At 29.4% G+C, this 57,671-nt stretch carries 57 protein-coding genes and 2 tRNA genes (2 of these 59 running past the window's edge); 36 read left to right on the forward strand and 23 right to left on the reverse strand.

What is annotated here, in order from left to right; translation table 11 throughout:
- Both ATE90_RS05095 and ATE90_RS05100 read right to left on the reverse strand, forming a co-directional pair.
- On the reverse strand, nucleotides 1-631 hold the 5' portion of the coding sequence (locus ATE90_RS05095; protein ID WP_036786600.1) for a ZIP family metal transporter. 47 nt of this gene lie to the left of the window's left edge; only the first 631 of its 678 coding nucleotides appear in the window; its start codon is at nucleotides 629-631; its stop codon lies beyond the left edge, outside the window.
- The gene (locus ATE90_RS05100) at nucleotides 628-1,353 is read right to left on the reverse strand and encodes a class I SAM-dependent DNA methyltransferase (RefSeq protein WP_036786599.1); all 726 of its coding nucleotides are present in this window, start codon (nucleotides 1,351-1,353) and stop codon (nucleotides 628-630) included. The genes ATE90_RS05095 and ATE90_RS05100 overlap by 4 nt, the downstream gene beginning before the upstream one ends.
- A 110-nt stretch (nucleotides 1,354-1,463) precedes the next feature.
- On the opposite strand from ATE90_RS05100, the gene ATE90_RS05105 reads away from it, so the two are divergent.
- Nucleotides 1,464-2,669, forward strand: coding sequence for a THUMP domain-containing class I SAM-dependent RNA methyltransferase (locus ATE90_RS05105; RefSeq protein WP_101450979.1), 1,206 nt, complete (start codon nucleotides 1,464-1,466; stop codon nucleotides 2,667-2,669).
- Between the two features lie 200 nt (nucleotides 2,670-2,869).
- Here ATE90_RS05105 and ATE90_RS05110 read toward each other — a convergent pair whose 3' ends face one another.
- From ATE90_RS05110 to ATE90_RS05120, 3 genes are read right to left on the reverse strand one after another with little or no spacing between them, the layout of a single operon-like run.
- Nucleotides 2,870-3,748 carry an alpha/beta fold hydrolase gene (locus ATE90_RS05110; RefSeq protein ID WP_162178847.1) on the reverse strand — a complete coding sequence of 293 codons (879 nt, stop codon included), beginning with the start codon at nucleotides 3,746-3,748 and terminating at the stop codon, nucleotides 2,870-2,872.
- Nucleotides 3,749-3,802: 54 nt separating this feature from the next.
- Nucleotides 3,803-4,681: an alpha/beta fold hydrolase gene (locus tag ATE90_RS05115; RefSeq protein ID WP_180335175.1), complete on the reverse strand. Its 879-nt coding sequence runs from the start codon at nucleotides 4,679-4,681 to the stop codon at nucleotides 3,803-3,805.
- A gap of 11 nt (nucleotides 4,682-4,692) precedes the next feature.
- Nucleotides 4,693-5,556, reverse strand: a complete 864-nt coding sequence (locus tag ATE90_RS05120) for an alpha/beta fold hydrolase (RefSeq protein ID WP_036786595.1) — start codon at nucleotides 5,554-5,556, stop codon at nucleotides 4,693-4,695.
- 57 nt (nucleotides 5,557-5,613) lie between these two features.
- Here ATE90_RS05120 and priA point away from each other — a divergent pair, with 57 nt between their 5' ends.
- On the forward strand, nucleotides 5,614-8,085 hold the full coding sequence (gene priA / locus ATE90_RS05125) for a replication restart helicase PriA (RefSeq protein WP_254712296.1): 2,472 nt from the start codon (nucleotides 5,614-5,616) through the stop codon (nucleotides 8,083-8,085).
- Between the two features lie 191 nt (nucleotides 8,086-8,276).
- Here priA and ATE90_RS05130 read toward each other — a convergent pair whose 3' ends face one another.
- Both ATE90_RS05130 and ATE90_RS05135 read right to left on the reverse strand, forming a co-directional pair.
- Nucleotides 8,277-10,019, reverse strand: a complete 1,743-nt coding sequence (locus ATE90_RS05130; RefSeq protein WP_036786593.1) for a carboxypeptidase-like regulatory domain-containing protein — start codon at nucleotides 10,017-10,019, stop codon at nucleotides 8,277-8,279.
- A gap of 92 nt (nucleotides 10,020-10,111) precedes the next feature.
- Entirely contained in the window at nucleotides 10,112-11,008 is an 897-nt protein-coding gene (locus ATE90_RS05135) for a sterol desaturase family protein (protein ID WP_101450983.1), read from the reverse strand.
- 125 nt (nucleotides 11,009-11,133) lie between these two features.
- Between ATE90_RS05135 and rpsF the strand changes: the two genes are divergently transcribed.
- The 11 genes from rpsF to ATE90_RS05190 all read left to right on the forward strand — a co-directional run bounded on the left by rpsF (nucleotide 11,134) and on the right by ATE90_RS05190 (nucleotide 18,349).
- Nucleotides 11,134-11,475, forward strand: a complete 342-nt coding sequence (gene rpsF, locus ATE90_RS05140; RefSeq protein WP_036786589.1) for a 30S ribosomal protein S6 — start codon at nucleotides 11,134-11,136, stop codon at nucleotides 11,473-11,475.
- 3 nt (nucleotides 11,476-11,478) lie between these two features.
- Complete coding sequence (gene rpsR / locus ATE90_RS05145) at nucleotides 11,479-11,775, forward strand: 30S ribosomal protein S18 (RefSeq protein ID WP_036786587.1); 297 nt, start codon at nucleotides 11,479-11,481, stop codon at nucleotides 11,773-11,775.
- A gap of 14 nt (nucleotides 11,776-11,789) precedes the next feature.
- Nucleotides 11,790-12,236 (forward strand): 50S ribosomal protein L9, encoded by a 447-nt coding sequence (gene rplI, locus ATE90_RS05150; RefSeq protein WP_036786586.1) that lies wholly within the window; start codon nucleotides 11,790-11,792, stop codon nucleotides 12,234-12,236.
- A gap of 209 nt (nucleotides 12,237-12,445) precedes the next feature.
- Nucleotides 12,446-12,913 (forward strand): DUF6495 family protein, encoded by a 468-nt coding sequence (locus ATE90_RS05155; RefSeq protein ID WP_101450985.1) that lies wholly within the window; start codon nucleotides 12,446-12,448, stop codon nucleotides 12,911-12,913.
- Between the two features lie 186 nt (nucleotides 12,914-13,099).
- Nucleotides 13,100-13,516: a response regulator gene (locus tag ATE90_RS05160; protein ID WP_036786581.1), complete on the forward strand. Its 417-nt coding sequence runs from the start codon at nucleotides 13,100-13,102 to the stop codon at nucleotides 13,514-13,516.
- 6 nt (nucleotides 13,517-13,522) lie between these two features.
- Nucleotides 13,523-14,062, forward strand: coding sequence for a heme NO-binding domain-containing protein (locus ATE90_RS05165; RefSeq protein WP_036786578.1), 540 nt, complete (start codon nucleotides 13,523-13,525; stop codon nucleotides 14,060-14,062).
- An 81-nt stretch (nucleotides 14,063-14,143) separates the two neighbouring features.
- Nucleotides 14,144-15,283 (forward strand): FIST signal transduction protein, encoded by a 1,140-nt coding sequence (locus ATE90_RS05170; RefSeq protein ID WP_101450987.1) that lies wholly within the window; start codon nucleotides 14,144-14,146, stop codon nucleotides 15,281-15,283.
- On the forward strand, nucleotides 15,283-16,350 hold the full coding sequence (locus tag ATE90_RS05175; protein ID WP_036788226.1) for a sensor histidine kinase: 1,068 nt from the start codon (nucleotides 15,283-15,285) through the stop codon (nucleotides 16,348-16,350). Before ATE90_RS05170 ends, ATE90_RS05175 begins: the two co-directional genes overlap by 1 nt.
- On the forward strand, nucleotides 16,332-16,655 hold the full coding sequence (locus tag ATE90_RS05180) for an Hpt domain-containing protein (protein ID WP_036786573.1): 324 nt from the start codon (nucleotides 16,332-16,334) through the stop codon (nucleotides 16,653-16,655). The genes ATE90_RS05175 and ATE90_RS05180 overlap by 19 nt, the downstream gene beginning before the upstream one ends.
- A gap of 9 nt (nucleotides 16,656-16,664) precedes the next feature.
- Nucleotides 16,665-17,369, forward strand: a complete 705-nt coding sequence (locus tag ATE90_RS05185) for a LytR/AlgR family response regulator transcription factor (RefSeq protein WP_036786572.1) — start codon at nucleotides 16,665-16,667, stop codon at nucleotides 17,367-17,369.
- Nucleotides 17,370-17,677: 308 nt separating this feature from the next.
- Nucleotides 17,678-18,349, forward strand: a complete 672-nt coding sequence (locus ATE90_RS05190; RefSeq protein WP_036786570.1) for a TrmH family RNA methyltransferase — start codon at nucleotides 17,678-17,680, stop codon at nucleotides 18,347-18,349.
- Between the two features lie 123 nt (nucleotides 18,350-18,472).
- Here the strand turns inward: ATE90_RS05190 and ATE90_RS05195 are convergent, their stop codons facing one another.
- From ATE90_RS05195 to ATE90_RS05210, 4 genes are all read right to left on the reverse strand, one after another.
- The gene (locus ATE90_RS05195) at nucleotides 18,473-18,841 is read right to left on the reverse strand and encodes a DUF4258 domain-containing protein (protein ID WP_036786568.1); all 369 of its coding nucleotides are present in this window, start codon (nucleotides 18,839-18,841) and stop codon (nucleotides 18,473-18,475) included.
- 126 nt (nucleotides 18,842-18,967) lie between these two features.
- The gene (locus tag ATE90_RS05200; protein ID WP_101450989.1) at nucleotides 18,968-20,164 is read right to left on the reverse strand and encodes an alanine dehydrogenase; all 1,197 of its coding nucleotides are present in this window, start codon (nucleotides 20,162-20,164) and stop codon (nucleotides 18,968-18,970) included.
- Nucleotides 20,165-20,171: 7 nt separating this feature from the next.
- Nucleotides 20,172-20,579, reverse strand: a complete 408-nt coding sequence (tsaE, locus tag ATE90_RS05205; protein ID WP_036786564.1) for a tRNA (adenosine(37)-N6)-threonylcarbamoyltransferase complex ATPase subunit type 1 TsaE — start codon at nucleotides 20,577-20,579, stop codon at nucleotides 20,172-20,174.
- 173 nt (nucleotides 20,580-20,752) lie between these two features.
- Complete coding sequence (locus tag ATE90_RS05210; protein WP_101450991.1) at nucleotides 20,753-22,300, reverse strand: bifunctional response regulator/alkaline phosphatase family protein; 1,548 nt, start codon at nucleotides 22,298-22,300, stop codon at nucleotides 20,753-20,755.
- Nucleotides 22,301-22,432: 132 nt separating this feature from the next.
- Between ATE90_RS05210 and ATE90_RS05215 the strand changes: the two genes are divergently transcribed.
- The 11 genes from ATE90_RS05215 to ATE90_RS05265 all read left to right on the forward strand — a co-directional run bounded on the left by ATE90_RS05215 (nucleotide 22,433) and on the right by ATE90_RS05265 (nucleotide 34,010).
- On the forward strand, nucleotides 22,433-23,656 hold the full coding sequence (locus tag ATE90_RS05215; RefSeq protein ID WP_180335176.1) for an HD domain-containing protein: 1,224 nt from the start codon (nucleotides 22,433-22,435) through the stop codon (nucleotides 23,654-23,656).
- Nucleotides 23,657-23,701: 45 nt separating this feature from the next.
- Entirely contained in the window at nucleotides 23,702-24,733 is a 1,032-nt protein-coding gene (gene lpxD / locus ATE90_RS05220) for a UDP-3-O-(3-hydroxymyristoyl)glucosamine N-acyltransferase (protein WP_036786560.1), read from the forward strand.
- A gap of 2 nt (nucleotides 24,734-24,735) precedes the next feature.
- Nucleotides 24,736-26,127, forward strand: a complete 1,392-nt coding sequence (locus ATE90_RS05225) for a bifunctional UDP-3-O-[3-hydroxymyristoyl] N-acetylglucosamine deacetylase/3-hydroxyacyl-ACP dehydratase (protein ID WP_036786557.1) — start codon at nucleotides 24,736-24,738, stop codon at nucleotides 26,125-26,127.
- Between the two features lie 3 nt (nucleotides 26,128-26,130).
- Nucleotides 26,131-26,916: an acyl-ACP--UDP-N-acetylglucosamine O-acyltransferase gene (gene lpxA, locus ATE90_RS05230; protein ID WP_101450993.1), complete on the forward strand. Its 786-nt coding sequence runs from the start codon at nucleotides 26,131-26,133 to the stop codon at nucleotides 26,914-26,916.
- Nucleotides 26,917-26,969: 53 nt separating this feature from the next.
- Nucleotides 26,970-27,536 carry an elongation factor P gene (gene efp, locus ATE90_RS05235; protein ID WP_036786554.1) on the forward strand — a complete coding sequence of 189 codons (567 nt, stop codon included), beginning with the start codon at nucleotides 26,970-26,972 and terminating at the stop codon, nucleotides 27,534-27,536.
- A gap of 111 nt (nucleotides 27,537-27,647) precedes the next feature.
- Nucleotides 27,648-28,574 carry a UDP-3-O-(3-hydroxymyristoyl)glucosamine N-acyltransferase gene (locus ATE90_RS05240; protein WP_036786553.1) on the forward strand — a complete coding sequence of 309 codons (927 nt, stop codon included), beginning with the start codon at nucleotides 27,648-27,650 and terminating at the stop codon, nucleotides 28,572-28,574.
- A gap of 60 nt (nucleotides 28,575-28,634) precedes the next feature.
- Nucleotides 28,635-29,507, forward strand: coding sequence for a succinate--CoA ligase subunit alpha (gene sucD / locus ATE90_RS05245; protein WP_036786551.1), 873 nt, complete (start codon nucleotides 28,635-28,637; stop codon nucleotides 29,505-29,507).
- Between the two features lie 86 nt (nucleotides 29,508-29,593).
- Nucleotides 29,594-30,340 (forward strand): 3-oxoacyl-[acyl-carrier-protein] reductase, encoded by a 747-nt coding sequence (fabG, locus tag ATE90_RS05250; RefSeq protein WP_036786549.1) that lies wholly within the window; start codon nucleotides 29,594-29,596, stop codon nucleotides 30,338-30,340.
- A 132-nt stretch (nucleotides 30,341-30,472) separates the two neighbouring features.
- Complete coding sequence (locus ATE90_RS05255; RefSeq protein ID WP_036786547.1) at nucleotides 30,473-30,679, forward strand: hypothetical protein; 207 nt, start codon at nucleotides 30,473-30,475, stop codon at nucleotides 30,677-30,679.
- 377 nt (nucleotides 30,680-31,056) lie between these two features.
- Entirely contained in the window at nucleotides 31,057-32,847 is a 1,791-nt protein-coding gene (locus ATE90_RS05260; protein WP_254712297.1) for a VWA domain-containing protein, read from the forward strand.
- Nucleotides 32,848-33,179: 332 nt separating this feature from the next.
- Nucleotides 33,180-34,010 carry a prohibitin family protein gene (locus ATE90_RS05265; protein ID WP_036786544.1) on the forward strand — a complete coding sequence of 277 codons (831 nt, stop codon included), beginning with the start codon at nucleotides 33,180-33,182 and terminating at the stop codon, nucleotides 34,008-34,010.
- 238 nt (nucleotides 34,011-34,248) lie between these two features.
- Here ATE90_RS05265 and ATE90_RS05270 read toward each other — a convergent pair whose 3' ends face one another.
- The 3 genes from ATE90_RS05270 to ATE90_RS05280 all read right to left on the reverse strand — a co-directional run bounded on the left by ATE90_RS05270 (nucleotide 34,249) and on the right by ATE90_RS05280 (nucleotide 35,335).
- Nucleotides 34,249-35,052 (reverse strand): carboxypeptidase-like regulatory domain-containing protein, encoded by an 804-nt coding sequence (locus tag ATE90_RS05270; protein ID WP_036786542.1) that lies wholly within the window; start codon nucleotides 35,050-35,052, stop codon nucleotides 34,249-34,251.
- A 75-nt stretch (nucleotides 35,053-35,127) separates the two neighbouring features.
- Nucleotides 35,128-35,211 (reverse strand) — tRNA-Leu (locus ATE90_RS05275).
- A gap of 51 nt (nucleotides 35,212-35,262) precedes the next feature.
- Nucleotides 35,263-35,335: transfer RNA gene (locus ATE90_RS05280), tRNA-Lys, on the reverse strand.
- Between the two features lie 94 nt (nucleotides 35,336-35,429).
- On the opposite strand from ATE90_RS05280, the gene ATE90_RS05285 reads away from it, so the two are divergent.
- A complete protein-coding gene (locus ATE90_RS05285; protein WP_036786540.1) occupies nucleotides 35,430-35,945 on the forward strand; it encodes a shikimate kinase in 516 nt (171 codons plus the stop codon).
- Here ATE90_RS05285 and ATE90_RS05290 read toward each other — a convergent pair.
- Nucleotides 35,937-36,440: a phosphoribosyltransferase family protein gene (locus ATE90_RS05290; RefSeq protein ID WP_036786538.1), complete on the reverse strand. Its 504-nt coding sequence runs from the start codon at nucleotides 36,438-36,440 to the stop codon at nucleotides 35,937-35,939. The two genes, ATE90_RS05285 and ATE90_RS05290, sit on opposite strands and share 9 nt — an antisense overlap.
- Entirely contained in the window at nucleotides 36,437-36,826 is a 390-nt protein-coding gene (locus ATE90_RS05295) for an RNA-binding S4 domain-containing protein (protein WP_036786536.1), read from the reverse strand. Before ATE90_RS05295 ends, ATE90_RS05290 begins: the two co-directional genes overlap by 4 nt.
- 79 nt (nucleotides 36,827-36,905) lie before the next feature.
- Here ATE90_RS05295 and ATE90_RS05300 point away from each other — a divergent pair, with 79 nt between their 5' ends.
- Nucleotides 36,906-37,778, forward strand: a complete 873-nt coding sequence (locus tag ATE90_RS05300) for an FKBP-type peptidyl-prolyl cis-trans isomerase (protein ID WP_036786533.1) — start codon at nucleotides 36,906-36,908, stop codon at nucleotides 37,776-37,778.
- Nucleotides 37,779-37,854: 76 nt separating this feature from the next.
- Here ATE90_RS05300 and ATE90_RS05305 read toward each other — a convergent pair whose 3' ends face one another.
- The 4 genes from ATE90_RS05305 to smpB all read right to left on the reverse strand — a co-directional run bounded on the left by ATE90_RS05305 (nucleotide 37,855) and on the right by smpB (nucleotide 40,658).
- On the reverse strand, nucleotides 37,855-38,448 hold the full coding sequence (locus tag ATE90_RS05305) for a porin family protein (protein ID WP_036786531.1): 594 nt from the start codon (nucleotides 38,446-38,448) through the stop codon (nucleotides 37,855-37,857).
- Between the two features lie 52 nt (nucleotides 38,449-38,500).
- Nucleotides 38,501-39,454 (reverse strand): transketolase family protein, encoded by a 954-nt coding sequence (locus tag ATE90_RS05310; protein ID WP_036786529.1) that lies wholly within the window; start codon nucleotides 39,452-39,454, stop codon nucleotides 38,501-38,503.
- 147 nt (nucleotides 39,455-39,601) lie between these two features.
- Nucleotides 39,602-40,180, reverse strand: coding sequence for a Maf family nucleotide pyrophosphatase (locus ATE90_RS05315; protein WP_036786527.1), 579 nt, complete (start codon nucleotides 40,178-40,180; stop codon nucleotides 39,602-39,604).
- 10 nt (nucleotides 40,181-40,190) lie between these two features.
- Nucleotides 40,191-40,658, reverse strand: coding sequence for an SsrA-binding protein SmpB (gene smpB / locus ATE90_RS05320; protein ID WP_036786525.1), 468 nt, complete (start codon nucleotides 40,656-40,658; stop codon nucleotides 40,191-40,193).
- Nucleotides 40,659-40,763: 105 nt separating this feature from the next.
- Between smpB and ATE90_RS05325 the strand changes: the two genes are divergently transcribed.
- The gene (locus ATE90_RS05325) at nucleotides 40,764-41,492 is read left to right on the forward strand and encodes a DUF6503 family protein (RefSeq protein ID WP_036786523.1); all 729 of its coding nucleotides are present in this window, start codon (nucleotides 40,764-40,766) and stop codon (nucleotides 41,490-41,492) included.
- 116 nt (nucleotides 41,493-41,608) lie between these two features.
- On the opposite strand, the gene ATE90_RS05330 is transcribed toward ATE90_RS05325, so the two are convergent.
- Together ATE90_RS05330 and clpB are read right to left on the reverse strand one after the other, a co-directional pair.
- The gene (locus ATE90_RS05330) at nucleotides 41,609-42,109 is read right to left on the reverse strand and encodes a SixA phosphatase family protein (protein WP_101450995.1); all 501 of its coding nucleotides are present in this window, start codon (nucleotides 42,107-42,109) and stop codon (nucleotides 41,609-41,611) included.
- A gap of 86 nt (nucleotides 42,110-42,195) precedes the next feature.
- A complete protein-coding gene (gene clpB / locus ATE90_RS05335) occupies nucleotides 42,196-44,802 on the reverse strand; it encodes an ATP-dependent chaperone ClpB (protein ID WP_036786520.1) in 2,607 nt (868 codons plus the stop codon).
- Between the two features lie 183 nt (nucleotides 44,803-44,985).
- Between clpB and ytxJ the strand changes: the two genes are divergently transcribed.
- The 7 genes from ytxJ (at nucleotide 44,986) to ATE90_RS05370 (ending at nucleotide 52,677) form a co-directional block, all read left to right on the forward strand.
- Entirely contained in the window at nucleotides 44,986-45,378 is a 393-nt protein-coding gene (ytxJ, locus tag ATE90_RS05340) for a bacillithiol system redox-active protein YtxJ (protein ID WP_036786518.1), read from the forward strand.
- A 59-nt stretch (nucleotides 45,379-45,437) separates the two neighbouring features.
- Nucleotides 45,438-46,985 carry a DEAD/DEAH box helicase gene (locus ATE90_RS05345; protein ID WP_036786516.1) on the forward strand — a complete coding sequence of 516 codons (1,548 nt, stop codon included), beginning with the start codon at nucleotides 45,438-45,440 and terminating at the stop codon, nucleotides 46,983-46,985.
- A gap of 361 nt (nucleotides 46,986-47,346) precedes the next feature.
- Complete coding sequence (locus ATE90_RS05350; protein WP_101450997.1) at nucleotides 47,347-48,795, forward strand: arginine decarboxylase; 1,449 nt, start codon at nucleotides 47,347-47,349, stop codon at nucleotides 48,793-48,795.
- A 16-nt stretch (nucleotides 48,796-48,811) separates the two neighbouring features.
- Nucleotides 48,812-49,750, forward strand: coding sequence for an agmatinase (gene speB / locus ATE90_RS05355; RefSeq protein ID WP_036786512.1), 939 nt, complete (start codon nucleotides 48,812-48,814; stop codon nucleotides 49,748-49,750).
- Between the two features lie 6 nt (nucleotides 49,751-49,756).
- Complete coding sequence (locus ATE90_RS05360; RefSeq protein ID WP_101450999.1) at nucleotides 49,757-51,289, forward strand: bifunctional GNAT family N-acetyltransferase/carbon-nitrogen hydrolase family protein; 1,533 nt, start codon at nucleotides 49,757-49,759, stop codon at nucleotides 51,287-51,289.
- An 8-nt stretch (nucleotides 51,290-51,297) separates the two neighbouring features.
- Nucleotides 51,298-52,266: a deoxyhypusine synthase family protein gene (locus ATE90_RS05365; RefSeq protein ID WP_036786508.1), complete on the forward strand. Its 969-nt coding sequence runs from the start codon at nucleotides 51,298-51,300 to the stop codon at nucleotides 52,264-52,266.
- Between the two features lie 144 nt (nucleotides 52,267-52,410).
- Nucleotides 52,411-52,677 (forward strand): hypothetical protein, encoded by a 267-nt coding sequence (locus ATE90_RS05370; RefSeq protein ID WP_036786506.1) that lies wholly within the window; start codon nucleotides 52,411-52,413, stop codon nucleotides 52,675-52,677.
- A 214-nt stretch (nucleotides 52,678-52,891) separates the two neighbouring features.
- On the opposite strand, the gene fahA is transcribed toward ATE90_RS05370, so the two are convergent.
- Entirely contained in the window at nucleotides 52,892-54,169 is a 1,278-nt protein-coding gene (gene fahA / locus ATE90_RS05375) for a fumarylacetoacetase (protein ID WP_036786505.1), read from the reverse strand.
- A 194-nt stretch (nucleotides 54,170-54,363) separates the two neighbouring features.
- Between fahA and glyA the strand changes: the two genes are divergently transcribed.
- Both glyA and ATE90_RS05385 read left to right on the forward strand, forming a co-directional pair.
- Nucleotides 54,364-55,638 carry a serine hydroxymethyltransferase gene (gene glyA / locus ATE90_RS05380; protein ID WP_036786503.1) on the forward strand — a complete coding sequence of 425 codons (1,275 nt, stop codon included), beginning with the start codon at nucleotides 54,364-54,366 and terminating at the stop codon, nucleotides 55,636-55,638.
- 151 nt (nucleotides 55,639-55,789) lie between these two features.
- A protein-coding gene (locus ATE90_RS05385) for a CBS domain-containing protein (RefSeq protein WP_036786501.1) crosses the window boundary here: on the forward strand, nucleotides 55,790-57,671 show its 5' portion. It continues 5 nt past the right edge of the window; the window shows 1,882 of its 1,887 coding nt (coding positions 1-1,882); it begins with the start codon at nucleotides 55,790-55,792; the stop codon falls past the right edge of the window.

Raw genomic sequence — 57,671 nt, forward strand, 5'->3', positions numbered from 1 at the left:
ACTTTTGTAAATTAAATTTATGGTTTTCAGAGCTCTCAAAAAGAATAATTGTAGAAATATGCAAGAAAACACCAATAATGAAAGCAGTAATTTCTGTTCCATAAATTGTAAAAAACTGAAATTTATTACCGACTAAAACTCCTAAAGGACTCATTAAGCCAAAGAAGAACAGAAAAATAAAAACAGTTTTTTTTGTATGTTTTGTATGAATCAAAAAGGTAGTTAAGACTATTGCAATGGGTATTTTATGAACAACGATTGCCCATAATAAATTATCATCAGTATTATGAATTGGCAATCCTTCAGAAAAAGCATGTATACATAAGCTTATAAAAAGCAAGGTTGGAAACCGTTTTCCATCAGAATGAATATGAATATGACCATGTTCCGCACCTTTAGAAAAAGACTCCAAAACAGATTGTAAAATAATCCCTATTAAAATAAATACGCCTATTCTTTTGTGATTTTGTGATTCAGAATATACATCTGGTAATAAATGTAAAATAGTGACAGATAAAAGGTATGCACCGCTAAAAGCGAGCAAAAGCCGCACGATTCTATTGCTCGGTTTTATTACAAAAACCAGCATAGAACCAACTAAAACAGGAAAAATTAGTAAGATATAATTCACTTTGCAACCAATATTAATCTGTTTGAAGTTTCAACGTTAAAATTAGATAAATTATAATCTCCAAAAATATTGGTGATTCTAAAACCTACTTTTTCAAAATAAGCTTTCATTTTATTTATATCTAAATATTTTACGCTCTCTGTATAAACGTGATCTTTATTATCCGCAAAAAAAGTAATATTTTTTAGGATAAAACCATCTTTTATTTCTCGTGTAATATGAAATGTAATATTATCAATAATTTTAGTTTCTTCGGCAACTAAAGTTGCTTTTACAAAATCAGCATTTAAAAAATCGAAAACAAAAAAACCGTCTTTGTTTAATCCGTTTTTAATATTTTCAAGAATTAAAAGGTCTTCCTTGTCTTCCTCAAAGTACCCAAAACTAGTAAATAAATTAAAGATGGCATCATATTGATTATTTAAAGGTTGACGCATGTCATGTACTTTAAATTTTAAAGAATTATTTTCAAATTTTTGAGCAATTTGAATACTGTTTTCTGCTAAATCAGCTCCAGTAACTTTGTAGCCTAGAGAATTTAAAAATACAGCATGACGTCCTTTTCCGCAAGGTAAATCTAAAATATGAGTGGTCTTTGGTAATGCCAAAAAAGCAGTTATATTTTTCATAAATAACTGCGCTTCTAAATCATTTCTATCTTTGTATAATGTATGATAGTATGAAGTATTAAACCAATCTGTAAACCAATCTTTTGTTTTCATAAGTAATTTAAGGATGTAAAAGTAACCAAATCTAACGTTTATAAAAATGAATTTCTTAATTAGTATAAAACCTATTTTTAAATAGTATTTTTGTGGTCAATTTTACAAGTATGGAAAGAGATTTTAAAATGACAGCAACAACACTTTTTGGATTAGAAAGTGTTTTAGCGGAAGAACTTAAAAATTTAGGAGCACAGGATATAAAGGAAGCGGTAAGAAGTGTTTCTTTTAGAGGTGATAAAGGCTTTATGTATAAAGCAAACATTGCATTAAGAACTGCTGTTCGAATTTTAAAACCTATAAAAGTTTGTAAGGTTTATGATGAGGAAGATTTATATGAAGCGATTCAGAAAATTAAATGGGAAAATTTTTTGGATGCAGAAGGTACTTTTGCCATTGGTGCTGTTGTAAATTCCAAGAATTTTACATCAAACTCACATTATATTTCTTTAAAATCTAAAGATGCAATTGCAGATTATTTTAGGCATAAATATCACAAAAGGCCGAATGTAGATTTAAAATATCCAGATGTAAAGATTCATATTCACCTTCAAAAAGAGTGGTTAACTGTCTCTTTAGATTCTTCTGGAGATTCTTTGCACAAACGTGGTTATAGAACAGCAACTAATATAGCACCAATTAATGAAGTCTTGGCCGCAGGTATGGTTTTGTTATCTGGCTATACAGGTGACGAAAATTTTATTGATCCTATGTGTGGTTCGGGAACTATTTTAATTGAAGCAGCAATGATAGCAAATAATATTCCTGCAAATATCAACAGAAAATTGTTTGCTTTTGAAAATTGGAAAGACTATGATGAGGATTTGTATTTTACAATTCAAGAATCACTGTTAAAGAAAATACGTTCATCTCATTTTAAAATCATGGGATTTGACAAAGCACCTTCAGCAGTAGAAAAAGCAAAAGCCAATTTAGAAAATGCTAATTTAGATGAGTTTATTGGCGTACATCATGTTAACTTTTTTAACTCAACAAAAGAAGTTTTTGGTAATACAACTATCTTGTTTAATCCACCGTATGGAGAACGTTTAAACATAGATGTTGAAGAATTTTATAAAAAAATAGGGGATACACTAAAACATAATTATCCAAATTCAACAGCATGGTTAATTACCTCAGATACAGATGCTTTAAAATCGGTAGGTTTAAGAACATCAAAACGAATTGCATTGAAAAATGCGGACTTAGATTGTAAGTTTGTAAAATATGAGTTGTATGAAGGATCGCGTAAGATTAAGGATCGCAAAGGAGAAATAGATATAAAGACGAATGCTGATTCTGAGCGAGAAGATTAGTTTTTTATATAATTTTGAGGATTGGATTAAAATCTTAGAAAAAAATGTTTTTTTAAGAAATTTCATGAGCTATTCATAACCATTTTGTAATTCGAAATGATTGATGAGGAATTATAGGTTTAGGAATTTTCACTAAAGTAAGTTCGATTTAATTTATTAGTTTAAACATGAAATAGTTCTGAATTAATTTTTGGAAGTATTTAGTCAGATAAAATTTTTTCAATCCATTCTTCTGGTTTTTCCAACATTGGGAAATGTCCACAATTTTTAATCCAATATAAATTATTATTTGCAATTTCTGTAGCTAGTAAATCTGCAATTACAGCTACAGCAACCGGATCATTTTTTGCCCAAATAATCTTAGTTTTTATATTAGTTTCTTTTAAAGCACCAATCCATCTATGCCAAAAATAATAGCGCTCGTTGATGTAATTGGATAAAAAGTGAATTATTTTTCGGCCGTTGTTTTGCTCTAATTGTAACCACATTTCTTTAAGTTCTGCTTCTGTAGCTTTTGTTTTGTCAAAATAAACATTGCGCATATTCTTTTTGAAAATAGTATAGTTTGTTAATTTTGCAACCCATTTACCAGTAATTTTATTTTTTAACAATTTTTGAATTGTACGTAGTTTAGACAACTCAATATGCATAGACCCATTGCATAGAATGAGTTCATCAATTTGTAAATTAATTTGTTTTTTGTTTTGTCTTGCTAAGATTTCTGTGGCAATACTTGTTCCATAATCGTGAGCGAGCAAAGTAACATTTGTTAAACTCAATTGCTTCCATAATTGAAGTGCAATATCTGCTTGCTCAATTAAAGAATAGGAGTATTTTAAAGGTTTATCAGAAAATCCAAAACCTAAATGATCGTGAATAACAACTCTATAATGTTTACTTAATTCTGGTAAAACTTTATAATAATCGAAAGAAGAAGTTGGATACCCATGAAGAATAACAAGCGTTTTCTTTTGATTTTCTATTGTATTTAAATTAATATTTATAGTGTCTATAACAAATATATTTCTGTTATTAACAGATATAATTTCTCCTTTATTTTGCCAATTTAAACTATTCATTTTTACTTTTTTAATAATCATTAACGAATAGTAAAATTAAAACAAATTAAATTCTTAAGCTTTTAAAATGCTTTGCAACCATTTTTCTGGACTTTCTAACATTGGGAAATGAGCAGTATTTTCTATCCAAGAAATATTCTGATTAGCAAATTTGTTATCCCGTAAATTGGGTAAACATTGATCTGTAATTTTATCTTCTCTTCCCCAAACAAGTTCAATTGGTATTTCCGTTTCTTTTAATGCGTTAACCCATCTATCCCAGAATATTTTACGTTCCCTTACGTAATTATAGACAAAATTAATAATATTTCTACCATTGTTATAGTGAAGTTGAGTCCACATTTCTTTCAGTTCTTCGTCCGTAATTTTATTTTCATCGTAAAAACTCTCTTTCATTATTTTTTTATAGACGCCAAAAGATGTTAGCATAGAAATCATTTCTTTAGAAACATCATCTTCATCAGGTTTATGTATTTCTGAATAATCACGGTGATTTATTGGTGCGCTTCCGTTAGAAAAATATATCTTTTTTATTTCAATTTTTGTGCTGTAAGAGTTTTTTCTTGCTAAAATTTCTTTAGTAATTAGATTCCCGTAATCATGAGAAACTAAAGTAAAGTTTCTTAATTCTAATATGTTCCATAATTCCAAAACATAATCAGTTTGTTCCGTAATTGTAAAATATTTGTTTTCTATCTTATCAGAGAAACCAAACCCAATTAAATCTTGAATGATAACTCTGTAATGTTTGCATAATTCAGGTAAAACCTTCCTATAATCATAAGACGATGTTAAATATCCATGAAGAATTACCAAACAATTTTCATGTTCGCCACCTGTATCAATTGTAAAAATATTTTTATTATGAACCGGTATTAAAAAACCTTTTTTTTGCCAATCTGAAGAAGAAATAAATTCATCATTGTTCGTCATTCTAAATATCATTAATACATCGCAGCACAATTAAATTTAAAAACAAGCTTTAACCAATGCTTTGGGGTATCTAATATAGAATAATGTCGGGTGTTTTCCAACCATTCTAAATTATGATTACCGCTCTCTGTTGCTAAAACTATGGCAATTTCTTTAACTGCTGAAGGGTCATTTCTTTCCCAAATTATTTTTATTGGTATTTTAGATTCTTTTAAAGCTTGCGCCCATCTATGCCAAAATGTGTAATGTTGATTTATAAAATTACTTAATAAGTGAACTTCTTTCTTGCCTTCATCTGAATTTAGATTATTCCAAACTTTTTGAATATCATTTTTAGGTTGATTTTCAATAGTTATTTTTTTCTTAATTTTACGAACTCCATTAGCTTCGAGTTGCGCAATAAAACTCCCCAATCTTTTATTTTTTAAAAGTTGGTCCATGTTTCTTAAATGAAAGTACTCAAGTCTCTTACTGCTATTGCATAGAAATACTTTTTTAATTTTAATAGTAATTTGGTTGTGGTTTTTTCGAGCTAAAATTTCTTTTGCTACAGAAGTGCCATAATCATGAGCTAAAATGGTGACTTCTTTCAAACCCATTTTATACCATAATTGTAAAGCAAAATCAGCTTGATCTATGAGAGAGTAAGTTAAAGAATCAGGTTTGTCAGAAAAACCAAAACCTGGGTGATCATGAATTATTACTCTATAATGTTTACTTAATTCTGGTAAAATTTTTTCATAATCAAATGATGAAGTTGGGTAACCGTGTAAGATTACTAATACGTCTTTTGAAGTACCTTCATCAATGACAAAAATTTTTTTGTTTGATACTGAATAGAATGTTCCTCTATCCTTCCAATTTAATGTAGTCATAATTTTCTGGGGGATTAATTAAAATTATAATATAAATATAATCATTTTTAATTAATTTTGAACTTTCTAACATTAAATTTTAATAAAATTAATTTTATAGATATCATATTACCGATTCCACTTCAGAAAACGTTCACTTATTCTGTAACTGAAGAAGAAGCTAATTTTCTTCAAACAGGAATGCGTGTAGCAGTTTCTTTTGGTAAAACAAAAATATATACAGGGTTAGTTTTTAATATTCATCAAACTGCACCCGCGCTATATGAAGCGAAAGAAATTCATCAAATTTTAGATAAAATTCCATTGGTAAATGAATTACAATTAAAACATTGGCAATGGATTGCCAATTATTACATGTGTTCTTTAGGTGATGTTTATAGAGCCTCTTTGCCATCTGCTTTTTTATTAGAAAGTGAAACTGTTATTTACAAAAATGAGAGATTTTTAGAGGACTCAGCTTTGACTGATGATGAGTTTCTAATCTATGAGGCCTTGCAACATCAATCGCAATTAACTATTCATCAAGTTGCCGATATTTTAGGTAAGAAAAATGTAATGCCAATTGTAAATGAATTGATTAAAAAATCGGCTATTACAATAAAGGAAGAAATTTACGAACAGTATAAACCAAAGTTGGAGAAATATGTTCGTTTGCATTCAAATTATAACTCGGATGATTCTTTAGCTAAATTATTACAAGAATTATCAAGAGCAAAAAAACAACGAGAAGCGGTTTTAACATTTTTTCAATTATCATCAACCAAAAATTCAATAAAGGCTAAAGACTTAGAGGAAAAAGCAGCTGTTTCTTCAACGATTTTAAAATCTTTGGTAGATAAAAATATTTTTGAATTCTATAATATTCAAACGGATAGAATTCAATTTAAAGGTGATACAAATTCTTTGAAATTATTGAACGAATTTCAAGAAAAAGCGCTTTTAGAGATTAAAGAATCTTTCAAAGATAGAGACGTAACTTTATTACATGGAATTACAAGTTCTGGTAAAACAGAGGTTTATACAAAGTTAATACAAGAGGTTTTAGATGAGGGTAAACAAGTATTGTTTTTATTGCCAGAAATTGCTTTAACTACTCAGATTATATCACGTTTACAGTTTTATTTTGGAGAACAAATTTCGGTTTTTCACTCAAAATATTCTATGAATGAGCGGGTGGAAGTCTGGAATAATGTTTTAGGAAACAAAACAAAAGCCAGAATTATTTTAGGTGCGAGGTCTTCAATATTTTTACCATTTTCTAATTTAGGATTAATTATAGTGGATGAAGAGCATGAAACTTCTTATAAGCAATTTGAACCTTCACCAAGATATAACGCACGTGATGCTGCAATCGTTTTGGCAAAAATTCACAAAGCAAAAATATTGTTAGGTTCGGCAACTCCATCTTTGGAGAGTTACTTTAATGCACAGCAAAATAAATATGGTTTTGTAGAAATCAAAAGACGTTATGGAAATGTTCAATTGCCTAAAATTGAATTGATTGATGTTAAAGAGAAGCAGAGAAAAAAGGAAATGAATGGTCATTTTTCCGATAGGTTGTTAAAATTAATTCAAGAAGCTTTAGATCAAAAAGAACAAGTTATTTTGTTTCAAAATAGACGAGGATTTTCACCAGTTGTTGAATGCAAAACTTGTGGGATTTCCCCTCAATGCCCAAATTGTGATGTTTCCTTAACTTTCCATAAATTCAAATACGAGTTACGTTGTCATTATTGTAATTATCAAAGAGCAATGCCTAATAGTTGTGGTGCTTGTGGAAGTAATACTTTAGATAATAAAGGTTTTGGAACTGAACAAATTGAGTTAGAATTAAAAAAATTATTTCCAGATTTTAAAATCGGAAGAATGGATTTAGATACCACTCGTGGAAAATATGGATATCAAAAAATAATTGGTGCTTTTGAAGCAAGAGAAATTGATGTTTTAGTAGGGACACAAATGCTTTCAAAAGGTCTAGATTTTGATAATGTTTCTTTGGTTGGTGTTCTAAATGCTGATACGATGTTGAATTTTCCTGATTTTAGAGCGCATGAGCGAGCATATCAAATGATGGTGCAAGTTTCCGGTAGGGCAGGAAGAAGTAAAAAACAAGGAAATGTCGCCATACAAACCTACAATCCATTTCATCAAATATTACAACAAGTTTCAACTACAAATTATACAGAAATGTATAAAGAACAGTTGCAAGAACGTTGGCAATATAAATATCCGCCCTATTACAGGTTGATAAAAATTACACTAAAACATAGAGATTACAACAAAGTTGATAGCGGAGTTAATTGGTTATTTAAAGCGCTTTATAATTCTTTTGGAGAACATGTTTTAGGACCAACCGCACCTGCTGTTTCAAGAATTAGAAATCAGTATATTAAAAATATTGTTATTAAAATTCCGCCAAAACAAAACCTAGTAAGTACAAAAAATCAATTAAGTAAAATTAAAAATACGTTTGAAGCTGTAAAAGATTTTAGACCAATTCGTTTTATTATTGATGTAGATGCATATTAAATAATCCGATAGAATTCATTCGGTAGGTTTTTAGTTAGCTAGTTTTTGAGTTCACTTTAGTTTTTAATCAAATATTGATTTATTTTACTGTTTGCTATTTTAGTCAATAAGAACACTAAAAGATAAAATAATACTATGTTTTTCTAATGAAATTTTCGAGTCTATTTAATTGGGATTTTTATATCTTAAGACTAGTTATAAAGCATACCAGCATTAAGACTTAGTAGTTTCGCTTTAATATTTTTTAAAGTTAATTCGTAAACTTTAATCTCTTCTCTTTGATTTGATTTTCCCCAATTATAATAAGTAGTTGCTTTTAAAAATGTGGGTATATATTTTTTATTTCCTAAATATGTAAGATTTATTAGCCAATCACCGTTTCCAACTTCTTCAATTAAAAACTCTTTCGAGTTATAGCCCATTAATTTTTCATCTAATATTTGTTGGCTATTTTCAGACAATGTGTGGTTTACTTTAAAAGACTGCTTGTTTGGATTTACAAACTCGAATATAAACTCTGCTTCGGAAGTATTCCATTCAAACACCAATCGAATATCATTTTTAATCAAAGAAGTATTGTTTTTAAAAGCTAATTTTTCTTTAATATTATCTTTCTGTTTTCTTTGAACATATATTGCTTGCATTTCGGTATTAAAAATCTCTCCTATTCCATTTTCCTTAATCTCGAATCCTTTTCTGAGATAGTAAAGATATATTTTCCAAGCATTTTTGTATTCATTTGCATGTGTAAATGCATTTGCTAGATCTCTAAAAGACTGAGCATGTTCAGGTCTAATTACCATCAATTTTTTATAAATACCAACAGCTTCTTTGTGTAATTTTAATTCTTGATACTTATAAGCTATGGCTTTTAATACTTCAGGGTTGTTATTTGCATAAGTTTCTAAATCTAAAAGTATTTTTAGTCCGTATTCTTTGCTCTTAAATGTGTTTATAAAATAATTAGCAGTGTTAAAATGAAAATTGGATTTAGCCTTGTATTCTGGATATATGTTTTTATATTTTTCATAAGCTGCGCTTGGTGTTCCAGCAGCTTCAAATAACTTATAATAATTTGGTTCACCAATTTTCAAATCATTTATGGCAACAGCATCATTATTATAATAATTTTTATTTGTGTATTTATCATCTTTAGAGTTAATGCCTTTAGTAGTAGCTGAAGCAAAATAATTTGATTTTGTTGTTACAACAATTACACCTCCAACAGCCTGAGAACCGTACTTTACTGTTCCTGCTAAGCCTTTAATTACAGCGATATCTTTAACATCATTTAAATCTATGTTAGGAACCTGAGTATAAAGAGTTCCATCAACATCCCAAAGTGCATAGGAAACAGTGCCGATAAAACTGGTTTCTCTTAATCGAACATATTCAAGACCATTTAAATCGGTTATTAATTTATAATTGGAAACTTTACCTCGCAGTGCTTGAGCAATACTAGAGGCAGACTTATTGAGGTCATCTCCTTTTATAAATGCAGCAGCAAAACCGGCTCTTCTAGTATCTATATTCATTCTTGCTGATGAAAATTTTCTTGGAGTTTTTATCCCTATTCCTTTTTTATTGTCTAGTTTACTTGTAATAATAATTTCATTTAAAATATTTTCAGCAGGAATCATTTCTAAATTTAAAATCGTCGTTACGTCTTCTACGAGCATTTCTATTGGTTTCATATTTAAATGAGAAAATTGGATTATTTCTCCCGCTCTAGCTTTAATTTTATAAAACCCTTTTCCGCTCGTATTTGTGCCTCTATTAGAATTTTTAATAAGTATATTTACACCAGATAGCGGGGAATCTTCCAAAGTGATAATTCCTGTAATTTCTTTTAGATTGTATACAGTTTTATTTTTGTTTTGGGCTATAAAATTAAAAGTGAAGAGTATGCTGAAAATATAAATTAACTTTTTCATTGCTGTTTTATTTATAATTTTAAAAGAAAGCTATTTTTAATAATTCAAAAATAATTAATTGTAGTAAAATTATTCACAAATGAATCTACGTTTTAATTGTTAGTGTTTTTATTTTTTTCCCATTCTTTTCTTAAATCATCAGATAAAATACTAGTTCCGTCATGTCTCCATCCCGGTGGTTTAATTAAATAAAGTAATCTATTTTTTATGGAAATTTTTGATGTAGAAAAATCTTTAAACATTTCAAACCATTCAATAAATGCTACTTTAACAGGATTATAAGTTTCAATATTTTTAACCAAACCATAGATAGGTTTTTCAACTTCTGCTTCAAAAGTCTTAAAAAGCTTATCCCAAATAATAAAAATTCCTGCATGATTTCTGTCTAGATATTGAGGATTTGTGGCATGATGAACTCTATGGTGACTTGGTGTATTAAAAATAGCTTCAAACCATTTTGGCAATTTATTAATTAATTCTGTGTGAATCCAATATTGATAAATCAAACTGATTGACATTTGAACCATTACCATTATTGGATGAAATCCTACTAAAATTAAAGGAAGCCAAAAAATAAAACTATAAAAACTTCCAGACCAAGTTTGTCTTAAAGCAGTACTTAAATTGTATTTTTTTGAAGAATGATGCACGACGTGACTAGCCCAAAATAATCTGCTTTCATGGCTAATTCGATGAAACCAATAGTATGTAAAATCTTCTGCACATAGTATTAAAATCCAAGACCACCAAGTAAAATAAATCGTAAATATGCGATAGTTATAAAGAAATAAAAAAAGAGTTAAAACCATGGCTTTACTTAAAAAACCAAGAAAAACATTTCCTAAACCCATTAAAACAGAAGTGGTAGCATCTTTAAAGTCGTAATCTTCCAGTTTTACTTTTACGGTTAAAATTATTTCAAGAATTACAGTTAGGATAAAAAAGGGAATTGCATAATGAATTAAATTTGGTAGTTCAGGTATTTGCATATCAGTATTTTAAATAGTTTAACTCATTATAAAAATGAAGAGATTTTAATGTAGAAAATATGCTTTAGAATACAAAAAAGTATGTATATTTGCAGCCTTAAAAATAAACAATAAATATTTAATTTATGAATCATTACGAAACTGTTTTCATTTTGAATCCCGTTTTATCTGATACTCAGATAAAGGAGACAGTACAAAAATTCGAAGATTATTTAGTTTCCAAAGGAGCTGAAATGATCTCAAAAGAAGATTGGGGCTTAAAGAAGCTAGCGTACCCAATCCAAAAGAAAAAAAGTGGTTTTTACCATTTATTAGAGTTCAAAGTAGCTGGAGAAGAAATTTCTGCTTATGAGTTGGAGTTTAGAAGAGATGATAGCGTTATGCGATATCTTTCTGTTAAATTAGACAAACATGCAGCAGCTTGGGCTAAAATCAGAACGGAACGTGTTAAATCTGCAAAAAAATAAAAAATGGCAACAATAGAACAACAATCAAAAGGTGGTAAATCTGCTGACGTTAGATATTTAACGCCACTAGATATAGACACTAAAAAGGAAGCTAAATACTGTAGATTTAAAAAGAAAGATATTAAGTATATCGATTTTAAAGACGCAGACTTCCTAATGTATTTAGTAAACGAACAAGGTAAAATTTTACCAAGACGTTTAACAGGAACATCATTAAAATATCAACGTAAAGTTGCGCAAGCAATCAAAAGAGCGCGTCATTTAGCGTTAATGCCTTACGTTGGAGATTTGTTAAAATAATAAAGACGTAGAATATGGAATTAATATTAAGACAAGACGTAGAAAATTTAGGATTTAAAGATGATGTTGTATCTGTGAAAAACGGTTATGGTAGAAACTTTTTAATCCCAACAGGGCAAGCTGTTTTAGCTACTTCATCTGCAAAGAAAGTTTTAGCAGAGAATTTAAAACAACGTGCTTATAAAGAAGCTAAATTAATTGAAGACGCTAATAAATTAGCAGAAACAATTAAAGGATACGAAATTAAGATTGCATCTAAAACAGGTTCAGGAGACAAGTTATTTGGTTCTGTGAACAACATAGATTTAGCAGCAGCATTAGCAAAAGCAGGAACAGAATTAGATAAGAAATTTATCAAAGTTGTTGGTGGTTCTGTTAAAAGATTAGGTAAATACGAGGCTTCTGTAAGATTACACAGAGCAGTAGTTGCAGATATTATTTTTGAAGTGGTTGCTGAATAGAAACTCTCTTAAAATTTTTTATTAAAAAGCTCGTTAGAAATAACGGGCTTTTTAAATTTAACCAAAGGTTCAGTATTTATATTTTACTTAAGATAAGTGAAAGTCTAAACCTTTTTTTTAAGTATTTTTATAGTATTACTTTTCTTACTTTTGGAATAACAGATTACTATCTAAAGCTTTAGTTCATATTATCAACTTTTTACTTTAAAATGAAATACAGACAACTTACTAAAGAACAATTTGAAAGTTTACATTCAGAATTTTCACAGTTTTTAGCATCTCAAAGTATAGATGTTAAAGAATGGACCCAAATAAAAAAAGAAAAATTAAGTATCGCAGAAGATCAAATGAATGTTTTTTCTGATATCGTTTGGGATGATGTTTTATCAAAAACCAATTATGCAGAACATTTCTCAAAAACTTCAGTGAACTTATTTAAATGTGATGATAATGAGATATATAGAGTTGCTATTAAAGTAAATTGGGATATTAACCTATTAGAGCAAAAAGGTTTTGAGTGGCTGATGAAAAATCCAATGGATAACTCTGTGGATATTTTTAAAGGTTCAAAACCTTATAACTTCGAAAGAAATCTAGAAATTTTCGATTTAATTGAAAAAGGAAGTTCGATTTCAAAAGGAGAAATTTTTGAATACTTTAATACTATAATTAGTTAATTTAATTTATAAATATGGTGTGTTTTTATATCCTTTTGTGAAACACACTCGTTGACTAAAAAATACATTTGGTCGATACTTTATGGTATTTAAACATCTTAAAGTGGTCTATCGTCATTATTTATTAGAATTTATTTTTTATAAACTTTATCTTGTAAAATGAAAAAAATCAACTCATAAAATGGAATGGAAAAAAAATTAAAAATTTTATTGGTCGAAGATAACTTAATCGAAGTTATGAAGATGAAAAGAACAATTTCATTTTTAAAATTAGATCATATTCTTCACGAAGCAAAAAACGGTGAAGAAGCTTTAATTTTGTTAGAGGAGGATAGAACTAATTTACCAGATATAATATTACTAGATTTAAATATGCCTAAAATTAATGGTATTGAGTTTCTTAAAATCTTAAAAAAAGAGAGTTACTTAAAACACATTCCTACCATTATTTTAACAACATCAAGTAATGAAAAAGATTTATTAGAATGCTATAGAGAAGGCATTTCTGGCTATATTTTAAAACCTTTAAAATATGAGGATTATGTTAAAAAAATTGAAAGTGTTTTAGTTTATTGGAGTATAAATGAATTAAGAAAATTATAAAACAGTATGAAAGGAATTGTTTTTACTGAATTTTTAGAACTTGTTGAAGATAAGTTTGGTTTAGAAATGGTAGATAAAATAATTTCTGAAGCTCAACTAGAATCTAACGGAATATATACAACCATAGGTACTTATAGCTTTTCAGAAATGCTGCAATTATTGCAAAATTTAAGTAAGAACACAACCATTTCAGTTGATAGCCTTTTACTTATATATGGTGAGCATTTTTTTTCGGTGATAGAAAAGAGTTATCCCGGCTTATTGGCTTCTTTTAAAGATCCTATAGAAATGCTTGCATCCATAGAGAATCACATTCATATAGAGGTTAAAAAAATATACCCAGATGCAGAGTTGCCGACTTTTATTGTAGAAGAAAAACATAAAAATTCTTTAATCATGATTTATAAGTCTAGTAGAGCTATGCATCATTTTGGTCTAGGTTTAATGAATAAAACTTTTTCACACTTTAATTCTACAGCAAAAATTGAGCTTCAAAAAATAAAAGAGGACGGAACAGAAGTGAGATTCGTTATTCAAAAAGATTAATTTGAAGTTATTTAAGAATATATTATTTAAAAAAAAACAAGAACTATATAGATATACTGGGAAAGAAAACGTTTCTTAAAAATGAAAACCGTACAATTAAAAAAAAATAAAAATCAAAAATTTGAGTATTTAACAGAAGAGCTTACTTTAAAAGATCCTCTAGTTTTAGTATTTGGTAATAGATTTATGTTGCAAGAAAAAAATATTTTTAATGAAGTTAGAGATATTTTTAAAGACGGTCATATAGTTTTTGGTTCAACTTCTGGAAATATAACCTCAAAATCTGTTGATGATGAGAGTATAACTATTACTGCAATAGAATTTGAAAAGAGTAAATTTTTAATTAAAACAGCAAATGTTTTAAATTCTAACGCTCAAATTGATAGTTTTAAAACAGGTAAAGAATTAATTTTAAAATTACCGAAAAAAGATTTAAAATATGCCTTTGTCGTTGCTGATGGAAGTTATACCAACGGAAGTCAACTAACTAAAGGTATGAATTTTGCTTCCAAAGATCGTCTTTTTATAACTGGAGCTTTGTGCGGAGATGGAGTGAGATTTGACACTACATTGTCATCTTATAATGAAAATCCGAAGGAAGGAAAAATAGTTGCTATTGGTTTTTATGGTGAGACCTTAGAAGTAACTTTTGCATCAAATGGAGGCTGGACACCTTTTGGACCCGAAAGAGTAGTAACGAAATCAAAAAATAATATTTTATTTGAATTAGATGGTAAACCAGCATTAAATTTATACAAGACTTATTTAGGAGAAAAATCTAAAGAATTACCTAGTGCAGCATTATTGTATCCATTAAAAGTGAAATCTACAGATGAAAAAAAATCAATTGTAAGAACCATTTTAAATATTAATGACGAAAATAACTCAATGCTATTAGCGGGTGATATATTAGAAGGTTCTAAAGTTCAGTTAATGATGACAAATGTAGATAGCATCGTAACTGCGGCAGAGGTTGCTGCTGTAAGTGCTTTAGAGTTAAGAAAGAACAAACCAGAATTAGCAATTTTAGTAAGTTGTTTTGGTAGAAAATTAGTTTTAGACCAAAGAGTAGAAGAAGAAATAGAAGAAGTAGAAGAAGTGTTAAATAAAGAAACAACAATTTTAGGTTTCTATTCCTATGGAGAAATAGTTCCGTTTAACGGAGAAAAGAACTGTCAACTTCACAACCAAACTATGGCTATTACCTTAATTAGTGAATGATGAACCCTCTTTTAAAAAGACAATTAAGAAAATATTTACCTAAAGATTTGCAATCTAATAAAGAATTGCATGCTTTTTTAGATGCCGTAGATAGATCTTATGCAACTTCAGAAGATCAGTTCTCGAGACTTCACAGGGCGGCATCTATAAGTTCTGAAGAACTTTTTAATTCCAATCAACAATTAAAAGAGGAGTCGGAATCTCAAAAAAAAATCATAGAGAAGCTTAATAATGTAATAAATACATTAAATTTCTATGGTCTTAAAGAAAACCTTCAATTAGAAACTAAAGATTCTTTAAAATTAGTCGATTTTATAGATAATCAAACAAGAGAATTAATAGAAATAAATAAACAGAAAGATAAGCTTGTATCAAATTTAGAGCGACAAAATCAAGAGTTAAATGAATATGCACATATGGTCTCTCATGATTTGAAATCACCTTTGCAGAGTATTGATGCTTTAACAACTTGGATAAAACAAGATTATTTCGAAGTTTTAGGAGAAGGAGGAAGAGAAATTATAAATCATATAAGAGAGAATATTGAAAAAATAGATACATTAATCTTTGGAATTTCAGAATATATTTCCATTGGTAAAGTAGAAAAAGAAATCTATGAAGTGGATTTAAATGTATTAATTAATGATCTTATATTAACTTTTGAGAATCCAAAAGGCGTTATAATTTCTGTTCCTAGAAAACTACCTATTATCAAAAGAGATCAGTATCGACTAGAATTATTATTTCGCCATTTAATTTATAATGCAATTAAATTTAATGATAAAGAAACAGGTGGTTTTGTAGAGATTCGTTGTTCTGAACAAGATGAATTTTGGCAATTTATCATAAAAGATAATGGAAAAGGAATAGAAGAACAGTATTTTGATAAAATATTTATAGCTTTCCAAAAACTAGAAAATGATTATAAGTCTACAGGCATTGGTTTGTCAATTGTTAAGAAAATTATAGAAACTTACGAAGGGGAAATTTGGTTAGAATCTTTGCCAAATGTAGAAACTATTTTTTATTTTAAAATAAAAAAACAAACATGGAACAACCAAATTTAAAGTATATTGAACAACTTGCTAGAGGGGAAGAATCCATAAAGAAAACTTTGATAGGTGTCATAAAAACTGAATTCCCTGATGAAATAAGAGACTACTTTAGTAGTATAGAGATTAAGGATTTTAAAAGAATCGAAGATAATGTTCATAGAATTAAACATAAATTTAGTATCCTAGGACTAGAAAAAGGGTACGCTCAAGCAAATAAATTTGAGCATAATCTTCGAGAAAATCAATTAGATTTAAAAGAACATCAAGATTTTGATAAAATTTTAAAAGTTATTTCTGAATATTTGTTAACTATTTAGCCCCACACTATGGATTGTATTATTATAGATGATGAAAAAATGGCAAGAGTTATTATAAAAACTCTTTGCGATCAAGTAAACTCATTAAACCTTGTTCATGAATTTTCAAATGCTATTCAAGCAATTAAATACTTGAACGAGCATAAAGTTGATCTTGTTTTTTTAGATATTCATATGCCAAATTTTAGTGGATTAGATTTTGTTAAAACCATAAAAAATCCACCTAAAATAATTTTCACTACTTCAGACCCTCAGTTCGCAATAAAAGCTTTTGAATACGATTTTATTGTTGATTATCTATTAAAACCTATCGAGTTACAGCGTTTTGAAAAGGCAATAAAGAAAGTAGAAACACAACTCTTTTTTCAGAGGCAAACAAGTCAAAAAAGTGAACTTGACCTCATAAACGAATTTTATGTTAATATAGATAGAAGATTAATAAAAATTGATTTGCTTAGTATATACTTAATTGAAGCAAAAGGAGATTACATTCATATTAAGACGGAAGATGGAAATTATGTTGTGCACTCTACATTAAAAAAGATAGAAGAAAAATTACCTGATTCTTTATTCTTAAAAGTACATCGCTCTTATCTTATTAATGTTAAGAAAATTATAGATATAGAAGACAACAGTGTATTAATCAAAAAAGATTTAGTGCCTGTTAGTCGTTCTAAAAGAAAGGAGTTAATGAAGCGGTTAGACCTATTATAATTCCATTAAAATAATAAAATTTCTTTACTATGTAAATGTGCTGCTTGCAACGATAACTTAAATTATTCATTTTAAAAGGCTCATATTTAGATAGTGTCTATTTTAATAATTCTATTAATTTCCAAAGGCTTTTATTTCGTTTTAATAGAAATTCATACTATTTTTAAAACAACTTTTTTTTATCAAAGGCAAGATGTGTTTTCGGGTTATGACTTTTTAAATTAAAAAACAGAAATTTGAAACATCAATTAAATTTTAATCTAAATCAGAGTAATTAAGGACTTATTTTTTTACTAAATTTATATTTTATGATGGATGAAAAATTATTAAAATATTTTGAAGGTTATTTAACAGAGAATAGAAAAGCACTCTTTAAAAAAGTTTTAGAAGATAGAACGCGTCATTTTACAGTTGTTCTAGAGGATATTTTTCAACCACATAATGCAAGCGCAGTTATAAGAACATGCGATATTTTTGGTATTCAAGATGTTCATGCCATTGAAAATAAATATACAAATAAGGTTTCTAGGCACGTTGCAAAAGGTTCTCAAAAATGGATAACTTCAAAACGGTATAAATCAGATGCGAATAATACACAAATTTGTTTAAATACTTTAAGAGAAAAAGGATATCAAATCATAGCAACAACACCTCATAATAACTCTGGTCTATTGCAGGATTTTGATGTTACCAAGAAATCAGCATTTGTTTTTGGAGTTGAAGCAGAAGGGGTTTCTAATTATGTGAAAGATAATGCAGATGGTTTTTTAAAAATACCAATGGTTGGTTTTACAGAGAGTTTAAATATTTCTGTCGCCGCTGCAATTATTTTGCAAGATGTGACTACAAAATTGAGGATGTCTAATGTTGATTGGAAATTATCTGAAGAAGAAAAAGAAATTTTGTATTTGGATTGGGTAAGGAAAACCATTAAAAATGTTGATAAAATTGAACAACATTATTATCAAAATAATAATTAACTTGAAATTGATATATGTTTTTCCGATTGTGATTAAGAATAATTAAGACCTTAAAAACAAAAAAGTAAAAGGATTTAGACTTGACAATCAATTTTAAATCTCATTTCTAAAAAAGAATCAATTTTAATCAATAATTATTTTTTCAATAGTTGAAGTGGAATCGCACCGTTTTACATATATATGTATGTTCTCTAACTCATTTTCACCTGTAATATAATATTCAGCACAAGGTTTTTCTCTTGGATTTCCTTTTCCAAAATCAACATCACCGGAATACAAAATTGTGGAAATTTTTAAAGTATCAATATTAAATTTTTCCATAGTGCTTTTAGCTTCATCAGAAAAAACTCTTTTTTTAATTCTAATAGTTTTTAAAGTCCTCGCATCCATTCCATAGTCGAAAGTAGCTTGTTTCTTTTGCCAAAAAAAATAAACACCAATAGACCCTAATGATAAACCAACTAAATAATACCCTATTCTTTTTAAAAGCATTGTCAAAATTTGAAATGTAAAGTTACCTTTTTTTGGGGCTATTTTCTGAAGATAAGACGATTTTATTTCTTGATGTTTACCATAATAAACTTTTCAAATTTAAGCATTTTTTTTTGCTTTAAATTCTTAAAGAATCAATAAATTAATATCTCTAAAAGGTAAATCAAACCAATCACCAACTGTTTTGTTTGTTAAAATTCCGTGATAAAAATACATGCCATTTCGTAAGCTTTTATCAAAGCGGGCGGCATTTTCAAAACCACCTTCTTCAGCAATATTTAATAAATATGGAGTCAAAATATTACTAATAGACAAAGATGCGGTTCTAGCATAACGCGCAGGAATATTAGGTACACAATAATGTATTATTCCATGTTTTACAAAAGTTGGTGTAAGATGAGTGGTTACATTAGAAGTTTCAAAACATCCACCTCTATCTATACTTACATCAACAATAATAGCACCTTCTTTCATTTGCTCAACCATCATTTCGGTAGCGATAATTGGAGATCTATTTTTACCTCTTATGGCACCAATAGCAACATCACATCTCATTAATGCTTTTGTAATTGATTTTGGCTGCAAAGTGGACGTATATATAGGCGCATTTAAACAATTTTGTAGTTTACGAAGTTTGGTAATAGAATTATCAAAAACTTTAACTCTTGCTCCCAATCCTATGGCAGTTCTTGCGGCATATTCGCCAACAGTTCCAGCTCCAAAAATAACGACACTTGTTGGTGGAACTCCACCTATATTGCCAAATAACAGTCCATTTCCTTTATTTACGCCGCTCATTAATTCACCAGCAATTAAAATAGAAGCTGTACCCGCAATTTCACTCAACGATTTTACAATAGGGTAGGTTTCGTGTTCATCTTTTATAAAATCAAAAGCCACTGCTGTAATTCTTTTTTTTGCTAAACTGTCAAAGTAATTTTTAGATTGTGTTTTTAACTGAAGTGAAGAAATTAATATGGTTTGTGGATTTATATATTCAATTTCCTTTTCTGTTGGAGGAGCTACTTTTAAAACAATATTACATTTAAAAGCTTCTTTAAGATCATAAGAAATTTTTGCACCAGCTTCAGAATATTCTTTGTCGGTATAATTTGCGCCATCGCCTGCACCCGTTTCTACAACAATTCTATGACCATGAGAAGTTAATGCCGTTACTGCATCTGGCGTTAAGCAAACTCGCTTTTCACCTAAATAAGTTTCTTTTGGAAGGCCAATAAATAGTTCTCCTTTTTGTTTTTTAATTTCTAGCATTTCTGCTTGTGGTAATAACTCTTCTTTACTAAAAGGAGAAAATTGACTCATAGTTTGGTTATTTTAATTGCATATTGCGTTTTCCATTATCTAAAGTTGTAAGATGAATTTCAACAGCATCTAAAGGTAGTAAATTTTCAATATTTTCAGGCCATTCAATTAAACACCAATCATTATTGTAAAAATATTCTTCAATCCCCATGTCTAATGCTTCTTCTTCATTCGTAATTCTATAAAAATCAAAGTGAAAAACTTTTTGGTCTGATGATGTTTTATATTCATTTACCAATGAAAAAGTAGGAGAAGAAATATTGTCTAAAACACTTAATTGTTTACAAATTTCTTTAATTAATGTAGTTTTTCCAACACCCATTTGTCCATAAAACAACAATGTTTTAATTTTCACTGATGAGATAATAATGGCAGCAATAGATGATAAATCTTCTAAAGAATAGTTTTTATTCATATTGCAAAAATAGATTGTTTTACTAAAATAACTTTTGATTTTAGTGAAAAAAAATGATATCAACTATTCTTGTTTTATGTGTCTATTAAAATTGTTATCACAAAGAACTGTGAGAGAACAATTTTTTTAAAGAGTATAGGTTTATTTTCTTTGTTATTATTAGAATGATCTTACTATTTAGGGCTATAAACAGCGCATGGAATAATCATTTCTTCAAGAGATACACCTCCATGTTGATAGGTGTTTTTATAGTATTTTACAAAATGATTAAAATTGTTTGGATACGCAAAAAACAGATCTTCTTTCGCGAAAATAAATGGACTATTCATAGCAACAGTTGGTAAGAAAATATCTTTAGGGTTTCTAACTGCATACACATCTTTCTCCTCATAAGACAAGCTTTTACCAGTTTTATAACGCAAGTTTGAGCTGATGTTTTTATCGCCAACTACTTTTGTGGGGTGTTTGCAATTAATCGTCCCATGATCTGTAGTAATTATTAATTTCTGACCTAGCTGTTGTGCTTTTTGTATAATTTCAAATAAAGGTGAATTTTTAAACCAACTTAAAGTCAAGCTTCTGTAAGCTTTATCATCTCCCGCCAATTCTTTAATCACTTCCATTTCGGTTTTAGAATGAGACAACATATCAACAAAGTTGTAAACCACGGCAGTTAAGTCATTTTGTTTTGTACCGTTAAAATTATCTGCTAACTCCTTTCCACTTTTTAAATTGGTTATTTTATAATATTCATGTTTTATATCTAAATTTAATCTTTTAATTTGAGCAGTTAAAAAATCATTTTCAAAGAGATTCATTCCACCTTCATCAGTGTCATTTTTCCAGAAATTAGGATAACGTTTTTCCATTTCCGATGGCATGAAACCAGAAAAAATTGCATTTCTAGCATATTGAGTAGCAGTAGGTAAAATGGAAAAATAAGAATATTCTTGCTCTTTTTTGTAATAGCTATTGATAAGAGGTTCTAAAATTCTGTATTGATCATATCTTAAATTATCAATTATAATCCATAAAACTCCTTTTTCTTTACTCAGTTCTGGAACCACATAGTCTTTAAATAAAGTATTAGAAAGAGTAGGTCTATCATGTGCGGTTAAAAAATCCTCATAATTTCTTTTGATGAATTTAAAAAACTGATTATTCGCTTCTTGTTTCTGACTTTCTAAAATACCCAACATTCCAGAATCGCTAATGTTTTCTAATTCTAATTCCCAATGAACTAATTTTTTGTAAAGTTCAATCCAATCTTCATAGCTGTTTACCATTGCTAAATCCGTAGAGATTTTCCTAAATTCTTGTTGATAAATAGAAGTGGTTTTTTCAGAAATTAAGCGAGAATGGTCTAAGTTTTTTTTCAAACTCAACAGAATCTGACTAGGGTTTACAGGTTTAATTAAATAGTCTGCTATTTTAGAGCCAATGGCTTCTTCCATAATATATTCTTCCTCGCTCTTAGTAATCATTACAACAGGTAAATTAGCCTGTTTTTGTTTAATTTCTGCTAGTGTATCTAAACCTGTTAAACCAGGCATATTTTCATCTAAAAAGACAATATCAAAATTTTCTTCATTTACTAAATCAATAGCATCAGCCCCGTTTGTGCAAGTGGTTACCTTGTAATTTTTACGCTCTAAAAAAAGAATGTGAGGTTTTAGTAATTCAATTTCATCATCAACCCATAAAATCTGTATGCTGCTCATAAACTTCCTTTAAATTTTAACATTTAACGTTAAAAGTACTGTTTTGTTATATTTTTTGTTCTTTTAAAATGATAAAATATTGCCAAAAAAAATAATGTTTGTATTTTGCGATACATTGATAAAACCCATCTTTTGAAGAGACAAACACCAAATAAATTAAAAATTTTAAATGATCCAATTTATGGGTTTATTCAAATTCCAAATTCGTTAATTTTTGACATAATAGAACATCCTTATTTTCAGCGTTTAAGGAGGATTTCACAAATGGGTTTTTCAAATTTGGTGTATCCTGGAGCAAATCATACACGTTTTCATCATGCTTTAGGGTGCATACATTTAATGCAAAAAGCCGTAAGAGTTTTAAGATTTAAGCAAATTGAAATTACGAAGGAAGAAGAAAAAGCTTTATGCATTGCTATTTTGTTGCATGATATTGGTCATGGAGCATTCTCTCATGCTTTAGAGCATAGTATTGTGCATGGAATTTCACATGAAGAAATTTCATTAAAATTCATGAAAAAGTTAAATGATGAATTTGATGGAAAATTAGATTTAGCAATTGAAATATTTGAAGGAAATTATCATCGTAAATTTTTTTATCAACTTATTTCTAGTCAATTAGATATTGATAGATTAGATTATTTAAAAAGAGATAGTTTTTATACTGGAGTTACGGAAGGCAATATTTCATCAGACAGATTAATCGTTATGATGAATGTTCATGACGATCAATTAGTGATTGAACAAAAGGGAATTTATTCTGTAGAGAAATTTTTGATTGCTAGAAGATTAATGTATTGGCAAGTATACTTGCATAAAACAGGTTTGGTGGCAGAACATATGTTGGTAAATGTTTTAATACGAGCTAAAGAATTAGCAGAAAAAGGAGATGAATTGTTCGCAAGTACTTCTTTAAGATATTTTTTATACAATCAAATAAATCAAGATAATTTTACAGATGAAACTTTAGAAATGTTTTCTAAATTAGATGATTATGATATTTTATCAGCCATAAAAGAATGGACAAACCATGAAGATGAAGTACTTTCTTTACTGTCTCAAATGATTGTTGATAGAAAATTACTACGCATTGAAATTCAGAAAGATGCTTTTGATGTTGATCAAATCAATAAAAAAATAAGCAAGTATTCAAAGAAATTAAATTTATCTGAAGAAGAAACTAATTCCTTTGTTTTTTCGCAAGAAATTAAAAATCAAGCTTATAATTCAGAAAAACCAATATTTATCTTAAATAAAAAAGGAAAGTTAAAAGATATCGCCAAAGCATCTGATCAATTCAATATACAAGCCTTAACAAAACCTGTAATAAAACATTTTATTTGCTATCCAAAGTAAAATGATATTAGCCAAATAGCTATAATTTTTATACTTTTGCGTTTAATGAAATTTACAGCACAACAAATAGCAGATATTTTAGAAGGAGAAGTAGTCGGTAATCCTGATGAAGAAGTTTCTAAGCTATCAAAAATAGAAGAGGGAGAGAAAGGGTCTTTAACTTTTTTATCGAACCCCAAGTACAATCCTTTTTTGTACACAACAAATGCTTCTATTGCTATTGTCGATAAAACTTTTCAGCCAGAAAAACAAATTGCTACAACTTTAATAAAAGTAGAAAATGCTTATAAATCTTTTTCTAAATTATTAGAATTTTATAATGAAGTAAAGAATAATAAGATGGGCAGGGAAGCGCCTCAATTTATAGCTGATTCAGCAGAAATTGGTGATGATGAATATATAGGTGCCTTTTCTTACATTGGAGAGAATGTTATCATTGGTGCTAATGTTAAAATTTATCCTAACTGTTATATAGGTGATAACAGTATTATTGGTGATCATTGTGTTATTTTTTCTGGAGTTAAAATTTATTCAGAAACACAAATAGGAAATCATTGTAAAATTCATTCAGGATGTATAATTGGTTCTGATGGTTTTGGTTTTGCGCCGAATGGAGCGGGAGAATATAAAGCAATTCCGCAAATAGGAAATGTAATTATAGAAGATCATGTAGATATAGGTGCTGCATCAACAATAGACAGAGCAACTTTAGGTTCAACTATTATTAGAGAAGGTGTAAAGTTAGACAACCAAATACAAATTGCGCATAATGTAGAAATTGGAAAAAACACGGTAATTGCTGCACAAACAGGAATTGCGGGTTCAACCAAAATAGGAGAAAATTGTATGATTGGCGGGCAAGTTGGTTTTGCGGGGCATTTAATTATTGGTAATAATGTGAAAATTCAAGGTCAATCTGGAATTACCAAAAATTTAAAAGATGGAGAAAAGGTACAAGGTACGCCAGCAATGAAATATTCAGATTACAGCAAATCATACGTTTATTTTAGAAATTTACCAAAGATTGCAGCATCGGTTCATAAAATTGAAAAAGAATTGAATGCTCAAAATCAATAAATATGATTAAGAAACAAAAGACTATAAAATCAGAAATTACTTTATCGGGTGTAGGTTTACACACGGGTAATACTGTATCAATGACATTAAAACCGGCTCCTATAAATCATGGTTTTGCTTTTAGTAGAGTAGACCTTGAAGGCTCTCCAACTATAGAAGCAAAAGCGGAGTATGTTGTAACTACTCAAAGAGGAACAAATCTTGAGAAAAATGGTGTTAAAATTCAAACTTCAGAGCATGTTTTAGCAGCAGCAGTTGGTTTAGATATTGATAATTTATTAATAGAAATTGATGCTTCAGAACCACCAATAATGGATGGTTCATCTAAATATTTTGTTGAAGCTTTAGAAAAAGCGGGTTTAGAGGAACAAGATGCATACATCGAAGAATACGTTGTGAAAGAAGTTATTTCATATAGAGATGAAAAAACAGGAAGTGAAATTATTTTAATGCCTTCTGATGAATATCAAGTAACGACGATGGTAGATTTTGGCACCAAAATATTGGGAACTCAAAATGCTACTTTAGATCATATTTCTGAATTTAAAGAAGAAATTGCAGATGCAAGAACATTCAGTTTTTTGCATGAAATTGAAATGTTGTTAGAAAATGATTTAATTAAAGGAGGAGATTTAAATAATGCAATTGTATATGTTGATAAAGAATTATCAGAAAGTACAATGCAAAAATTAAAGAAAGCATTTAAAAAAGATGATATTGCTGTAAAGCCAAACGGGATTTTAGACAACTTAACTTTGCATTGGGCAAATGAAGCGGCTCGTCATAAATTATTAGATGTTATTGGTGATTTAGCTTTAATTGGAATACGTATAAAGGGTAAAGTAATTGCAAATAAACCAGGTCATTTAATAAATACCCAGTTCGCTAAGAAATTGGCAAAAATCATTAAAGCAGAAAAGAGAAATTATGTTCCGCAATATGACTTAAACTTACCACCTTTATTAGATATTCATCAAATTATGGATATTCTTCCTCATAGACCACCTTTTTTATTGGTAGATAGAATTATAGAGCTTTCAGATAAACACGTTGTTGGTATGAAAAATGTAACTATGAATGAAGGTTTTTTCATAGGTCATTTTCCTGGTTCGCCAGTAATGCCAGGAGTTTTACAAGTTGAAGCGATGGCGCAATGTGGTGGAATTTTAGTGTTAAGTACTGTTCCTGACCCGGAAAATTATTTAACATATTTCATGAAAATGGATAAAGTTAAATTTAAACAAAAAGTTTTACCAGGAGATACATTAATTTTTAAAGCGGAATTAATTACCCCCATAAGAAGAGGAATTTGTCATATGCAGGCTTATGCTTATGCAAATGGAAAATTAGTTGCAGAAGCAGAATTAATGGCACAAATTGCTAGAAAAAAATAAATTATGAATCAACCATTAGCATATGTGCACCCTCAAGCAAAAATTGCGAGAAATGTAGTAATAGAACCTTTTACAACGATACATAACAACGTAGTTATTGGTTCTGGAACTTGGATTGGTTCTAACGTTACTATTATGGAGGGTGCAAGGATAGGTAAAAATTGTAGAATTTTTCCTGGCTCAGTAATCTCCGCAATTCCACAAGACCTCAAGTTTGATGATGAAGAAACTACTGTAGAAATAGGAGATAATGTTACCATTAGAGAATGTGTAACCATAAACAGAGGCACGAAAGATAGAATGAAAACGACAGTTGGTAATAATTGCTTAATAATGGCTTATTGTCATATTGCACATGACTGTTTTGTTGGAGATAATTGTATTTTATCTAACAATACAACCTTAGCAGGGCATGTAACGATTGGTGATAATGTAGTGTTAGCAGGAATGGTTGCTGTGCATCAATTTGCGTCTGTAGGAAAACACGCATTTGTTACTGGTGGATCTTTGGTTAGAAAAGATGTCCCTCCTTATGTTAAAGCAGCAAGAGAGCCACTATCTTATGTAGGTATTAACTCTATAGGACTAAGAAGAAGAGGATATTCGACAGAAAAAATAAGAGAAATTCAAAATATATTTAGAATTTTATTTCAGAAAAATTATAATTATACGCAAGCAATTGATATTATAGAAGCAGAAATGGAAGCAACTACTGAACGTGATGAAATTATACAATTTATAAAAGATTCACATAGAGGAATTATGAAAGGGTACTTCAATGTAAATTAATTAGTAATTATTTTGAAAATAAAATACTTATAACAAAACAAATAAAAAATTAAATGGCAACTACATCAGATATTAGAAACGGATTATGCATTAGATATAATAATGATATTTATAAAATTATAGAATTTTTACATGTAAAGCCAGGTAAAGGTCCAGCGTTTGTTCGAACAAAATTGAAAAGTGTTACGAATGGAAAAGTGGTAGATAACACATTTCCTGCAGGTAGAAAAATAGATGATGTAAGAGTTGAAACACATAAGTTTCAATATTTATATAACGATGGTGAGTTTTATCATTTTATGAACGAACAAGATTACTCTCAAATTCGTTTATTAGAGAGTGCTCTCGATGTTCCTGAATTAATGAAGGAAGGAGAAACTGTTACTATTATCATTAATTCTGAAGATGATATGCCGTTATCTGTTGATATGCCCGCTAGTGTAATTTTGGAAGTAACACATACGGAGCCTGGTGTAAAAGGAAATACAGCCACTAATGCAACAAAACCTGCAACTGTTGAAAGCGGTGCCACAGTAAACGTGCCTTTATTTATTAATGAAGGAGATAAAATTAAAATTGAAACTACAAAAGGAACGTATCAAGAGCGTATTAAAGAATAATTTTTCTTTCAGATGGATATCAAATAAAGTTTGATGGCTATTTTATATCCATTAGTTTTTTAATCATTTCTTTCAAGAAAAATTAGAGTGCATTTAAATTGAAATAATAAATTGAATTTTAAAAGAATACATACTTTAATAGAAATTGCTCAAATTTTGAATTGTGAGTTTGTTGGTGATGCCTCTTCTTCTATAAAAGGTATGAATGAAATTCATGTAGTAGAAAAAGGAGATATCGTTTTTGTGGATCATCCAAAATATTACAAGAAAGCTCTAGAATCAGCTGCAACAACTATATTGATTAACAAAAGAGTAGATTGTCCAGAGGGGAAATCACTCTTAATATCCGATGACCCTTTTCGAGATTTTAATAAACTAACAATTAATTTTAATCCATTTATTGCCTCTAAAAAAAGTATATCTGAGACTGCAGTTATAGGTTTAGGCGCAATTATACAGCCTAATGTTTTTATTGGTAGCAATGTGAAAATTGGTAAAAACTCTGTAATTCATCCCAATGTTACAATTTATGATAATACAGTTATTGGAAATAATGTAACGATACACGCAAATACAGTTTTAGGTGCTGATGCTTTTTATTACAAAAATAGGCCAGAAGGTTATGATAAACTTATTTCTGGAGGAAGAGTTGTCTTGGAAGATAATGTAGATTTAGGAGCTTCTTGTACAATAGACAGAGGGGTTACAGGAGATACCATAATTAAAGAAGGAACAAAAATAGATAACCAAGTTCATGTTGGACATGATACAGTTATTGGTAAAAAATGCTTAATAGCTTCACAAACTGGTATCGCTGGCTGTGTTATTATTGAAGATGAAGTAACTATTTGGGGGCAAGTCGGGACAAATAGTGGTATAACAATTGGTAAAGGAGCTATAATATTAGGTCAAACAGGAGTAACAAAGTCGGTAGCAGGAGGAAAAAGTTATTTTGGAACTCCGATTTCAGAATCTAGAGAGAAATTAAAAGAAATTGCAGAAATAAAACGTTTTCTAAAAGATAGAAAGAATTCCTAAAATTCTTTCTTAGAAACAATCAATAAACTATTTTTGCGGAACAAATTTAAATAATAAACCATGAGTGTTTTAGTAAATAAAAATTCAAAAATTATTGTACAAGGTTTTACGGGTAGTGAAGGCACTTTTCACGCCGGTCAAATGATTGACTATGGAACTAATGTTGTTGGTGGTGTAACACCAGGTAAGGGAGGTCAAAAACACTTAGATAAGCCAGTTTTTAATACAGTCGCAGAGGCTGTTGAAAAAGTAGGAGCAGATACTTCAATTATTTTTGTACCACCAGCTTTTGCTGCTGATGCAATTATGGAATCTGCAGATGCAGGAATTAAAGTAATTATTTGTATTACTGAAGGAATTCCTACTGCAGACATGGTAAAAGTAAAAGCATATATTGATAATAAAGATACTAGATTAGTTGGTCCAAATTGCCCTGGAGTAATCACCCCAAGTGAAGCCAAAGTTGGAATTATGCCAGGTTTTATCTTTAAAAAAGGTAGAGTTGGTATTGTTTCTAAATCAGGCACATTAACCTATGAGGCTGCGGATCAAGTTGTAAAACAAGGTTTTGGAATATCTACTGCAATTGGTATTGGAGGAGATCCAATAATTGGAACGACTACAAAAGAAGCTGTTGAATTACTGATGAATGATGATGAAACAGAAGCAATTGTAATGATTGGTGAAATTGGTGGAAATTTAGAGGCAGAAGCTGCGCAATGGATTAAAGCTGATGGTAATAGAAAACCAGTTGTAGGCTTTATTGCAGGTCAAACTGCGCCCGCAGGAAGAACGATGGGACATGCTGGAGCAATTGTTGGCGGAGCTGATGATACTGCGCAAGCAAAAATGAAAATTTTAGCAGAAAACGGAATACATGTAGTTAGTTCTCCAGCAAAAATTGGAGAAATGGTTTCAAGTGTCTTAAAATAAACGAGCTCTAAAAAGAGAATGAGATATAAATTCCCGTGAAAACGGGAATTTCTTTTTTATATTTGATCATCAACTAAATAAACAATATGAAATTACTAGAAAATAAATCAGCAATTATTACTGGTGCAACAAGAGGAATTGGACGTGGAATAGCAGTTGAATTTGCAAAACAAGGTGCAAATGTTGCTTTTACCTATAGTTCTTCGGTAGCTGCTGCAAATGCTTTAGAAGAAGAATTAAAATCTTTTGGAGTTTCTGCGAAAGGATACCAATCGAATGCAGCAAATTTTGATGCAGCCCAAGAATTGGCCAAAGAAGTTCAAAAAGAATTTGGTTCAATAGATATTTTAGTAAATAATGCAGGAATTACAAAAGATAATTTGTTAATGCGTATTTCTGAAGCAGATTTTGATAAAGTAATTGAGGTAAATTTAAAATCAGTTTTTAATTTAACAAAAGCTGTGATTAGACCAATGATGAAGCAAAGATCAGGTTCTATTATAAATATGAGTTCTGTGGTTGGTTTAAAAGGAAATGCTGGTCAAACAAATTATGCGGCATCCAAAGCAGGTATCGTAGGTTTTTCAAAATCTGTAGCTTTAGAATTAGGTTCAAGAAATGTTAGAAGTAATGTAATAGCGCCTGGATTTATAGAAACAGAAATGACAGGAAAATTAGATGAAGCAACTGTACAAAGTTGGAGGGATGCTATTCCTTTAAAAAGAGGAGGGAAGCCGGAAGATATTGCAAATGCATGCGTGTTTTTAGCTTCTGATATGAGTTCTTATATTACTGGACAAACTTTGTCTGTTGATGGTGGAATGCTCACATAATCAATTCTTTAGTGTTTTTTTAGCTCATCTATTTTTAGTTACAAATTATCTATAAAATATTACCAACTATCTAATTTTAATGCTGCTAAACAAATTTATATTGTAACTTTAAAGTATAAAAACTATTGTATTATGAATGTAAAAGAAATATCGACCACACATCAAGCTGTTATTGAAGCTTTAAAAGAAAATCATTTGACAAGTTTTCAGATTTTAAAGAAAATAAAAAATATCTCATTAATACTTATTTTGTATAACATACTAGATGATTTAAAAAGTATGGGGATTTTAAAAAGTTACATGAAAGAAGGTGCTAAATATCATTATTTAACGCTATAGTCTAGATAACCTTAAAGCTTCTTTTTATGCTTTAAAAGCGCTTAATCTTTTTTATTATGAAATATTCAGAAACCTGCCACGTTTAACGTTGCAGGTTTCTCTTTTTTGTGCGATATTTATATCTTTCCATTAAAATAAATATATTGCAACTCACTTTCATAATATCTATAACTTTAGGATTTTTATTCAGTCTCTTCGTGGCTTATTTTCAATATTACAAATTAAAAAACAGGATTAAAGTAACCCCAATTTTATTTATTTTAAAAACAGTAAGTCTTTTTCTGTTAATTTTACTTTTAATCAACCCAAAAGTTGAAATAAAAGAAATAAATAATATAAAACCAGTAGTATCAATTTTAGTTGACAACTCTAAATCAGTGTCTTTTTTTCAGGAGAATAAAAACGTCTTAAATTTAATTAAGAATTTAAATGACAATATTGATTTAAAAAAGAAATTTGAGCTTAGCAATTTTTCTTTTGGTGCTGCTTTACAAGTAACGGATAGCTTTAGTTTTTTGGAAAATCAAACTAATATTTCAGAAGCAATACTTGGGGTAAATGAATTACAAAAAGATAAAATTGCACCTATTATTTTACTTACTGATGGCAACCAAACGATAGGATCAGATTATGAATTCCTAAATTCTAAACAACCTATTTACCCTATTGTTATTGGTGATACTGCTAAGTATGTTGATTTAAAAATTACGCAGCTAAATTCTAATAAATACAGTTATATAAAGAATAAATTTCCTGTTGAAATAATTTTAAATTATGAAGGTGATAAAAGTATAACTTCACAGTTTTCAATCTTCACTGATGGAAAAACAATTTTTAGAAAAAATGTTCGTTTTTCACCTTCTAAAAAATCAGTAACGATAGTGGCAAATTTAAATGCTTCTAAAGAAGGTCTGCAATATTTTACAGCTTCTATTAGAAAACTCACAAATGAAAAAAACATCAAAAATAACATTAAGAATTTTTCAGTAGAGGTTATAGATGAACAAACAAAAATTCTTGTTTTAAGTTCAGTTATACACCCAGATATTGGCATTCTAAAAAAGTCAATAGAGCGCAATAAACAGCGATTTGTAGATTTTTTTTTAATTGATAAATTTAAAAATGAATTAATTGACTATGAATTAGTTATATTATATCAACCAAACAATAAGTTTAATTCTATATTTAACCAAATAAAACAAAATAATAGAAATTTTTTCATGATTTCTGGTGCAAATACAGATTGGAATTTTATTAATGAAAATCAATTAGGTTTTAGAAAGATAGCAATTAATCAAACAGAAAATTATGGTGCAATTTATAATGATTCATTTTTAACTTTTTTACAAGAGGATATTGGTTTTAATAATTATCCCCCATTAAAAGATAAATTCGGAGAAGTTTCTATTTCTAAAGAGCATCAAATCTTATTGCACCAAAATATTAACGGAATTCAAACCAAACAACCTTTATTGGTCAATTTTGATGTGAATAATCAAAAATCTGCAGTTTTATTTGGAGAAGGAATTTGGAAATGGAGAGCTGCCAGTTTTTTAACGACCAATTCTTTTGAAGAATTTGATAAGTTTACAGGAAGTTTAGTCCAATTTTTGGCATCTAATAAAAAGAGAGATCGTTTAGAAGTAGCCGCAGAAAATATCTATCCTGCAAATTCAACGGTCAATATTTCAGCATTTTATACAGATAAAAACTATCGATTTGATGCAAGAGCAACTTTAGAATTATTGATAACAAATAAAGAAACAAGAGAAGTTATAAAAATTCCTTTTTCATTAATTAACAATTCTTATCAATTAGAGATTGAGAACCTAACTTCCGGAGAATATACCTATAGAGTTGAGGTTTTAGATCAGGATATTCATAAATATGGGCGTTTTAAAATTACCGAATATCAAATTGAAGAGCAGTTTACAAATGCTAATGTAAATAAGTTAAAACAATTGGCTACAAAAACAGGGGGAAAACTGTTTTATAAAAATCAGATTGATGATTTAAAAAATGAACTTTTAGAAAATAAATCTTTTTATACAGTTCAAAAATCATCAGTTAAACAACAAAATTTAATTGATTGGAAATGGATTTTATTTTTTGTAATTTCTTTAATTACAGCGGAATGGTTCATTAGAAAATTTCATGGTAAAATTTAATTTTATCATACGTGTTTTTTTAACTTTATATGAAAAGCACGAGTCTGTTTAACCTTTATTTGTATTTTTTTATTCATAAAATAAATCGATAATATTAGTCTATGGTTGGTAAATTTTGAATCTATTATTTTAAAAGTGTATTTAAAGATGCTTTAGAAACCTATTTTTGAAAAAAAAAGACTGAATTATAAAATGAATTTGGTGAAGTTTACATGATTATTTTTATTTAAGTCCTATCACTTTATAAATTTAAGTTTCTAAAGATTCTTAGTATATAGATTGTGTTTAAAGAACTTATATCGTAAATTTGATCATAATTAAAAACATATAAAATGGCAAATAATCAAATGGAATTAAATTTACCAAAAGGAGGCATCTTTTTTGTTGTAATAATTGTAGCAGTAATAATTTTATTTTCAAAATCTACGATAACTATTGGTCCTGGAGAAGGAGGAGTTATTTTTGAATCTTTAGGAAGTGGTATAAATACTGAAAGAACGTATGGAGAAGGATTTCATATTGTAGCTCCTTGGAATAGAATGATTGTAAGAAAAGTTCGTCAACAATCTATTTCAGATGAAATGAATGTGCTTTCCGTAAATGGGTTAGAAGTTAAAGTAAATGGTACAATTTGGTATGAACCAGAGTTTAAAAATTTGGGATTACTAATTAAAACGAAAGGAGAAGATTATGAGCGTGAATTGCTAGACCCTGCAATTAATGCAGCAGCAAGAAGTGTTGTTGGACGTTATACACCAGAACAATTATATTCGAGTAAAAGAGATGTAATTGAGCAAGAAATTTTAGATGAAATTCAAATAGTTTTAAAAAATCAATATTTGTTGGTTACACGAGTACTAGTAGAAGATGTTAAATTACCAACTACTATTAGAACAGCAATTGAAACTAAGTTAAAACAAGAGCAAGAATCTTTGGAATACGAGTTTAGAATTGCGAAAGCAGAGAAAGAAGCAAAAAGACAAGAAATTGATGCGGAGGGTAAAGCGATAGCAAATAAAATTTTAAGTGCATCTCTAACCGATAAAATTTTACAAGAAAAAGGAATTGAAGCTACTTTAGAGCTTTCTAAATCTCCGAATAGTAAAGTAATTATTATTGGTTCTGGGAAATCTGGAATGCCAATTATATTAGGAAATCAATAAAAAATTATTTCTTATGATAACATAAAAATCCAGTTAAAAGCTGGATTTTTATTGTTTTATATTCATATATGTAGTTATTTCTTACTACTTCTGCAAAGTGCAAGCACTTTCTAACTTTATATCATAAAAGTAAAATGAAAATTCGTTAGGAAGGCCGTGCTATAAACAAAAAGGATATCTTTAAAAAAGATAGAAGTTCCTAAATTCTATAAATACCAGTTACAAACAATTGACTTAATTAGTTTTTTACCGGAATTTTATTACGTTCTATTTTACCTTTCTTGAGTGCTTTGTAATTTTCATAACAATCTAATACAGCTTCAATCATTTGTAAATCAGACGCTTTTTTAATAAAGTAATCTGAGTAACTGCAATCAACAAGTAAGTCTGTTAATTCTTGTCTATCCATATCTAGATATTCCATCATAACTTCTCTATCAAATTTACCTGCTAACATTTTACGTAAATTATCTTCTTTTTTTAGCTTTTGAAGCTTTCTTAACTGTTTAGGTTTTTTGCCAAAAAGATTATATAAGAAATCAATAGGTTGAAATAAAGCAGCAATAGGAGAGGAGAAGTTTTTACTTTTCGGATTCCCAACTTCATACGTTTGTGGCAAACCGTTAATATGGATTCTGGTAAATCTGTCTTTTGGTACTTGTTTAATGTCTATCTCTAAAACTCCAATTAACTTGGTTGACTTTATAATAACTTCTTTAATTTCTTCAGGCTTTTCATACAGTGCAATCTCTAGCTCATTGCCTTTCAGTAAATCATTTGTAATTTTTAATTTAATTGAAGAAAACCCTAAATAAGAAACTAAAATGGTGTCATTTGTTTTTGTAGGTAGTTCAAAAAAACCTTTTTCATTCGTAATTGTTCCTTTTACCGTGTTCAAATTTAAAACATGAGCAGCACTTAAAGGGTACTTGCTTAAAGCGTGTATAATTTGACCTTTTAAGGTTTTAGATTGGATAGAATCTTTTTGCGAAAATGCGCTTAAACTTAAAAATAAACACAGAATAAATAGGTTCTTTTGCATAATGGCTAATTTAAGAATAAAACGGTATAGAAAGGTTAATATTTTGTGAAGAAGTCATTTTTAATTCTATAAAAGTGCGCGTAACTGGAGTCGAACCAGCACGTTCTTGCGAACACAAACCCCTCAAGCTTGCACGTCTACCAATTCCGCCATACGCGCTTTTTAAGAACTAAAATAAAAAAGTTAAGCAATGAGCTTAACTTTTTATTGTGACCGGGCTGGGGCTCGAACCCAGGACCCTCTCCTTAAAAGGGAGATGCTCTACCAACTGAGCTACCAGGTCTTAATTTAAGAGTGGTGCAAATATACTATCAAACATTGTAATTTGAAATATAAAATCGAATAATTTTTAAGATATTTGCCTAAAATATAAAAAAGTGAAAATAGTTTTATTAGGGTATATGGCTTCTGGGAAATCTAGCGTTGGAAAAAGACTTTCTAAGAAGTTGTCTATGAGGTTTATAGATTTAGATGATTACATCATTGAAAAAGAACACATGTCTATTCAGGATGTTTTTAAAAATAAGGGTGAAATCTACTTTCGACGAATTGAGAGCAAATATTTAAGTGAAATACTGTCGATAAATGATGATTTCATACTTTCTTTAGGTGGAGGGACACCTTGTTATGGAAATAACATGGAAGAAATCAATAAAAGTGATGTAATTTCTGTTTATTTACAAGGAAGTATTCCAACTATAATTAAAAGACTAATTAAAAAGAAAAGCAAAAGACCGCTAATTGCTTTTTTAGGAGATGATAAAATTCCTGAGTTTGTCGCTAAACATATTTTTGAAAGACGTCCTTTTTATGAGCAGGCTAAAATGACTATTAAAATTGATGATAAATCTAAAAAGGAAATTACGGCGGAATTAGAGAAAATATTAAATTAAATAGGCTGTAGCTTCCTTATCTAAAAAATCAATCTGGATGTGTTCTTTGATAGAAGTTGATAATGAAATTCCTTTAAAATCTGCCTTAACAGGATATTTTTTATGATTTCTATTCACTAAAACTGCAGTTTTAAATCTTTTTAAAGGAACATCTAAAAAGTGCTTTACGCCATAGATTAATGTAGTTCCAGAATTTAGAACATCATCCACCAGGACTAATGATTTGTTTTTGTAATCTTTAACTTCTAATGAAGTTGAAACTGGTTCTAATGGTTTCTTCTTATTAATATTTACTTGGCATATAGTTGCCTTTAGAGTAGAAATTTCTTGAATAATTTCCACTAGTTTTTTAGCAAAAATAAAGCCATTTCCCACGATACCAGCAATAACTACCTCTTTTTCATTGCTATTGCTCTCATAAATCTGGTAGGCGATTCTTTTAATTTTTTGGTTTACTTGAACCGTATTTAATATGATGTTACTTTCTACTGTCATAAGTTTTCTTCTGTATCTTCTGTCTCCTCCTGATATCCTTCTATATCCCGTCTATCTTTTTTAGTGGGTCTTCCAGTACCTTTTTTTCGGTAATAATCTTTAGAATATTTTAAAAGTTCATTCTTTTCAAATTCTTCTTTTGGTGTAATATCTTTTCTGTAAATATCTACTAATTTTGCCCCAACTCTGCTCTCTGGTAAATCTAAAACTTTTATTTGATAATTAATTTGATTTTTTCTAACTAAAATCAATTCACTTCCAAAAATTTCTTTGGAGGGTTTTATATTCTTATTTTCAATTTTAACTTGTCCTTTTTTACAAGCTGTAGTTGCTATACTCCTCGTTTTAAAAAATCGGATGCACCATAAGTATTTATCAATTCTCATAAAAAAAGTTAAAAATTAAAGTTTGTCTTTTTACAAAGGTATAAAAATGGTAAATTGCGAGCACAAATTTTGATAATAAATGAATAAAATAAAAAACATAGTAGCTTTTATAGTTTTTACTCTAATTATTTATGCTTGCGGTACCTCGTCTACTGGAGTTGTTGATGATTTTGATTACGAAGCGCAAGCTTTAATGGATAATGATACTTTAGTGAAATTTTTAAAAAATCATTATTTTGATACTTCTGTTGATTCGGTAAAAACTTTAGTTGCTGGAGAGACTGCGCTTTATGATGATTCTAAGTTAAAGTCGATGAGTGTTACAGATTTTGAAGTAGATTATACTTTATATTATTATACTAATAGAATAGGTAGTCCGAGCATAGATAAAGGATTCCCAACAGTAATGGATTCTGTGTTTGTAAAATATTTTGGTCAAAGAATCGTTAATACTGATAGTATTAGTAACTCTTTTGATAATAATAATGGTATTTGGTTTACACTTAATAGCGTGATTAGAGGCTGGACTTTTGGATACACAAAATTCAAAGGAGGAGATAATATAACGGATAATGGTCCAATTACTTACGAAAATGGAGGAAATGGAATTTTATTTATTCCTTCCGGTTTGGCATATTCTAATCAAGGTAAAGGTCCTATTTTAGCAAATGAATCTGTCTTTTTCTATATAAATTTATTTGACTTTGTGCAAGATACAGATCATGATAATGACGGTATCCCTTCAATTAATGAAGATGTAGATGGTAATGGCGATCCTAGAGATGATGATACAGATAAAGATGGGGTTCCAAATTACTCTGATATTGATGATGATGGAGACGGGGTATTGACAAAAGATGAGGATGCTAATGGAGATGGAAACCCAGCAAATGATTTTAGCGATTCTAATAATCCAACATTGGCAGATTATTTAAATCCAGATATTAAATAAATAAATTTAATTCTTACTGAAAAACAAAAAATGCTCTTGAGAAATCAAGAGCATTTTTTAATGAAAGAAGTTTTTGTTATAATTTATAGGACAAACCAATAATAATTTGATTGATTCTAGTATCGTAATTTACATTTCCTAAATTACTCACAAGTTTAGATTTAATTCCAGAGAAAGCTCTTTCCCATCTTAGATCTATTCCTAACTTGCCAAATTCAACTCCCCCACCAAATTGAAGTCCCATTGTTAATCCATCAGCATCTACACTCGTAATATCGTTAATGCTAAAATCAGAAGCTAAAATATATTGAAATGAAGGGCCAATAAAAATATTGCCAATCCCAAAAATTTTCTTTCCCAATAAAACAGGAATATCTATTTTTTGGAAGGAGTAAGTTGTTTCTTTAGATTTATAAAACACTTCATTTTCTAAATTTGTATACACCAATTCTGGTCTAACATAAAAACCAATAATAGGTAATTTAAAACGTAACCAAGCTCCTGCATGATAACCAGTTTTACTTTTTGCGCCAGAGAAAACGTCAGATTGAACCTCTTTAATTGAATTTGAGTTATAGTTTAAACCTCCTTTAACACCAAAATCTAATTGAGCAATCGACGCCTGACTTAATCCTAAAGTCAAACACAATATTAAAATTATTTTTTTCATATTTTAAGTTTTATCGATTTCTATTTTTACACTTTTTAAAATGAAAACGTTCTTATTTTCTCGAAATTACTTTTTTTACAGCTTTTAAAACTGCTGCCGCATCTAAACCATATTTCGCCATTAATTGAGCTGGAGTTCCAGATTCTCCAAAAGTGTCATTAGTAGCAACAAATTCTTGTGGAGTTGGATTGTTTAAAGCTAAGGTTCTAGAAACACTTTCTCCTAAACCACCTAGCTTATTATGTTCTTCAGCGGTAACAATACAACCTGTTTTTGCAACAGACTTTAAGATAATTTCTTCATCTAAAGGTTTAATTGTATGAATGTTTATAACGTCAACAGAAATTCCTTCAGCCTCTAATTGTTCAGCTGCTTGCAAGGATTCCCAAACTAAATGACCAGTTGCAACGATAGTTACATCTGTTCCTTCTGTTAATTGAATTCCTTTTCCAATTTCAAATTTTGCATCTTCTGGCATAAATACAGGAACTTTTGGGCGTCCAAAGCGCAAGTATACTGGTCCGTCGAAATCTGCAATTGCTATAGTAGCTGCTTTTGTTTGATTATAATCACAAGGATTTATGACAGTCATTCCTGGTAACATTTTCATCAAACCAATATCTTCTAAAATTTGGTGTGTTGCTCCGTCTTCTCCTAAAGTAACACCTGCATGTGAAGCACAAATTTTTACATTTTTTCCAGAGTATGCAACGGATTGGCGTATTTGATCATAAACTCTACCAGTGGAAAAGTTGGCAAACGTTCCTGTAAAAGGTATTTTACCTCCAATGGTTAAACCAGCAGCTATACCAATCATATTTGCTTCTGCAATTCCAATTTGGAAAAACCTTTCTGGATTTTCTTTAATAAATTGATCCATTTTTAAAGAACCAATTAAATCTGCACATAGAGCAACTACGTTTGGATTTGTTCTTCCTAATTCAGTTAAACCATCACCAAAACCAGAACGTGTATCTTTTTTCTCTGTGTATGTATATTTTTTCATTGTAAACTTATTGTGTTGTAAAATTTGCGTAAAAATAAACTTTTATTTCCCTTTAAAGAAGAGAAAAGCGAGATTAGAAAAAAGACTTTTTAACATAATGTGAGGAAGTCCAAGATTTAAATTTTTTAAACCAAATATGATGAGAATTTACAAGTTCATCAATTCTTTATAAAGTTTATGAACGGGCAATCCTACTACATTAAAATAACTTCCTTCTATGTTATTAATACCTATAAGGCCAATCCATTCCTGAATTCCGTAGGCACCAGCTTTGTCAAAAGGTTTGTAGTTTTTTATGTAATAATTAATTTCTTCATCAGTAATATTGTTAAAAGAAACAATGGTTGTATCGCTAATTATCTTTTGAAAATATTTACTTTTAATACTTATTGAAGTAATTACTTCATGTTTTTTTCCTGATAAAGCGCTTAACATGCTAAATGCATCTGCTGCATTTTTTGGTTTACCTAAAGCTTTACCATCCAGCCAAACAATAGTATCAGAAGTAATTAATAAATCGTTTTCTGATAAGTTTGTAAATGCCTTTGATTTTAAATCAGCCAAAAAATCAGTGATTTCGCAACCTTTTAACTCTTTTGGATATACTTCTGCAACTTCTTTCAGTTCAATTGTAAAATCAATATTCAAATCTTTAAAGAATTCCTGTCTTCTTGGAGAGCCAGAAGCTAAAATTACATTATAATCTTTTAATTTTTCTCTTAACATCAGGAATTAATTACGAATTGAAACTCTTTTTAATCCTGGCTAAATCCCTTTTGTTATCTCGGTCTTTAAGAACTTCACGCTTATCGTGTGTTTGCTTTCCTTTAGCTAATGCAATTTCTAATTTAGCAAAACCTCTATCATTTATAAACAAACGTAAAGGAACAATCGTATTTCCTTTGGCTTCAACATCTTTTCGTAAACTTCTTAATTCTCGTTTATTTAAAAGCAATCTACGTTCACTTTTTGGTTTGTGATTAAAATGATGACCAAACATATATTCTTGGATATACATATTCACAATAAACAATTCTCCACGTTCATTAAATTCACAAAAACTTTCTGTAATTCTAGCCTGACTTAATCTTATTGATTTAATTTCTGTTCCCGTTAATTGAATTCCAGCAACTAATTTGTCTAGAATTTCAAATTCAAAACGTGCTTTTTTATTCTGTATATTTATCTTTTTCTGAACAGTCATTGACTGATTTAGTTTTAAAATTATTTTTACAAATATACATTTTTGGTTAAGATAAAGAAGTGTAATATTGTACTTCAACTATTGAATAACTTAAAAAAACACAGAATGAAATACTTCTATATACTTTTAGCACTTTTCATTATTTCATGCAAGGCTTCAAAAAAGGAGTATACTGCTCAGGACATCATAGATAATTGTATCATAAATTCGGGAGCAAATAAGGTTTCTAACGCTAATATTGCCTTCAAATTTAGAGATAAAAAATATAGTGCAAAAAGAAACAAGGGACTTTTTAATTTAACTAGAAGTTTTGATTCGATTAAGGATATTTTAAGTAATAATAATTTTACAAGATTCGCTGAAGGAGTGGAGATTAAGGTTGCAGATTCAATGGCTTTAAAGTATGCTAATTCCGTTAATTCTGTGCATTATTTTTCCGTACTTCCTTTTGGACTGGATGATAAAGCGGTTCATGCAAAACGTTTGCCTTCATCAACAATAAAAGGGAAAGAATATTACAAAGTTGAAATCACATTTTCTGAAGATGGAGGAGGAGAAGACTTTGAAGATGTATTTATTTACTGGATTGGTAAAGAGGATTTTTTAATTGATTACTTAGCGTACGCTTATCATACAAATGGAGGAGGGAAACGTTTTAGAGCTTTAAAGGAGCAAAGCAATAAAAAAGGAATTCGTTTTGTAGATTATGATAATTATAAACCATTAAATAACTCAATTTCCTTAATTGATATTGATCAAGCTTTTGAAGAAAATCAGCTTAAAAAAGTTTCTGAGATTATTTTGGAAGATATTAAAGTTGATATTTTAAACTAAAGTTGTTAGCTGTGGTAATTTTTGGAGAATGAAAAATTTTTATCTATTCATTTTATAAAAAGTATTTTGATACAAATTTGATATAAAAATAAATTTCACACAATTTCTAAAATACGTTATTCAACTTTCTCTATTTTACTCATTTTTTTACCGTCAGTAATAGTTACAATGTATAGACTAGCATTGTCATGATCATCCATGTTTTTATGCTTTTCTTCTCCTAAAATGTTATTTACAAAAATTGGAGTTGTATTGCTATGACCCACAACTAAAACTGTTTTTCCTGCTGTATTATTTTGAAATATTGAATCGTACATATCTCTTGGGTCATAATTATTAATGGCTAATTGTTTGCTTTTAGCCGTGGGTTCAGCGGTTTGCATTGTTCTGTGGTAATTTGTAGAGTAGATAGCATTTAAATTAATTTTTTCAAAATAATCAGCCCATCTTTCTGCTCTCTCTAAACCTTTTCTATTCAAATTTGGGTCTTTATTAGCTGCATCTGTTCTGTCTTTTTCTGCATGCCTAATTAGATAATACGTAGTTTTAGTTTCTTCTGAGGTACAAGAAATTAATGAACTAAATATAAAAATAAATAGGATAAGGAATTTTTTCATGATAATATTTTTCACTCCAAATATACTAAAAAAGAAAAAGCGGTATTTTTCAAATACCGCTTTTAAGAATAACTAAATTTTTATGATTAATTCTGAACCAAATCTGACTGATTTCTAAAAACCAATTGATCATCAAAAGCATCTAAAAGAATAATATTATCTGTCGTTACTTTTCCCGATAAAATATCTTTTGAAAGTTGATTTAATACTTCCTTCTGAATTACTCTTTTTACGGGTCTAGCTCCAAACTCTGGTTGATATCCTTTTCTAGCCAAATATTCAATAGCCTCATCTGTGGCATCTATATAGATATCTTGTTTGCCAATCATTTTCTTTAAATGAGCTAATTGTAATTTAACTATTTCAAAAATATCACTTTTTGTAAGTGGTGTAAACATAATTATATCATCAATTCTATTTAAAAATTCTGGTCTTACCGATTGTTTTAACAATCCTAAAACTTCAACTTTTGCCAACTCAGTTATAGATTCTAGATCAGCTTTTGGATCACTAAATTTTTCCTGAATTATATGACTTCCCATATTTGAAGTCATAATAATAATGGTATTCTTAAAATCAGCTACACGTCCTTTGTTATCGGTTAATCTTCCTTCATCTAAAACTTGTAATAGTACATTAAAAGTGTCTGGATGTGCTTTTTCAATTTCATCTAAAAGTACCACAGAATAAGGTCTTCTTCTTACAGCTTCTGTTAATTGTCCGCCCTCATCAAAACCCACGTATCCCGGAGGAGCACCAATTAGCCTACTCACAGAATGGCGTTCTTGATATTCACTCATATCAATTCTTGTCATGGCATTTTCATCATCAAATAAATAAGAAGCTAAAGCTTTTGCTAATTCTGTCTTTCCAACTCCAGTTGTTCCTAAAAATAAGAAAGAACCAATTGGCTTACTAGGGTTTTGCAATCCTGCTCTAGATCTTCTTACAGCATCAGAAACTGCAATAATTGCTTCTTCTTGTCCAACAACTCTTTTATGTAATTGATCTTCTAATTTTAATAATTTTTCACGTTCTGACTGAATCATTTTCGTCACAGGAACTCCTGTCCATTTTGCAACAACTTCAGCTATATCTTCATAAGTTACTTCTTCTTTTATTAAAGAACTTTCTGATTGGTTTTCTTGTAAATCTTTTTGCAGTTGTTCTAAATTTTCTTGTGCAGTTTTAATTTTACCATATCGTATCTCTGCAACTTTTCCATAATCACCCTCGCGCTCGGCCTTTTCTGCTTCAATTTTAAAATTTTCAATGACTAATTTTGCGTTTTGGATGTTATCTACAACTTCTTTCTCAGACTTCCATTTGGCACTCATTTCATTACGTTCCTCTTTCAAATTTGCTAAATCTGAACGTAAAGATTTTAATTTCACTTCGTCTTTTTCACGCTTAATGGCTTCAATTTCTATCTCTAACTGCATTACTTTTCTATCTAATACATCTAATTCTTCTGGTTTAGAATTGATTTCCATTCGAAGTTTTGCCATGGCTTCATCCATTAAGTCAATAGCTTTATCAGGTAAAAAACGATTGGAAATATAACGTTGAGATAATTCTACAGCGCCAATAATGGCCTCATCTTTAATACGAACTTTATGATGAGTTTCATATTTTTCTTTAATTCCTCTTAAAATAGAAATAGCGCTTTCAGTATCGGGCTCATTCACAATAATTTTCTGAAAACGTCTTTCTAAAGCTTTATCTTTTTCAAAGTGTTTTTGATATTCATCTAAAGTGGTTGCCCCAATTGCCCTTAATTCTCCACGAGCTAAAGCTGGCTTTAAAATGTTTGCCGCGTCCATTGCTCCTTGACCTCCTCCAGCACCAACAAGCGTATGAATCTCATCAATAAAGAGTACAATATCTCCAGCAGATGTTGTTACTTCATTTATAACCGCTTTTAAACGTTCTTCAAATTCTCCTTTATATTTTGCACCAGCAATTAAGGCTCCCATATCTAAAGAGAAAATAAGCTTGTCTTTCAGGTTTTCTGGGACATCCCCATCTACAATTCTGTGCGCTAAACCTTCTGCAATCGCTGTTTTTCCTGTTCCAGGTTCCCCAACTAAAATTGGGTTATTTTTCGTTCTCCGTGATAAAATTTGTAATAATCTACGTATTTCTTCATCTCTACCAATTACAGGGTCTAATTTGCCATCTTCGGCTAATTTATTTAAGTTTTTGGCGTATTTATTTAAAGAATTATAGGTTTCTTCTTGGCTTTGAGAAGTAACTCTTTCACCTTTTCGTAATTCTTCAATGGCTGCTAGTAAATGTTTCTCTGTAACTCCTTGGTCTTTCAAAACTTGAGCAATATTACTTTTGGATTTAAAAATAGCTAAGATTAAATGTTCTATTGAAACATAATCATCTTTCATCTTTTTAGCAATAATAGCTGCTTCTGTTAAAGTTTTACCTGCTTCTCTGGAGATCATTAATTCTGCGCCAGAAACTTTAGGTAAACTTTCTAATTGTTTATCTAAAATTTGGTCAACAACAATACTATTAATGTTTAATTTCTTCAATAAAAAAGGTAATACATTTTTATCAATTTGAGTTAATGCTTTAAAAAAATGTTCATTTTCTATTTGATTATGGCCAAAACTTTGGGCAATTTGCTGCGCCATCTGTATGGTTTCTTGTGATTTTGTGGTGTAATTGTTCAAGTTCATTTTCTTTTGTTTTTTGATTCCCTTTTTCAAAGGATTTACAATTTAATTTTCATAATAAATGAATCAACTTTAATACCATCAACTAAAACGAAAAAAATAAAGTCATTTTGTCTTGTTAAATCTTAAGAAAACTGACTTTTTGACACATAAAAGTTTCTTACATTTGTATTCATAAAAAAAAACATGGGCGTATTCAACAGTTTATTTGGTAGTAAAGTACCTCAAAAAGAAAAAGTATCTTATTTAAAATGGATACCATTGTCCTCTTTAGAGCAGCTAGATACAATAAAGAAACAATCTAAAACTGAATCTATACTTATTTTTAAACATTCCACTCGTTGTGGAATTAGTAAAATGGTTATCAAACAATTTGAAGGTTTGTTTCAAGAAAATCATCAGTACTTAAAAGTATATTATTTAGACTTGTTAAACTACAGGAATGTGTCTGATGAAGTAGGATATACCTTTCAAGTAATACATCAATCTCCTCAATTATTGGTTATTAAAAATGAAGTTTCCGTGCATGCTGTCTCGCATAATGATATTACTCAAATTAATTTAACAAGATTTATATAGTTTAAATTCGTGAAAAACCTATTTTAAGTCTTATTTTTGTATCTCAAATTTATATTCCTTTGGCAGAAATAAGCACTTCAGAAAAAAAAGTAGGTAAACAATTATACGGATATCAAAAAGACGCTCTTCAGGAAATCTTTAGAAGGTTTGAAGATGCTCCTCAAGATTATCATCTGTTATATCAGTTGCCAACTGGAGGTGGAAAAACAGTTATTTTTTCAGAAATTGTTAGGCGTTATTTAGAAAAGTTTAAAAAGAAGGTTTTAGTCTTAACACACAGAATAGAGTTGAGCAAACAAACGTCTAAAATGTTAGACGAGTTCGGTGTTAACAACAAAATCATAAACAGTACAGCAAAGTTAGATGACCAAGATGAATACAGTTGTTTTGTTGCAATGGTTGAGACTTTAAAGAATCGTTTAAATGATGAAAAACTAGATATTTCCGATATAGGTTTAGTCATTGTGGATGAGGCACATTACAATTCATTTACTAAAATTTTTAAGTTTTTTGATAAATCTTTCATATTAGGTGTTACAGCAACTCCATTAAGTTCTAATGTGAAATTGCCTATGTATGAGAACTATCAAGAGTTGTTTGTGGGAGAATCTATTCAGCATTTAATTGATAATGAATATTTAGCAAGTGCTAACCTATATTCATATAATGTAGGATTAACTTCTTTAGAAGTCGGTGCAAATGGCGATTATACGGTTAAATCATCAGAAGATTTGTATACTAATTCAGATATGCTTTCTAAATTGGTTTCTGCATATGAAGAAACGGCAAAAGGAAAAAAGACTTTAATTTTTAATAATGGTATTAATACTTCTATTCAGGTGTATCACGCTTTTAAAAAAGCGGGTTACCCTATTGCTCATTTAGACAATACTAATACAAGAAAAGAACGCGATTTTATTTTAAAATGGTTTCATAAAACACCGAATGCCATTATCACTTCTGTAAGTATTTTAACAACAGGTTTTGATGAACCGAGTATTGAGGCTATTATTTTAAATAGAGCAACAAAATCTCTTACATTATATTATCAGATGATTGGTCGTGGTTCTAGAATATATAGTAAAAAGAATACTTTTGAAGTTATTGATTTAGGTAACAATTTTCACAGATTTGGACCTTGGGGTGCAGATTTAGATTGGCAAAAAATGTTTAGAGCTCCTGATTATTATCTAAATGCAATTCTTTCTGATGAGGATATTGAAAGTACTTTTAGATATGAATTACCAGCAGATGTTAAAAAAGAATTTGCTAATTCTCAGGACACATATTTTGATATGAAACACGTGTATATAGATACTATTAGGGCAGGAGAATCTTCTAAAAGAGTTTTAGAGAAGTCTATAGAGCACCATGCAAAAATGTGTATTGAAAACAGTGAAGATGTATTTGATGCTTTAATTTTAGCCAAGAAACTGGGCGAGGAGATAGATGACAGAATAAACAGATATGCAAAATGTATTTCTAAAAGTACGCACAACTTCGTTACGTGGTTAAAAGATGATTACCGAAAAAAGTTAAATGCCTTTCTACGTTCTAATTTTGATGAAATGTTTGAAGAAATATATGGTTATCCACCTGAGGATTAAATCGTTTTGGTAAGCTAAAAGTAAAAATATTTTCATTTATTTTCTACTTTTGTTTTTTGTATTAAAAAATAATTTACATTTGACTAACTTATTTAAGTGAAATGTTAGGTTTTTCTTATTTCGGAAATAACTCTCAATCGGAGAATGATGGTTACATGGCATTTTGGAAATGCAACGAAAAAATTAAGGTATCTCCATTTTCAATTCTGAAAAAATTGCATCTTTTCTCAAAGTTGCATGTAGTTTACTTACAAATATTACAGTGATAAAAATTCTTTTCTAGAATCATAATTTCTATCCTAAAACATTCATAATGTTTTAGTTTGGGCAGTTTTATCATATAATAAATTTAAAAATAAAAGTGAACACAAAATATATAGATTTAATCGAACAAACTTTCGATTTTCCTCAGGAAGAATTTAAAATAGAAAATAATAAACTTTTTTGGCATGGTATCAACTTAATGGAATTAGCAGCAAAATATGGAGCACCATTAAAATTTACCTACTTACCAAAAATATCAGAAAACATCAATAAAGCAAAAGGATGGTTTCAAAATAGTATGGAAAAACATGACTATAAAGGAAAATATTATTATAGTTATTGTACAAAAAGCTCTCATTTTAAACATGTTTTAAATGAAGCGCTAAAAAATGATATTCATATAGAAACTTCTTCAGCTTTCGATATTGATATTGTAAATAATTTAAAGAAAGAAGGTAAAATAAAAGATACCACTTTTGTTATCTGTAACGGATTTAAACGAGATCAATACATTAAAAATATTGGAGAATTAATTAATTCTGGTCATAAAAACTGTGTTCCAATTATAGATAATTATGAAGAATTAAATCTTTTAATGAATGAAACAGATGAAAAATTAAATGTAGGAATTAGAATTGCTTCAGAAGAAGAACCAAAATTTGAGTTTTACACTTCTAGATTGGGTATTGGTTACAAAAACATCGTTTCTTTTTATGAGCGTGAAATAGCTGATAACAAACAAGTAGATTTAAAAATGCTACACTTTTTTATCAATACTGGTATTAAAGACAATGCATATTATTGGAACGAATTAATGAAATGTTTAACGGTGTACATCAACCTGAAAAAAGTATGTCCGACTTTAGATAGCTTAAATATTGGTGGTGGTTTTCCTATAAAAAACTCGCTAGCTTTTGAGTATGATTATCAATATATGATCGACGAAATTGTAACTCAAATTAACGAAACATGTAAAGATGCTGGTGTAGATGTACCAAATATTTTTACTGAATTTGGAAGCTTTACTGTTGGAGAGTCTGGGGCAGCTATTTATGAAGTTTTATATCAGAAAAAACAAAATGATAGAGAACGTTGGAACATGATAAACTCTTCATTTATAACTACTTTACCAGATTCTTGGGCTATTAATAAGCGCTTTATTATGTTACCGATTAATAAATGGAATCATAGATACGAACGTGTATTATTAGGTGGTTTAACTTGTGATAGTGATGATTATTACAACTCAGAACAACATGTAAACGGAATCTATTTACCTGTTTATGAGAAAGATAAACCATTATATATTGGCTTTTTTAATACAGGCGCGTATCAAGAATCTATTGGTGGTTTTGGTGGATTACAACACTGTTTAATTCCGCATCCAAAACATTTAATTATAGACAAAGATGAAAAGGGTAATATCACTACAAGAATATTTAAAGACCAACAAAAAAGTAGCGAATTACTTTCCATTTTAGGATATGCAGAAACAGTTACAAAAGAAATAAATACAAAAGTATTAACAAAACAAGAAGTAGAATAATACTTCAAAAAATAAAATGACAATAAATAAAACATATGCAGGAATTCCACAAGAATATGGAAACCTGTCAACTTCAAAAATAGTGTTAATTCCAGTTCCTTATGATGGAACAAGTACTTGGCAAAAAGGAGCAGATAAAGGGCCGCAAGCTTTTTTAGATGCATCAGAAAATATGGAATTATATGACATTGAAACAGATTCTGAAGTGTACAGAGAAGGTGTGTATTTAGCAGATGCTATTACAGAAAAATCTTCACCAGAAGCAATGGTAGAAGTTGTTCATCAAGAAACTAAAAAATATATCAATAGAAATAAGTTTGTAACTATTTTTGGTGGAGAGCATTCTGTTTCTATAGGAACCATTAGAGCATTTAATGAATGTTTTAATAATATCTCTGTATTACATATAGATGCGCATGCAGATTTAAGAAAAGAATATGAAGGCTCTTCTTGCAATCATGCTTGTGCAGTTTATGAAGCGAATGAGAATACTAATTTAGTACAAGTTGGTATTAGAAGTATGGATGTTTCTGAGAAAAGAGTAATGAATCTTGATAAAGTATTTTTTGCACATGATATGGCAGTAAATGAATACTGGATGGATGATGTTTTAGATCAACTTACTGGAAATGTATTTATTACGTTTGATTTAGATGCGTTAGATCCATCAATTATGCCGAGTACAGGAACTCCAGAACCAGGAGGTTTATTATACTATGAAACATTAGAATTCTTAAAAAAAGTATTTACAGAACGTAATGTAGTTGGTTTTGATATGGTTGAACTTTGTCCGAATTCAAAAGAAAAATCATCAGACTTTTTAGCTGCAAAATTGTATTACAAAATGTTAAGCTATAAATTTTCTTCAAAAATGGAAGATGAAGAAGATTATGATGATTCTAATGCGGCATTCAGCAAATTATCAAAGTTTAAAGATGATGATAATGATTATTAATTTCTGATGAAAATTGAAAACATAGAAAATATAGAATTGCAGTATTTAACGATTCATGATTATCAAGAGTTAAAACAAGCAATGATTGAGGTGTATTTTAATATGCAAAACACCTATTGGGAAGAATCTCAAATACAATCTTTAATTACAAAATTTCCTGAAGGACAGGTTGTTATAAAAATTAATGGTGAACTTGCGGGTTGTGCTTTGTCTTTAATGGTAGATTATGATAAGTTTGATGATCATCATACCTATAAAGAAATTACTGGAGATTATACATTTAGCACGCACAGTAGTGTTGGCGATGTTTTATACGGAATTGATGTTTTTATAAAACCTGAATATAGAGGTTTACGTTTAGGAAGAAGATTGTATGATTATAGAAAAGAATTATGCGAAAAATTGAATTTAAGAGGAATAGCCTTTGGAGGTAGAATTCCTAATTATCATAAGCATGCTGAATTAATTTCGCCTAAAGAATACATAGAAAAGGTAAAACGTAAAGAAATTTATGATCCTGTTTTAAACTTTCAAATTTCTAATGATTTTCATCCATCAAAAGTGATGAAAGGCTATATAGAAGGAGACGCAGATTCTAATGACTTTGCAGTTTTATTAGAATGGGACAATGTCTATTATAAGAAAGAAACTGTAAAAGCGGTTATAAAGAAAAAAGTTGTTCGTTTAGGTTTAATACAATGGCAAATGCGTTTGTATAAAGATTTAGAAGAATTAATGCAACAAGCAGAATATTTTGTGGATGCCGTTTCTGCTTATAGGTCTGACTTTGCGTTGTTTCCAGAGTTTTTTAATGCACCTTTAATGGCAGATAATAACCATTTGCCAGAATCTGAAGCAATTAGAGAATTGGCAAAATATACCCCTATAATTGTTCAGAAATTTTCTGAGTTGGCAATTGCCTATAACATCAATATTATTACAGGTAGTATGCCAGAATTAAAAGATGGTTTGTTATATAATGTTGGTTATATCTGTAAAAGAGATGGAACCACAGATAGATATGAAAAACTACATGTAACACCGGATGAAGCTAAAGTTTGGGGAATGCAAGGAGGAAATGAATTAAAAACTTTTGATACAGATTGTGGTAAAATTGGTGTTTTAATTTGTTATGACTCTGAGTTTCCTGAATTAAGTAGAATTTTGGCAGAAGAAGGAATGGATATTTTATTTATCCCGTTTTTAACGGATACACAAAACGGATATTCTAGAGTAAGGCATTGTGCACAAGCAAGAGCTATAGAAAACGAGTGTTATGTTGCCATTGCTGGTAGTGTTGGTAATTTACCAAAAGTAAATAATATGGACATTCAGTTTGCACAATCGATGGTGTTTACACCTTGTGATTTTTCTTTTCCTGCAAATGGAATAAAAGCAGAAGCAACTACAAATACAGAAATGATTTTAATTGCTGATGTAGATTTAGACTTACTAAAAGATTTAAATCAATTTGGAAGTGTACGTAACTTAAAAGATAGAAGAACAGATCTTTTTGAATTAAAAAAGATTAAAAAATAAATATTAAAATGAACAAACCAATTACAAATTTTATAGAAAAATATTTCTTGCACTTTAATGCTGCAGCTTTAGTAGATGCAGCTAAAGGATATGAAGCACAATTAAACAAGGGTTCTAAAATGTTAGTTTCTCTAGCAGGAGCAATGAGTACCGCAGAATTAGGGAAAATTTTTGCAGAAATGATTCGTAAAGATAAAGTTCAAATTGTTTCTTGTACAGGCGCCAATTTAGAGGAAGATGTAATGAATTTAGTAGCACATTCTCATTACAAACGAGTTCCTAATTATAGAGATTTAACGCCTCAAGATGAATGGGATTTATTAGAAAAAGGACTAAATAGAGTTACAGATACTTGTATTCCTGAAGAAGAAGCGTTTCGAAGAATTCAAGAACATATTGTAAAAATATGGAAAGATGCTGAAGCTAAAGGAGAACGTTATTTACCACACGAATACATGTACAAATTGTTGCTTTCTGGAGTTTTAGAACAGTATTATGAAATAGATATAAAAGATTCTTGGATGTATGCAGCAGCAGAGAAAAACCTACCTATTATTTGTCCTGGTTGGGAAGATTCAACTATGGGAAATATTTTTGCTTCCTATGTTTTAAAAGGCGAATTAAAAGCAAGTACCGTAAAATCTGGGATTGAATACATGACGTTTTTAGCAGATTGGTATACAGATAATTCAGAAAACGGAATTGGATTTTTTCAAATAGGAGGTGGGATTGCAGGAGATTTTCCAATCTGTGTTGTACCAATGCTGTATCAAGACATGGAAAAACCAGAAACACCTTTTTGGAGCTATTTCTGTCAGATTTCAGACTCAACTACAAGTTATGGGTCATACTCTGGAGCTGTACCAAATGAGAAAATTACTTGGGGTAAATTAGATATTGATACTCCTAAGTTTATTATAGAAAGTGATGCAACAATTGTTGCTCCATTAATATTTGCTTATTTATTAGAAATGTAAATTTTTGTCCGTTCGAGCATTACTGAAATTAAAATATATTTTAAGGAAAGTAGAAAATGGAATTTTTCGAGAACTCTTTTTTAAGAGTTTGAATGTAAAGACCTTTCGACTGCGCTCGAGGAGACATCAAAAAAATAACAAAAAATGAGAAGAGTAATCGTAGAATACGCAAAATTAACAACGGACATACTAGATTTATTGGTAGATAAATATCCTAATGGATATGATTATAGCGATATTATATCCTATAAGAATGCAAAAGCAGAAACTATAAAAGCGTTAGAAGTTAAAACTGAAGACGCCGTGTATCTTGTGAAAATTAGTTCTAAATTAGAACAAGTAATCGAAGATTATGCGGAAGATGAAGATTCTTTTAATGCCAATGATGATTTTGATGTAAATGATGTGTAGTATGATTGTTAAGTTTAAATAAAAGAAGTTCGGGAAAATTTCCGAGTTTTTTTTATGTTGTTTCGAGGGTATTTAAAATAAATAGTAATTTTTATAATATAATTCAACGTTATTTTTTAAAACTACCTATCTGAAGCAAAAAAATATTTTTCAGACAAAACAAAAAAGCTTCACAACTATGTGAAGCTTTAATTTTTATAATTAGACAGAAATACTATTTAGCAGGTAATACTTTACCAACACATTCACCAAATCCAATGCGTACTTTATCGTTTATGCAATGAGCACGCATAATGACGGTGTCATTATCATTTATAAATTTACGTTCTGTTCCGTCTTTTAATTTGATAGGATTTTGTCCTCTCCAAGTTAACTCTAACATAGAGCCATAACTATCTTTTGTTGGTCCAGAAATAGTTCCAGAACCCATCATATCTCCAGCTTCTATAGGACAACCATTTACTGTATGATGCGCTAATTGTTGCGCCATAGTCCAATACATGTATTTAAAATTAGAATTGGCAACGACAGTTTCTTCTCCGTTTTCTGGTTGAATTCCTACCTGTAAATGAATGTCATAACTTCCTTTTCCTTTTTGCTTTAAATAAGGTAAAGGTTCGTGAACTTGTTTAGGATTATCTACTCTAAAAGGCTCTAAAGCATCTAGAGTTACAATCCACGGAGAAATAGTGGATGCAAAGCTTTTCCCTAAAAATGGCCCTAAAGGCACATATTCCCAAGCTTGAATGTCTCTAGCGGACCAGTCGTTAAATTGAACCAAACCAAAAATATATTCTTCAGCTTCTTCAATAGGAATTCTATCTCCTAAAGCATTTGCGTCCGTTGTAATAAAAGCCATTTCTAACTCAAAATCTAATAATGTAGTAGGTCCAAAACCTGGTGTTTTACTTCCTTCAGTTGGTCTTGTTTGGCCATAAGGTCTTCTAACAGGTGTTCCAGAAGGAATAATAGAAGAACTTCTACCGTGATATCCAATCGGAATGTGCAACCAATTTGGTAATAATGCATTTTCAGGATCTCTAAATAGAGAACCTACGTTCGTGGCGTGTTCTTTACTCGCATAGAAATCTGTATAATCACCAACAGCAACAGGTAATAACATTTCTACTTCATCCATTCTAAAGATAATTTTATCTTTATGATCTGCATTGTCTCTCAAATCCCCACTGGTAACATCAAAGACTTCAGCAATTCTATTTCGCACAAGTCGCCATGTTTTTCTACCATCTGCAATAAAATCATTTAAATTATCTTGTAAAAAAATATCATCTGTTAACGGAATACCTTTGAAATAGCCTAACTGATGAAAAGCTCCTAAATCTATAGCAAAATTTCCAATTCTACTGCCAATTGTAATAATATCATCTCTAGTAATAAAAACACCAAAAGGGATGTTTTGTATTGGAAAATCTGAGTCTTCATTAACTTTTAACCATGATTTTCTATTGGGATTATTTGCTGTTATAATCATTGTCTTTTTTTTTGTTTTTTCAAACCTACATAATTTTTTAGCAATTTTAAATAAAAAAATCATGAAAAAATGAACTTTAACAACACTTTATAGTCAATTTGAGAATAAGATGAAAAAGTTATTAAATTTTATAAAAACTTATTTTTAAAAGAGTTGTTTTTTGTTACTTTTGATGCTTATTTAAAACAACCACAATGCAATTAGATAATCAAATTTTTGACCTAATAGAGGAAGAAAAAGAAAGACAATTAAATGGTATAGAGTTAATCGCTTCAGAAAATTTTGTAAGCGATCAAGTGATGTTGGCCCAAGGTTCTATTTTAACCAATAAATATGCTGAAGGATATCCGGGAAAAAGATATTATGGAGGTTGTGAAATTGTTGATATTGTAGAGCAAATAGCTATTGACCGAGCTAAAGAATTGTTTGGTGCAGAGTATGTAAATGTGCAACCTCATTCTGGTTCTCAGGCAAATACAGCAGTATTTTTTGCATGTTTAAAACCAGGAGATACTATTTTAGGATTCGATTTATCTCATGGAGGTCATTTAACACATGGTTCTTCAGTAAATTTTTCAGGCAGATTATACAATCCAACTTTTTATGGTGTTGATAAAGAAACTGGAGTTTTAAATTATGATAAAATTCAAGAAACAGCAACTAAAGAGCAGCCAAAGTTAATTATTGCCGGTGCTTCTGCATATTCTAGAGATATTGATTATAAGCGCTTCAGAAAGATTGCTGATAGTGTTGGTGCTATTTTATTGGCAGATATTTCGCATCCTGCTGGTCTAATAGCCAAAGGTATTTTAAATGATCCTTTGCCTCATTGTCATATTGTAACATCTACAACCCATAAGACCTTACGCGGACCAAGAGGAGGGATTATAATGATTGGTAAAGATTTTGAAAATCCTTTCGGAGAAACTTTGAAAAGTGGAAAATTAAAAAAAATGTCCACATTACTTAATTCTGCAGTTTTTCCTGGTAATCAAGGTGGTCCGTTAGAACATGTGATCGCTGCAAAAGCGATTGCTTTTGGAGAAGCATTAACAGATGAGTTTTTAGAATATCAAATACAAGTAAAAGAAAATGCTGCCGCAATGGCTAAAGAGTTTGTTAGCAAAGGTTATAAAATAATTTCTGGAGGAACAGACAACCATTGTATGTTAATTGATCTTCGTAATAAAAACATTTCTGGTAAAGATGCTGAAATTGCGTTAGGAAAAGCAGCTATCACTGTAAATAAAAATATGGTTCCTTTTGATGATAAAAGCCCATTTATAACTTCAGGAATTCGTGTTGGTACATCTGCTATAACTACGCGTGGTTTAAAAGAAGAAGATATGAAGTCTGTTGTTGATTTTATCGATGAAGCTATACAAAATGCAGAAAATGAAGATGCGTTGAACGAAATTGGAGAGCGAGTTTCTGAAATGATGAGTGCAAGAAGATTATTTGTTATGTAGAAAGTAAGACTTTGTTATAAGGTATTTTACTGAATCAAAAATATGTTAAAAAAGCATCAAGTTAACTCTTGATGTTTTTTTTTGTAATGACAATTATCATATTTACTTTAAAAATTATTTCTGTACTTCGCAATGGTATAATATGATTATTATGGGCTCACACGCTGTAACTGCCATTAAAACACAAAAAAATCGTAAGGATTTTGTACACCATTTACTCAATGATATAGAGGCATTAGAGTATATGATTAAAAATGACTTATTTGAAAATGGAATTCAACGGGTAGGAGTAGAACAAGAATTATGTATTGTAGATAAAGATTACAGACCTTCTACAAATGCTTTAGAAATTCTTAATAAAATTAATGATATTCATTACACAACAGAGTTAGCTTTATTTAATTTAGAGATTAATTTAGATCCTTGTGAATTAAAGGATACATGCTTTTCTGATATTGAGAAACAACTTATAGCTTTATTGGAAAAAGGGTATAAAGTTGCCGCAGAAACTGATAATAATAAAATTATACTTACCGGAATCTTACCTACATTAAGAAAAAAAGATCTAATCTTTAAAAATGTGACTCCTTTTAAACGTTATAAAACGTTGAATAAAGTTTTAAAAAAAATAAGAGGGGATGATTTTAAATTACATATTCTAGGAATAGATGAACTGATTCTTAAGCACGAATCCATCTTATTTGAGGCTTGTAATACTAGTTTTCAAGTGCATTTACAAGTAAGCCCAGAAGATATAATAGATAAATATAACTGGTCGCAAGCAATTGCAGGACCAATGCTATCTATTATGACCAATTCTCCAATTTTATTAGGGAAAGAATTATGGAGTGAAACTAGAATAGCTCTTTTTCAGCAAAGTATAGATTTACGCAACGTTTCTCATATATCTAGAGAGCAAAAACCTAGAGTTTCTTTTGGTAATAGTTGGGTAAAAGATTCGATTTTAGAATTGTTTACAGACGATATTTCTAGATATCCACCATTAGTTTTTTCAAAATTTGAGGAGAATTCTATAGAGTCTGTCAAAAAGGGAATTATGCCCAAACTAAAGGCACTGAATTTACATAATGGCACTTTATATAAATGGAATAGATTGTGTTACGGAGTTCATGAAAATACAGCGCATTTGCGAATTGAAAATAGATATATTCCTTCTGGACCCAGTGTCAAAGATGAAATAGCAAATGCACTTTTATGGGTAGGTGTTATGCAAGGTATGCCAAAAAAATATCAGAAAATTTGGAAGAAAATGTCTTTTTATGATGCTCGTGGAAATTTTATAAATGCTGCAAGAACTGGAATAAATACTTATTTTAACTGGTTTGATAAAGGAATTTCTGCAAAAAAGTTACTAGAAAATATTTTAATTCCGATGGCAAAAGAGGGTTTGTTAAAATCAAAGATCAATGAATCTGAAATTAACTATTATTTAGGAATCATTCAAAAAAGAATTGATACAAGTACAACTGGCAGTAAATGGATTATTAGAAACAAACGAAAATTAAGAGAAAAAGTTTCTAAATATGAGTCTAATGTAATTCTAACAGAATATATTTATAGAAATCAAATATCAAATAAAGTCATTTCAGAATGGGATTCTGTTGATCTTTATGAGAATAAAAGTGATAAAAAATATAATAAATTATATAAAATAATGTCTACAAGTATTTTTGTAGTTCATGAAAATGATTTAATAAAGTTGGCCTTAAAGATAATGGAATGGAAACAAATCAATCATATTCCAGTGGTTAATAAACGGAATAAGATTGTTGGTGTTATTGAGAAAAAACAATTAGATGAACTCGATTTTTCATCAAAAAAAGTATTAAATATGGTTGCTAAAAATATAATGAATAAAGATTTTGATGTTGCACACCCAGAAATGTCTTACAAGAAATCAAAAGAATTAATTCTAAACACAAAGAATACTTGTGTTGCAGTTATAACTGAAGATAAATTAGTTGGTATTTTTACTAAAAGTGATTTAGAGAGAATAGAAAAAATTAAGAAAA

It is taken from the genome of Polaribacter sp. Hel1_33_96 (assembly GCF_002846595.1).
Classification (GTDB): Bacteria; Bacteroidota; Bacteroidia; order Flavobacteriales; family Flavobacteriaceae; genus Polaribacter.

Excerpts from the sequence above, each read along its gene's own strand:
- glyA (WP_036786503.1), top strand. The coding sequence starts at position 54,364 with ATGCAATTAGATAATCAAATTTTTGACCTAATAGAGGAAGAAAAAGAA.
- ATE90_RS05210 (WP_101450991.1), bottom strand. The coding sequence starts at position 22,300 with ATGAGCAGCATACAGATTTTATGGGTTGATGATGAAATTGAATTACTA.
- ATE90_RS05300 (WP_036786533.1), top strand. The coding sequence starts at position 36,906 with ATGAATAAAATAAAAAACATAGTAGCTTTTATAGTTTTTACTCTAATT.
- ATE90_RS05130 (WP_036786593.1), bottom strand. The coding sequence starts at position 10,019 with ATGAAAAAGTTAATTTATATTTTCAGCATACTCTTCACTTTTAATTTT.
- ATE90_RS05105 (WP_101450979.1), top strand. The coding sequence starts at position 1,464 with ATGGAAAGAGATTTTAAAATGACAGCAACAACACTTTTTGGATTAGAA.
- ATE90_RS05270 (WP_036786542.1), bottom strand. The coding sequence starts at position 35,052 with ATGCAAAAGAACCTATTTATTCTGTGTTTATTTTTAAGTTTAAGCGCA.
- ATE90_RS05165 (WP_036786578.1), top strand. The coding sequence starts at position 13,523 with ATGAAAGGAATTGTTTTTACTGAATTTTTAGAACTTGTTGAAGATAAG.
- ATE90_RS05135 (WP_101450983.1), bottom strand. The coding sequence starts at position 11,008 with ATGCAAATACCTGAACTACCAAATTTAATTCATTATGCAATTCCCTTT.
- ATE90_RS05310 (WP_036786529.1), bottom strand. The coding sequence starts at position 39,454 with ATGAAAAAATATACATACACAGAGAAAAAAGATACACGTTCTGGTTTT.
- ATE90_RS05225 (WP_036786557.1), top strand. The coding sequence starts at position 24,736 with ATGATTAAGAAACAAAAGACTATAAAATCAGAAATTACTTTATCGGGT.
- ATE90_RS05255 (WP_036786547.1), top strand. The coding sequence starts at position 30,473 with ATGAATGTAAAAGAAATATCGACCACACATCAAGCTGTTATTGAAGCT.
- ATE90_RS05360 (WP_101450999.1), top strand. The coding sequence starts at position 49,757 with ATGAAAATTGAAAACATAGAAAATATAGAATTGCAGTATTTAACGATT.
- rplI (WP_036786586.1), top strand. The coding sequence starts at position 11,790 with ATGGAATTAATATTAAGACAAGACGTAGAAAATTTAGGATTTAAAGAT.
- tsaE (WP_036786564.1), bottom strand. The coding sequence starts at position 20,579 with ATGAATAAAAACTATTCTTTAGAAGATTTATCATCTATTGCTGCCATT.
- ATE90_RS05365 (WP_036786508.1), top strand. The coding sequence starts at position 51,298 with ATGAACAAACCAATTACAAATTTTATAGAAAAATATTTCTTGCACTTT.
- fabG (WP_036786549.1), top strand. The coding sequence starts at position 29,594 with ATGAAATTACTAGAAAATAAATCAGCAATTATTACTGGTGCAACAAGA.
- ATE90_RS05305 (WP_036786531.1), bottom strand. The coding sequence starts at position 38,448 with ATGAAAAAAATAATTTTAATATTGTGTTTGACTTTAGGATTAAGTCAG.
- rpsF (WP_036786589.1), top strand. The coding sequence starts at position 11,134 with ATGAATCATTACGAAACTGTTTTCATTTTGAATCCCGTTTTATCTGAT.
- ATE90_RS05160 (WP_036786581.1), top strand. The coding sequence starts at position 13,100 with ATGGAAAAAAAATTAAAAATTTTATTGGTCGAAGATAACTTAATCGAA.
- fahA (WP_036786505.1), bottom strand. The coding sequence starts at position 54,169 with ATGATTATAACAGCAAATAATCCCAATAGAAAATCATGGTTAAAAGTT.
- speB (WP_036786512.1), top strand. The coding sequence starts at position 48,812 with ATGACAATAAATAAAACATATGCAGGAATTCCACAAGAATATGGAAAC.
- ATE90_RS05200 (WP_101450989.1), bottom strand. The coding sequence starts at position 20,164 with ATGAGTCAATTTTCTCCTTTTAGTAAAGAAGAGTTATTACCACAAGCA.
- lpxD (WP_036786560.1), top strand. The coding sequence starts at position 23,702 with ATGAAATTTACAGCACAACAAATAGCAGATATTTTAGAAGGAGAAGTA.
- ATE90_RS05295 (WP_036786536.1), bottom strand. The coding sequence starts at position 36,826 with ATGAGAATTGATAAATACTTATGGTGCATCCGATTTTTTAAAACGAGG.
- ATE90_RS05180 (WP_036786573.1), top strand. The coding sequence starts at position 16,332 with ATGGAACAACCAAATTTAAAGTATATTGAACAACTTGCTAGAGGGGAA.
- ATE90_RS05265 (WP_036786544.1), top strand. The coding sequence starts at position 33,180 with ATGGCAAATAATCAAATGGAATTAAATTTACCAAAAGGAGGCATCTTT.
- efp (WP_036786554.1), top strand. The coding sequence starts at position 26,970 with ATGGCAACTACATCAGATATTAGAAACGGATTATGCATTAGATATAAT.
- ATE90_RS05110 (WP_162178847.1), bottom strand. The coding sequence starts at position 3,748 with ATGAATAGTTTAAATTGGCAAAATAAAGGAGAAATTATATCTGTTAAT.
- ATE90_RS05115 (WP_180335175.1), bottom strand. The coding sequence starts at position 4,681 with ATGACGAACAATGATGAATTTATTTCTTCTTCAGATTGGCAAAAAAAA.
- sucD (WP_036786551.1), top strand. The coding sequence starts at position 28,635 with ATGAGTGTTTTAGTAAATAAAAATTCAAAAATTATTGTACAAGGTTTT.
- rpsR (WP_036786587.1), top strand. The coding sequence starts at position 11,479 with ATGGCAACAATAGAACAACAATCAAAAGGTGGTAAATCTGCTGACGTT.
- ATE90_RS05120 (WP_036786595.1), bottom strand. The coding sequence starts at position 5,556 with ATGACTACATTAAATTGGAAGGATAGAGGAACATTCTATTCAGTATCA.
- smpB (WP_036786525.1), bottom strand. The coding sequence starts at position 40,658 with ATGACTGTTCAGAAAAAGATAAATATACAGAATAAAAAAGCACGTTTT.
- ATE90_RS05370 (WP_036786506.1), top strand. The coding sequence starts at position 52,411 with ATGAGAAGAGTAATCGTAGAATACGCAAAATTAACAACGGACATACTA.
- clpB (WP_036786520.1), bottom strand. The coding sequence starts at position 44,802 with ATGAACTTGAACAATTACACCACAAAATCACAAGAAACCATACAGATG.
- ATE90_RS05155 (WP_101450985.1), top strand. The coding sequence starts at position 12,446 with ATGAAATACAGACAACTTACTAAAGAACAATTTGAAAGTTTACATTCA.
- ATE90_RS05325 (WP_036786523.1), top strand. The coding sequence starts at position 40,764 with ATGAAATACTTCTATATACTTTTAGCACTTTTCATTATTTCATGCAAG.
- ATE90_RS05195 (WP_036786568.1), bottom strand. The coding sequence starts at position 18,841 with ATGCTTTTAAAAAGAATAGGGTATTATTTAGTTGGTTTATCATTAGGG.
- ATE90_RS05330 (WP_101450995.1), bottom strand. The coding sequence starts at position 42,109 with ATGAAAAAATTCCTTATCCTATTTATTTTTATATTTAGTTCATTAATT.
- lpxA (WP_101450993.1), top strand. The coding sequence starts at position 26,131 with ATGAATCAACCATTAGCATATGTGCACCCTCAAGCAAAAATTGCGAGA.
- ATE90_RS05190 (WP_036786570.1), top strand. The coding sequence starts at position 17,678 with ATGATGGATGAAAAATTATTAAAATATTTTGAAGGTTATTTAACAGAG.
- ATE90_RS05185 (WP_036786572.1), top strand. The coding sequence starts at position 16,665 with ATGGATTGTATTATTATAGATGATGAAAAAATGGCAAGAGTTATTATA.
- ATE90_RS05175 (WP_036788226.1), top strand. The coding sequence starts at position 15,283 with ATGAACCCTCTTTTAAAAAGACAATTAAGAAAATATTTACCTAAAGAT.
- ytxJ (WP_036786518.1), top strand. The coding sequence starts at position 44,986 with ATGGGCGTATTCAACAGTTTATTTGGTAGTAAAGTACCTCAAAAAGAA.
- ATE90_RS05315 (WP_036786527.1), bottom strand. The coding sequence starts at position 40,180 with ATGTTAAGAGAAAAATTAAAAGATTATAATGTAATTTTAGCTTCTGGC.
- ATE90_RS05290 (WP_036786538.1), bottom strand. The coding sequence starts at position 36,440 with ATGACAGTAGAAAGTAACATCATATTAAATACGGTTCAAGTAAACCAA.
- ATE90_RS05100 (WP_036786599.1), bottom strand. The coding sequence starts at position 1,353 with ATGAAAACAAAAGATTGGTTTACAGATTGGTTTAATACTTCATACTAT.
- ATE90_RS05170 (WP_101450987.1), top strand. The coding sequence starts at position 14,144 with ATGAAAACCGTACAATTAAAAAAAAATAAAAATCAAAAATTTGAGTAT.